At 72.9% G+C, this 57,671-nt stretch carries 46 protein-coding genes and 1 pseudogene (1 of these 47 running past the window's edge); 26 read left to right on the top strand and 21 right to left on the bottom strand.

What is annotated here, in order from left to right:
- Positions 1-568, top strand: the 3' end of a protein-coding gene (locus tag BKD26_RS33000) for an acyl-CoA dehydrogenase family protein (RefSeq protein WP_084905882.1). It extends 605 nt beyond the left edge of the window; 568 of the gene's 1,173 nt are visible here — the last part of the coding sequence; the start codon falls outside the window, past its left edge; the stop codon is at positions 566-568.
- Here the strand turns inward: BKD26_RS33000 and BKD26_RS32995 are convergent.
- The gene (locus tag BKD26_RS32995) at positions 531-779 is read right to left on the bottom strand and encodes a hypothetical protein (RefSeq protein ID WP_084905979.1); all 249 of its coding nucleotides are present in this window, start codon (positions 777-779) and stop codon (positions 531-533) included. The genes BKD26_RS33000 and BKD26_RS32995 overlap by 38 nt on opposite strands.
- A 289-nt stretch (positions 780-1,068) precedes the next feature.
- Between BKD26_RS32995 and BKD26_RS32990 the strand changes: the two genes are divergently transcribed.
- Both BKD26_RS32990 and BKD26_RS32985 read left to right on the top strand, forming a co-directional pair.
- Positions 1,069-2,145, top strand: a complete 1,077-nt coding sequence (locus BKD26_RS32990) for a hypothetical protein (protein ID WP_084905977.1) — start codon at positions 1,069-1,071, stop codon at positions 2,143-2,145.
- A gap of 112 nt (positions 2,146-2,257) precedes the next feature.
- Complete coding sequence (locus BKD26_RS32985; protein ID WP_084905880.1) at positions 2,258-3,352, top strand: phosphotransferase family protein; 1,095 nt, start codon at positions 2,258-2,260, stop codon at positions 3,350-3,352.
- 33 nt (positions 3,353-3,385) lie between these two features.
- Here BKD26_RS32985 and BKD26_RS32980 read toward each other — a convergent pair whose 3' ends face one another.
- Entirely contained in the window at positions 3,386-3,784 is a 399-nt protein-coding gene (locus BKD26_RS32980; protein WP_084905878.1) for a hypothetical protein, read from the bottom strand.
- A 204-nt stretch (positions 3,785-3,988) separates the two neighbouring features.
- Here BKD26_RS32980 and BKD26_RS32975 point away from each other — a divergent pair, with 204 nt between their 5' ends.
- The 4 genes and pseudogenes from BKD26_RS32975 (at position 3,989) to fxsA (ending at position 8,402) form a co-directional block, all read left to right on the top strand.
- Positions 3,989-4,429 (top strand): Lrp/AsnC family transcriptional regulator, encoded by a 441-nt coding sequence (locus tag BKD26_RS32975; protein WP_084905876.1) that lies wholly within the window; start codon positions 3,989-3,991, stop codon positions 4,427-4,429.
- 22 nt (positions 4,430-4,451) lie between these two features.
- Positions 4,452-6,077, top strand: coding sequence for an amidohydrolase (locus tag BKD26_RS32970; RefSeq protein WP_084905874.1), 1,626 nt, complete (start codon positions 4,452-4,454; stop codon positions 6,075-6,077).
- A 542-nt stretch (positions 6,078-6,619) separates the two neighbouring features.
- Positions 6,620-7,381: pseudogene (locus BKD26_RS32965) on the top strand (polyprenol monophosphomannose synthase); the annotation flags it as partial.
- A 418-nt stretch (positions 7,382-7,799) separates the two neighbouring features.
- Positions 7,800-8,402, top strand: coding sequence for an FxsA family membrane protein (gene fxsA / locus BKD26_RS32960; protein ID WP_084905872.1), 603 nt, complete (start codon positions 7,800-7,802; stop codon positions 8,400-8,402).
- A gap of 94 nt (positions 8,403-8,496) precedes the next feature.
- Here the strand turns inward: fxsA and BKD26_RS32955 are convergent, their stop codons facing one another.
- The 4 genes from BKD26_RS32955 to BKD26_RS32940 all read right to left on the bottom strand — a co-directional run bounded on the left by BKD26_RS32955 (position 8,497) and on the right by BKD26_RS32940 (position 11,983).
- Positions 8,497-8,871, bottom strand: a complete 375-nt coding sequence (locus BKD26_RS32955; protein WP_026278069.1) for an RNA polymerase-binding protein RbpA — start codon at positions 8,869-8,871, stop codon at positions 8,497-8,499.
- Between the two features lie 255 nt (positions 8,872-9,126).
- Positions 9,127-10,485 carry an MFS transporter gene (locus BKD26_RS32950; protein ID WP_084905870.1) on the bottom strand — a complete coding sequence of 453 codons (1,359 nt, stop codon included), beginning with the start codon at positions 10,483-10,485 and terminating at the stop codon, positions 9,127-9,129.
- Between the two features lie 44 nt (positions 10,486-10,529).
- A complete protein-coding gene (locus BKD26_RS32945; protein WP_084905868.1) occupies positions 10,530-11,297 on the bottom strand; it encodes a glycerophosphodiester phosphodiesterase family protein in 768 nt (255 codons plus the stop codon).
- Positions 11,294-11,983, bottom strand: a complete 690-nt coding sequence (locus BKD26_RS32940; RefSeq protein WP_084905866.1) for a hypothetical protein — start codon at positions 11,981-11,983, stop codon at positions 11,294-11,296. The genes BKD26_RS32945 and BKD26_RS32940 overlap by 4 nt, the downstream gene beginning before the upstream one ends.
- Positions 11,984-12,084: 101 nt before the next feature.
- On the opposite strand from BKD26_RS32940, the gene BKD26_RS32935 reads away from it, so the two are divergent.
- Positions 12,085-13,587 carry a PLP-dependent aminotransferase family protein gene (locus BKD26_RS32935; protein ID WP_107418079.1) on the top strand — a complete coding sequence of 501 codons (1,503 nt, stop codon included), beginning with the start codon at positions 12,085-12,087 and terminating at the stop codon, positions 13,585-13,587.
- Positions 13,588-13,628: 41 nt separating this feature from the next.
- Here the strand turns inward: BKD26_RS32935 and BKD26_RS32930 are convergent, their stop codons facing one another.
- Both BKD26_RS32930 and BKD26_RS32925 read right to left on the bottom strand, forming a co-directional pair.
- Positions 13,629-15,353 carry a hypothetical protein gene (locus BKD26_RS32930; RefSeq protein WP_107418082.1) on the bottom strand — a complete coding sequence of 575 codons (1,725 nt, stop codon included), beginning with the start codon at positions 15,351-15,353 and terminating at the stop codon, positions 13,629-13,631.
- A 121-nt stretch (positions 15,354-15,474) separates the two neighbouring features.
- Positions 15,475-15,669 carry a hypothetical protein gene (locus tag BKD26_RS32925; protein ID WP_073757949.1) on the bottom strand — a complete coding sequence of 65 codons (195 nt, stop codon included), beginning with the start codon at positions 15,667-15,669 and terminating at the stop codon, positions 15,475-15,477.
- Between the two features lie 341 nt (positions 15,670-16,010).
- On the opposite strand from BKD26_RS32925, the gene BKD26_RS32920 reads away from it, so the two are divergent.
- From BKD26_RS32920 to BKD26_RS32895, 6 genes are all read left to right on the top strand, one after another.
- On the top strand, positions 16,011-16,403 hold the full coding sequence (locus tag BKD26_RS32920) for an ankyrin repeat domain-containing protein (RefSeq protein ID WP_084905862.1): 393 nt from the start codon (positions 16,011-16,013) through the stop codon (positions 16,401-16,403).
- A gap of 249 nt (positions 16,404-16,652) precedes the next feature.
- A complete protein-coding gene (locus tag BKD26_RS32915) occupies positions 16,653-18,071 on the top strand; it encodes a hypothetical protein (RefSeq protein WP_084905860.1) in 1,419 nt (472 codons plus the stop codon).
- A gap of 100 nt (positions 18,072-18,171) precedes the next feature.
- The gene (locus BKD26_RS32910; RefSeq protein ID WP_084905858.1) at positions 18,172-19,302 is read left to right on the top strand and encodes a glycosyltransferase family 1 protein; all 1,131 of its coding nucleotides are present in this window, start codon (positions 18,172-18,174) and stop codon (positions 19,300-19,302) included.
- The gene (locus tag BKD26_RS32905; RefSeq protein ID WP_084905856.1) at positions 19,299-20,453 is read left to right on the top strand and encodes a glycosyltransferase; all 1,155 of its coding nucleotides are present in this window, start codon (positions 19,299-19,301) and stop codon (positions 20,451-20,453) included. Before BKD26_RS32910 ends, BKD26_RS32905 begins: the two co-directional genes overlap by 4 nt.
- Before the next feature lie 293 nt (positions 20,454-20,746).
- Complete coding sequence (locus BKD26_RS32900; protein ID WP_084905973.1) at positions 20,747-21,616, top strand: GDSL-type esterase/lipase family protein; 870 nt, start codon at positions 20,747-20,749, stop codon at positions 21,614-21,616.
- Positions 21,613-25,236 carry a hydantoinase B/oxoprolinase family protein gene (locus tag BKD26_RS32895; protein ID WP_084905854.1) on the top strand — a complete coding sequence of 1,208 codons (3,624 nt, stop codon included), beginning with the start codon at positions 21,613-21,615 and terminating at the stop codon, positions 25,234-25,236. The genes BKD26_RS32900 and BKD26_RS32895 overlap by 4 nt, the downstream gene beginning before the upstream one ends.
- Here BKD26_RS32895 and BKD26_RS32890 read toward each other — a convergent pair.
- From BKD26_RS32890 to BKD26_RS32875, 4 genes are read right to left on the bottom strand one after another with little or no spacing between them, the layout of a single operon-like run.
- Entirely contained in the window at positions 25,220-26,086 is an 867-nt protein-coding gene (locus BKD26_RS32890; RefSeq protein WP_084905852.1) for a biotin-dependent carboxyltransferase family protein, read from the bottom strand. The genes BKD26_RS32895 and BKD26_RS32890 overlap by 17 nt on opposite strands.
- Complete coding sequence (gene pxpB / locus BKD26_RS32885) at positions 26,083-26,709, bottom strand: 5-oxoprolinase subunit PxpB (protein ID WP_084905851.1); 627 nt, start codon at positions 26,707-26,709, stop codon at positions 26,083-26,085. Before pxpB ends, BKD26_RS32890 begins: the two co-directional genes overlap by 4 nt.
- Entirely contained in the window at positions 26,706-27,470 is a 765-nt protein-coding gene (locus BKD26_RS32880; protein ID WP_084905849.1) for a 5-oxoprolinase subunit PxpA, read from the bottom strand. Before BKD26_RS32880 ends, pxpB begins: the two co-directional genes overlap by 4 nt.
- Positions 27,471-27,492: 22 nt before the next feature.
- Positions 27,493-28,773, bottom strand: coding sequence for an MFS transporter (locus BKD26_RS32875; protein ID WP_084905847.1), 1,281 nt, complete (start codon positions 28,771-28,773; stop codon positions 27,493-27,495).
- A 151-nt stretch (positions 28,774-28,924) separates the two neighbouring features.
- Between BKD26_RS32875 and BKD26_RS32870 the strand changes: the two genes are divergently transcribed.
- The 4 genes from BKD26_RS32870 (at position 28,925) to BKD26_RS32855 (ending at position 37,381) form a co-directional block, all read left to right on the top strand.
- Positions 28,925-29,653, top strand: coding sequence for a GntR family transcriptional regulator (locus tag BKD26_RS32870; protein WP_084905846.1), 729 nt, complete (start codon positions 28,925-28,927; stop codon positions 29,651-29,653).
- A 97-nt stretch (positions 29,654-29,750) separates the two neighbouring features.
- Positions 29,751-31,277: a hypothetical protein gene (locus BKD26_RS32865; RefSeq protein WP_084905844.1), complete on the top strand. Its 1,527-nt coding sequence runs from the start codon at positions 29,751-29,753 to the stop codon at positions 31,275-31,277.
- Positions 31,278-31,791: 514 nt separating this feature from the next.
- Positions 31,792-32,694 (top strand): hypothetical protein, encoded by a 903-nt coding sequence (locus BKD26_RS32860; protein ID WP_084905842.1) that lies wholly within the window; start codon positions 31,792-31,794, stop codon positions 32,692-32,694.
- Between the two features lie 31 nt (positions 32,695-32,725).
- Complete coding sequence (locus BKD26_RS32855) at positions 32,726-37,381, top strand: hypothetical protein (RefSeq protein ID WP_084905840.1); 4,656 nt, start codon at positions 32,726-32,728, stop codon at positions 37,379-37,381.
- 237 nt (positions 37,382-37,618) lie between these two features.
- On the opposite strand, the gene BKD26_RS32850 is transcribed toward BKD26_RS32855, so the two are convergent.
- On the bottom strand, positions 37,619-38,038 hold the full coding sequence (locus BKD26_RS32850; RefSeq protein WP_084905838.1) for a hypothetical protein: 420 nt from the start codon (positions 38,036-38,038) through the stop codon (positions 37,619-37,621).
- A 372-nt stretch (positions 38,039-38,410) separates the two neighbouring features.
- Here BKD26_RS32850 and BKD26_RS32845 point away from each other — a divergent pair, with 372 nt between their 5' ends.
- From BKD26_RS32845 to BKD26_RS32830, 4 genes are read left to right on the top strand one after another with little or no spacing between them, the layout of a single operon-like run.
- Positions 38,411-41,068, top strand: a complete 2,658-nt coding sequence (locus tag BKD26_RS32845; protein WP_084905835.1) for a nitrate- and nitrite sensing domain-containing protein — start codon at positions 38,411-38,413, stop codon at positions 41,066-41,068.
- Positions 41,065-41,502 carry a roadblock/LC7 domain-containing protein gene (locus BKD26_RS32840; RefSeq protein WP_073757917.1) on the top strand — a complete coding sequence of 146 codons (438 nt, stop codon included), beginning with the start codon at positions 41,065-41,067 and terminating at the stop codon, positions 41,500-41,502. Before BKD26_RS32845 ends, BKD26_RS32840 begins: the two co-directional genes overlap by 4 nt.
- A gap of 11 nt (positions 41,503-41,513) precedes the next feature.
- The gene (locus tag BKD26_RS32835) at positions 41,514-41,942 is read left to right on the top strand and encodes a DUF742 domain-containing protein (protein ID WP_084905833.1); all 429 of its coding nucleotides are present in this window, start codon (positions 41,514-41,516) and stop codon (positions 41,940-41,942) included.
- Positions 41,923-42,534: an ATP/GTP-binding protein gene (locus tag BKD26_RS32830; protein WP_084905831.1), complete on the top strand. Its 612-nt coding sequence runs from the start codon at positions 41,923-41,925 to the stop codon at positions 42,532-42,534. Before BKD26_RS32835 ends, BKD26_RS32830 begins: the two co-directional genes overlap by 20 nt.
- Positions 42,535-42,902: 368 nt before the next feature.
- Here the strand turns inward: BKD26_RS32830 and glpK are convergent, their stop codons facing one another.
- The 5 genes from glpK to BKD26_RS32805 all read right to left on the bottom strand — a co-directional run bounded on the left by glpK (position 42,903) and on the right by BKD26_RS32805 (position 48,127).
- Positions 42,903-44,408 carry a glycerol kinase GlpK gene (glpK, locus tag BKD26_RS32825; protein ID WP_084905829.1) on the bottom strand — a complete coding sequence of 502 codons (1,506 nt, stop codon included), beginning with the start codon at positions 44,406-44,408 and terminating at the stop codon, positions 42,903-42,905.
- Positions 44,409-44,632: 224 nt separating this feature from the next.
- Positions 44,633-45,394 (bottom strand): MIP/aquaporin family protein, encoded by a 762-nt coding sequence (locus BKD26_RS32820; RefSeq protein WP_084905827.1) that lies wholly within the window; start codon positions 45,392-45,394, stop codon positions 44,633-44,635.
- Positions 45,395-45,598: 204 nt separating this feature from the next.
- Complete coding sequence (locus BKD26_RS32815) at positions 45,599-46,783, bottom strand: lipid-transfer protein (protein WP_179166795.1); 1,185 nt, start codon at positions 46,781-46,783, stop codon at positions 45,599-45,601.
- The gene (locus BKD26_RS32810; RefSeq protein WP_084905825.1) at positions 46,780-47,232 is read right to left on the bottom strand and encodes a zinc ribbon domain-containing protein; all 453 of its coding nucleotides are present in this window, start codon (positions 47,230-47,232) and stop codon (positions 46,780-46,782) included. Before BKD26_RS32810 ends, BKD26_RS32815 begins: the two co-directional genes overlap by 4 nt.
- 79 nt (positions 47,233-47,311) lie before the next feature.
- The gene (locus tag BKD26_RS32805; RefSeq protein WP_084905823.1) at positions 47,312-48,127 is read right to left on the bottom strand and encodes a M15 family metallopeptidase; all 816 of its coding nucleotides are present in this window, start codon (positions 48,125-48,127) and stop codon (positions 47,312-47,314) included.
- Positions 48,128-48,172: 45 nt separating this feature from the next.
- Here BKD26_RS32805 and BKD26_RS32800 point away from each other — a divergent pair, with 45 nt between their 5' ends.
- The gene (locus tag BKD26_RS32800; RefSeq protein WP_084905821.1) at positions 48,173-48,676 is read left to right on the top strand and encodes an NUDIX domain-containing protein; all 504 of its coding nucleotides are present in this window, start codon (positions 48,173-48,175) and stop codon (positions 48,674-48,676) included.
- Positions 48,677-48,689: 13 nt separating this feature from the next.
- Here the strand turns inward: BKD26_RS32800 and BKD26_RS32795 are convergent, their stop codons facing one another.
- Positions 48,690-51,056, bottom strand: coding sequence for a glycoside hydrolase family 31 protein (locus BKD26_RS32795; RefSeq protein ID WP_084905969.1), 2,367 nt, complete (start codon positions 51,054-51,056; stop codon positions 48,690-48,692).
- Positions 51,057-51,280: 224 nt separating this feature from the next.
- Here BKD26_RS32795 and BKD26_RS32790 point away from each other — a divergent pair, with 224 nt between their 5' ends.
- The 3 genes from BKD26_RS32790 (at position 51,281) to BKD26_RS32780 (ending at position 54,799) form a co-directional block, all read left to right on the top strand.
- Entirely contained in the window at positions 51,281-53,263 is a 1,983-nt protein-coding gene (locus BKD26_RS32790) for an acetoacetate--CoA ligase (RefSeq protein WP_084905819.1), read from the top strand.
- Entirely contained in the window at positions 53,263-53,826 is a 564-nt protein-coding gene (locus tag BKD26_RS32785) for a GNAT family protein (protein WP_084905817.1), read from the top strand. The genes BKD26_RS32790 and BKD26_RS32785 overlap by 1 nt, the downstream gene beginning before the upstream one ends.
- 79 nt (positions 53,827-53,905) lie before the next feature.
- Positions 53,906-54,799 carry a hypothetical protein gene (locus tag BKD26_RS32780; RefSeq protein WP_084905816.1) on the top strand — a complete coding sequence of 298 codons (894 nt, stop codon included), beginning with the start codon at positions 53,906-53,908 and terminating at the stop codon, positions 54,797-54,799.
- Between the two features lie 69 nt (positions 54,800-54,868).
- On the opposite strand, the gene ptsP is transcribed toward BKD26_RS32780, so the two are convergent.
- Together ptsP and BKD26_RS32770 are read right to left on the bottom strand one after the other, a co-directional pair.
- A complete protein-coding gene (ptsP, locus tag BKD26_RS32775) occupies positions 54,869-56,539 on the bottom strand; it encodes a phosphoenolpyruvate--protein phosphotransferase (RefSeq protein WP_084905814.1) in 1,671 nt (556 codons plus the stop codon).
- Between the two features lie 83 nt (positions 56,540-56,622).
- On the bottom strand, positions 56,623-57,072 hold the full coding sequence (locus BKD26_RS32770) for a PTS glucose transporter subunit IIA (protein WP_084905812.1): 450 nt from the start codon (positions 57,070-57,072) through the stop codon (positions 56,623-56,625).
- Positions 57,073-57,671 lie beyond the last annotated feature (599 nt).

The following is a 57,671-nucleotide window of genomic DNA, read 5'->3' as shown; positions in this document are numbered from 1 at the left end:
CGCGGCGCCCGAGAAGAAGATGGGCATGAAGGGCTCGCCCACCGCCCAGGTGCACTTCGACGGCGTACGCGTCCCCGACGCGCGCCGTATCGGCGACGAGGGCCAGGGCTTCGCGATCGCCCTGTCCGCGCTGGACTCCGGCCGTCTGGGCATCGCGGCGTGCGCGGTCGGCGTCGCGCAGGCGGCGCTGGACGAGGCCGTCGCGTACGCGACCCAGCGGCAGCAGTTCGGCCGTCCCATCGCCGACTTCCAGGGGCTGCGCTTCATGCTGGCCGACATGGCCACCCAGATCGAGGCGGGGCGTGCGCTGTACCTGGCCGCCGCCCGGCTGCGCGACGCCGGCCGGCCCTTCTCCCGGGAGGCGGCGATGGCCAAGCTGTTCTGCTCGGACGCGGCGATGAAGGTCACCACCGACGCGGTCCAGGTGCTGGGCGGCTACGGCTACACCACCGACTTCCCGGTCGAGCGCTATATGCGCGACGCCAAGGTGCTGCAGATCGTCGAGGGTACCAACCAGATCCAGCGGATGGTCATCGCCCGTCGAATCGTGGGCCCCGAGAGCCGCTGATCCGGCCGGGGATCTCGCCGGAGATCGCCCCGGAGATCGCCCCGGAGATCGCCCCGGGGAACGTCCATGCCGGAGCCGCCGTGAGCCTGGTCCACTCCTGGTCGCGGCGGCCCGGCACGGTCCTGCCGCTACTCACCCAGTGGCGGACCAGCGCCCGGTAGATGGGCGGGTCGACGGGCTGCGGAACCGATTCTTCCGAGCCCGGGAACATGCGGCTCAGGCCGTAGCCGCTCGTCGAGTACGTCGGGTACGTCGAGTGCAGCGAGGTCATGCCCGGCCAACGCCGGGCGGTCCGGCCTGGTCACCCCCCTCCGGATTCGGGCGCCCGTTCGCCGGGCTACCCGCCCCGCCCACCCGGTCCCGGTGCCGGCACGCGTCTGGCCACCGCACGGTAACTGACGTACCGTCAAATCCCGTCGCCGTCACCGGAGGTCAGCGTGTCGTCCGACGACCGACCGATCGCACTCGACGAGTACCCCGTCCACCAGGCGCCGCTGTCGATGAAGCACCACATCAGCGGTGACCGCAACGCCTACGACCGCTGCATCTTCCACGTCCTGGACCACCGGGGCCGGGCGCTGCTGATCACCGGTCTCGGCGTCTATCCCAACACCGGAGTCATCGACGCGTACGCCACCCTCCGCACCGGAGACCGGCTGCGCGCCGTCCGCGCCTCCGACGCCCTGACCGACGACCGCCTCGCCCTCTCGGTCGGCCCGCTGCGCATCACCGTCGACGAACCGCTGCGCCGCCTGACCCTGCACTGCGCCCCCGATCCGGCCGATCCCGACTCCTTCTCGTACGACATCACCTGGACCGCCGACTTCCCCGCCGTCTGGGAACCGCACCACACCCAGCGCCGCGGCGGCCGGCTCACCCTCGAAGCCCGCCGTTACGTCCAGGCCGGCAGCTGCACCGGTGTCATCCGCGTCGCCGGCGAGGAGATACCCGTGACGGCGGGGGAGTGGACCGGAACGCGTGACCGCAGTTGGGGAGTGCGCCCGATCCCCGGCGAGGAGCCGGGCCGCGCCGACGAGTTCCGCCCCGAGGGCTTCCACTGGCTCTGGATCCCCATGCGGTTCGACGACCGTTTCGTGATGGTCATCGCCCAGGAGGACGCCGACGGCTACCGCAGCCTCGACGAAGCCCTCCTCGTACGCAACGGCCGGCGCGACACCCAGCTCGGCCGGTCCCACACCGACATCACCTACCTCCCCGGAACCCGCCACCCCGAGCGAGCCGTCATCCACCTCACCGACCCCGCACGCAAGCCCCTGGAGATCGGCGTCGACGTCCTCACCTCCTCCCCTCTCGCCCTGGGCGCCGGCTATCCCCCGGCGACCGACTGGCAGCACGGAACCTGGCAGGGCAGGGGCTGGACCGACCGGCGCGGCTACGACCTGTCCGATCCGGCCGCCCATCCGGTGGCCGCCTTCGGGGTCACCGACCATGCCGCCCGCTTCACCCTCGACGGCCGCACCGGCTACGGGATCTTCGAACACGGAAGCTTCGGCCGACACGACCCGAGCGGCTTCACCGGCTACGACTCGGTCGCCGGCCGGCTGCCCGACCGCTGACCCGGGCCCGGGGCCTGGCCCCGGCCCCGGCCCCGGTCCCGACGACGTCCGCTTTCGCTTGCGCGTTTTGCAGCCGTGTCCCCCGCCCCGTACCGGAATGAGGAGCACCGTCATGACCACGGCGCCACGCCCCCGCACCACCACCCGCGACCCCGGGGAACTCGCCCGCCGCCTCACCGTCTGGCTCGGCACCCGGCTGCCCGGCGCCCGCGTCACGGACATCGCCGTACCGACGTCGAACGGCATGTCCAGCGAGACGCTCCTCTTCACCATCGACCACCCGCACGCGCCCGTCCGCGCCTGCGCGCTGCGCCTGGCGGCCGACCCCGCCGCGTACACGGTCTTCCCCGTCTACGACATGGCGCGGCAGTACCGCGTGATGCGTCTGGTGGCGGAACACACCGACGTCCCCGTGCCCCGCGTCCTGTGGCTGGAGCGGGATACCGCGCCGCTCGGCGCGCCCTTCTTCGTCATGGCGCGCGCCGAAGGCCGCGTACCGCCGGACGTCATGCCGTACACGTACGAAGGCAACTGGCTGCACGCCGCCACCGACGCCGAGCGCGCCCGGCTGGAAGCCGCCAGCGTCTCCGTGCTGGCCCGGCTCCATGACCAATTCCCGCTGGCCGAGGCCGAGTTCCTGATGCCGGCGGGCCGGGGTGGCAGCCCGCTGCGCCGCCATGTCGAGGCCCAACGCGCCTACTACGCCTGGGTGACCGACGGGCGGCCCCGTTCGCCGCTGATCGAGTCGGCCTTCGACCGGCTGGAGGCCACCTGGCCCGCCGACGAAGGGCCGGCCGTGCTCAACTGGGGCGACGCGCGGATCGGGAACATCATCTACGACGGCTTCGAACCCGCCGCCGTGCTCGACTGGGAAATGGCCGGCTGCGCCCCGCGCGAGGTCGACCTGGGCTGGACCATCTACCTGCACCGGTTCTTCCAGGACCTGACCGTGAGCTTCGGCCAGCCGGGTCTGCCGGACTTCCTGCGCCGCGACGCCGTGGAGCGGCGCTATGCCGAACTCACCGGCCACAGACCGCGCGACATGGACTTCCACACCCTCTACGCCGCCCTGCGCCACGCCATCGTGATGCTCCGCATCGCCTACCGGCAGGTGCACTTCGGCGAGGCGGACATGCCGGGCGACCCGGACACCCTGATCCTGCACCACGGCACGCTCAGGGCGATGGTGCAGGACCGTTACTGGTGATCGGTACCGGTGAACGGTGGGTCAGGCGGTGCGTCAGGCCGCGCGGCGCACCCGCGACACATGGCGGGGGGCCGGGCGCGGCACCTTGATGGGCCGCGAGCCGGGGCCGCCCACGTGGGAGAAGGGCTGCGTGCGCCAGTCGAGCCCCTGCGGGAGGGTCAGCAGCAGGGCGGTGTCCTGCTCCTGAAGCTCCAGCGACTCGTCGGCGGGGCGCGCGTCCGACGCCGCCCGCCCCGTGCCGGTGCACACCGTCAGCACGAACGGGTTCCACGGCGTGGGGCACAGCGCGTGCTCCGGCAGCACATCCTCGTCCGCCAGCAGCGCGATGGGCTGCGCGCAGTCCGGGCAGATCACCCGGACCATCTCGAAAGTGTCATATGCGTCGAGTTCGTCGTCCTCGTGGGATACGACCGAATCAACAGGCTCCTGCATGGAGAATCTCCCCCTCGGGTGGGCCGACCAGGCTCTTGCGGCCTCGACCACAGCAAGCAATTCCCTTCCGCCCGGCCGAATAACCATCCGGTCACGGCCGACCCCGGCCGCAAACCTGTGGTCTTCGTCACATGCCGCCCGCAGGTGCCCCTCCGAGGTGCCTCCGACTGTGCCGCGAGGCACCGGGGGCAATAGGTTGACCGCATGGAGGAGCTGGATCGTCAGATCGTCGAGTTGCTCGTCAAGGACGGGCGCATGAGCTACACCGACCTGGGCAAGGCCACGGGCCTGTCCACGTCGGCGGTGCATCAGCGCGTCCGACGCCTGGAGCAGCGCGGAGTCATCCGCGGCTACGCCGCCGTCGTCGACCCCGAGGCGGTCGGCCTGCCGCTGACCGCGTTCATCTCGGTGAAACCGTTCGACCCCAGCGCCCCCGACGACATCGCGGACCGGCTCGCCGACATCGCCGAGATCGAGGCCTGCCACAGCGTCGCCGGCGAGGAGAACTACATCCTCAAGGTGCGGGTGGCGACCCCCCTGGAGCTGGAGCACCTGCTCACCCGGATCCGTTCGCAGTCCGGCGTCTCCACCCGTACGACGGTCGTCCTGTCCACTCCCTACGAGGCCCGGCCACCACGCGTGTAAGCACGTATCTAGGCTGGTCACCATGACCGAGAGCGAACACCGCACCGTGCTCCTGCGCGGTGGAGACGTCCACAGCCCCGCCGACCCCTTCGCCACCGCGATGGTCGTCGAACGAGGCCATGTCGCCTGGGTCGGATCCGAGGGCGCCGCCGACGCCTTCGCCTCCGGCGTGGACGAGGTGATCGACCTCGAAGGCGCCCTGGTGACCCCCGCCTTCACCGACGCGCACGTCCACACCACGGCCACCGGGCTCGCCCTCACCGGACTCGACCTGTCGGGCGCGCGCACGCTCGCCGAAGCCCTGGAGCGGGTACGGGCGCACAGCGCCGCCCGACCCGCCGACCGCGTCCTCCTCGGCCACGGCTGGGACGCCGCCCGCTGGCCGGAACAGCGCCCTCCGTCCCGTACCGAACTCGACGAGGCCACCGGCGGGCGCCCGCTCTACCTGCCGCGTGTCGACGTCCACTCCGCGGTCGTCACCACCGCCCTCCTGGACCTCGTCCCGGGCGTCACCGAGCTGCCCGGGTACCGGCCGGACCAGCCGCTCACCGCCGCCGCCCACCACGCCGTCCGGGCCGCCGCCCACGCCGCCGTCACGCCCCGGCAGCGCGCCGAGGCCCAGCGCGCCGCGCTCCACCGCGCCGCCTCCCTCGGCATCGGCACCGTCCACGAGTGCGCCGGCCCCGAGATCTCCGACGAGGACGACTTCACCGCCCTGCTGGCGCTCGCCGCCGAGGAGCCCGGCCCCCGGGTCGTCGGCTACTGGGCCGAGGCCGTGACCGGGGAGAAGGACGCCCGGCGCATCCGCGAGCTGGGCGCGATCGGCGCGGCCGGGGACCTCTTCGTCGACGGTTCCCTCGGCTCCCACACCGCGTGCCTGCACGAGCCGTACGCCGACGCCGGGCACACCGGCACCGCCCACCTGGACGCGGCCGCCGTCGCCGCGCACGTCACCGCCTGCACCGAGGCCGGGCTCCACGCCGGGTTCCATGCCATCGGGGACGCCGCCGTCAGCACGGTCGTCGAGGGCGTACGGGCGGCCGCCGAGACGCTCGGCCTCGCCCGCGTGCGCGCCGCCCGCCACCGCGTCGAGCACGCCGAGATGCTCACCCCCGAGACCATCGCCGCCTTCGCCGAACTCGGCCTCACCGCCTCCGTACAGCCCGCCTTCGACGCCGCCTGGGGCGGCGAGGACGGCATGTACGCCCAGCGCCTGGGCGCCGGGCGGGCGCGCACGCTCAACCCGTACGCCGCCATGCTGCGCGCCGGCGTACCCCTGGCCTTCGGCTCCGACAGCCCCGTCACCCCGCTGGATCCCTGGGGCACCGTCCGGGCCGCCGCCTTCCACCGCACCCCGGAGCACCGGATCTCGGTACGGGCGGGCTTCACGGCCCACACGCGGGGCGGCTGGCGGGCCACCGGCCGGGACGACGCGGGGACCCTCGTACCGGGGGCTCCCGCCGACTACGCGGTCTGGCGCGCCGACGACCTGGTCGTCCAGGCGCCCGACGACCGCGTCGCCCGCTGGTCCACCGACCCGCGCTCCGGGACGCCCGGCCTGCCCGATCTCACCCCCGGTGTCGACCTGCCCGTCTGCCTGCGGACCGTCGTCTCCGGACGCACGGTCTTCGTACGACCGAACGAGTGACGTAAGGACATTCCGCATCCGCGCCATGGGCCCGGAGGGTCGCCCGCGACCTGCGGATCTTCCCCTCTGACCTGCTGTTTCTGTCAATCGCCGCAGGTGGGGCGACTGTTGACAGCGAGCGGTCGGCGGCCGGTAGGTTCGGCCGGGTCCACCACAGGACGTCCGACCGGGTCGACCTTCACGCAGTCGTCGACCGCCGCTGGGTCATGGGGCGGTGTGCCGCACCGGCGCACCACCACTGGGAGCCAGGTCCAGCGCCCGCGCCTCGGGGGCGAGGGAAGGTTTTTGCCGGCTGGAGGTCCCCGCCTGCTCCACAGGAGCTCGGGGGAGGTGCGACCCGGGTGGGGCCCGCACGTTCAGTAGACAACGGCTCTCGGTCGACCCGCAGCCAGCGGGCCCCAGGTCGGCCCGAAGGACGTCGGGCCCCCACTCGCGCCTGTGCCGGTTCCTGCCTGTCAGGCCCCTTTCCGTACCGCCGCCGCGACGGGCTCCACCCGGGGCTCGCTATGGTGGTGATCCGTGTACGGACGTAAGGGGCAGCAGTGAACGACGGTGGCCAGAGGCGCTACGGCCCGCTCGGCAGAGCCTTGGTGATCATCCCGACCTACAACGAGGCCGAGAACATCAAGCCGATCGTGTCCCGGGTGCGCGCCGCCGTGCCCGATGTCGACGTCCTCGTCGCCGACGACAACAGCCCGGACGGCACCGGCAAGCTGGCCGACGAACTGGCCGCCGGGGACGACCACGTCCACGTCCTGCACCGCAAGGGCAAGGAGGGGCTCGGCGCCGCCTACCTGGCGGGCTTCCGCTGGGGCATCGAGCACGGCTACGGCGTCCTCGTCGAGATGGACGCCGACGGCTCCCACCAGCCCGAGGAACTGCCCCGGCTGCTGACCGCCCTCAAGGGCGCCGACCTCGTTCTCGGCTCCCGCTGGGTGCCCGGCGGCCGGGTCGTCAACTGGCCCAAGTCCCGCGAGTTCCTCTCCCGGGGCGGCAGCACCTACTCGCGCCTCCTCCTGGACGTCCCCATCCGGGACGTCACCGGCGGCTTCCGCGCCTTCCGCAAGGAGACCCTGGAGGGCCTCGGGCTCGACGAGGTCGCGTCCCAGGGGTACTGCTTCCAGGTCGACCTCGCCCGCCGCGCCGTCGCCGCCGGGTACCACGTCGTCGAGGTGCCCATCACCTTCGTCGAGCGGGAGCTCGGCGACTCCAAGATGAGCCGGGACATCGTCGTCGAGGCGCTGTGGCGGGTCACCGCATGGGGCGTCGGCTCCCGCGCCGGCCGCCTCCTCGGCCGCAAACCCGCGACTGCCCCCGGCCCCTCGGCCCCGCCGAGCACGTCGGGCTCGTCCGGCCCCTCGGACTCCTCCGCCTCGTCCGGCTCGTCCGGACCCTCGGCCCCGTCGGGCTCCTCCGAGTCCTCAGCCCCCTCCGGGGCCTCGGCCCCGTCGGGCTCGTCCGGCACCTCCGGGGCCGCAGACTCCTCAGGCTCGCCGACCACGTCGGACACCGCCGATCCCGCGGCCCCCTCCGAGGCCTCGGGCTCGTCCGACCCGTCGGGCACGTCCGGGGCCTCGGGCTCGTCGGGCTCGTCCGGCAACTAGGGAGCCTCCGCTCGTTGAGCTCGTCGGTCCCGCCGCCCCCTCCGGGGCCTCGGGGCCTCGGATCCGGCCTGATCGGCCCTTTACGCCGTCCTGGCGTGCTCCCAGGCACACTGGGAGCATGATGACCGGCGCACCGCCTCCTCTCGCCCCGAAACGGCGCTCACGCGCCCGCACCCTCGTTCCTCTCGCCATCGCCGCCTGGCTGGTTCTCGAGATCTGGCTGCTGACCCTCGTGGCGGGCGCGGCCGGCGGATTCACCGTGCTCGCCCTGCTCGTCGGCGGTGGCGTGCTCGGGGCCGTGGTGATCAAGCGTGCGGGGCGGCGGGCCTTCCGTGCGCTGACCGAGACGCTCCAGCAACAACAGCAGGGCCCGGGCGCGGTGCCCTCGCCCGCTTCCGACCGGGCGAGCACCGGAAACGGGTTCCTGATGCTGGGCGGGCTGCTGCTGATGCTGCCGGGCCTCATCTCCGACGTGGCGGGCCTGCTGCTCCTCGTCCCCGGCGTGCGCGCCATGGCCGGGCGGTACGCGGAGAGGGCCCTGGAGCGGCGTATGCGGGCCGTGGCCGCGCCCGGTTACGGTTCCCTGGGCGACGCCTTCCAGCAGGCTCGTATGCACCGCCCCGACGGCAAGGTCGTGCAGGGTGAGGTCATCCGCGACGACTCACCCGGTCGGCCGGGTCCGTACGACGACGAGGGTCCCCGCCCGCCACTGACCCGCTGACCCCGCTGACGCAAAAGCCGCGGGGCGGCGGTACACCAGGTGTACCGCCGCCCCGCGGCTTTGTGCTCCAGGCGCTCACGCCCGTGTTGTGCGCTTACGCGGACTTCCGGCTGTCGCGCGGATGCACGGCGATGTTCATGGCGCCGGAACGCAGGACCGCCAGCCTCTCGGCCAGCACTTCCTCGAGCTCCTCGCGGGTGCGCCGCTCCATGAGCATGTCCCAGTGCGTACGCGCCGGCTTGCCCTTCTTCTCCTCGGGGCCGTCCCCGTCAACGAGGAGTGCCTGGCTTCCGCAGACCTTGCACTCCCACTCCGGCGGGATCTCCGCCTCGACCGAGAACGGCATCTCGAACCGATGCCCCTTCTCGCATGCGTACTCCACCGCCTGGCGCGGGGCCAGATCGATGCCGCGGTCGGTCTCGTAGCTGGTCACCACGAGGCGCGTGCCGCGAAGAGCTCGCTCACTCATGAATCGTGCCTCCCGGGCTTGTCGCCCACAGGACAGGTGTCGCTGTCGTCGTCATCCGGTCAACGTCCGGTCGGCGGTAAAGATTCCCGTTGCGGGTCATGCGTCGCCCGTCGTGCCGCCCCTTTTTGTACCCACCAGTGCCCGGTTTGTCACATCTGGCAGCAGATGTCACCCAGCGTCTTTGCTTACAGAGCACGCAGTAACGGTCCGCCTGGCAGGCCAAAGGCGTACACTACCGGCCTTTCACTTCCGCGTCTAAATCCGGTCCGGCACCGGGTTGCCCGCGGCGGCCACCGCGCGGCGAACGGGTATCCGCGCCAGAAGGACGAACCCGAGCACGAAGAAGATCACGAGCGAGAGGATGGCGTCCCGGTAGCTGCCGGTCAGCTGGTACCCCAGCCCGAACACCAGGGGTCCCAGCCAGCTCAGCCCGCGGTCGCTCATCTCGTACGCCGAAAAGTACTCGGCCTCCTTGCCGCGCGGCACGAGGTGCGAGAACAGCGAACGCGACAGCGCCTGGCTGCCGCCCAGAACCAGCCCGATCGCCGCCGCCAGCGCGTAGAACCACACCGGCGCCCCGGCCGGCAGGACATACCCGCCCGCGAGGATCAGCGCCCACACGGCCAGCGAACCGAGGATCGTGCGCTTCGCGCCGTACGTACGCGCCAGCCGCCCCATGCCCAGCGCCCCCGCGACCGCCAGCACCTGCACCAGCAGCACGGCCGTGATGAGAGTGGTCTGCTCCAGGCCCAGCTCCTCGGAGCCATAGATGGACGCCTGTGAAATCACCGTCTGTACGCCGTCGTTGTAGACGAGATAGGCGAGGAGGAAGGAGAGCGTCAGCGGATGCCGGCGCATGTCGCGCAGCGTCGCCAGCAACTGACGCCAGCCCGAACCGACCGCGCCCTCGCCTCCGGGCGCCACCTTCCGGTCACGCAACCGCCGCAGCGGTACGAGGGTGAAGGCGCCCCACCACAGCCCGGCCGAGGCCAGGCAGATCCGTACCGCCTCCGATTCGGAGAGCCCGAACGACTCATGGCCTGTGTACAGGGCCAGGTCCAGGAGGAGGACGAGCGCACCCGACGTATAGCCGAACGCCCACCCGCGCGAGGACACGGCGTCGCGCTCCTCCGGCTCGGCGATCTGCGGCAGATAGGCGTTGTACAGCGCCATGGACACCGCTAGTGAGGCGTTCGCCACAATCAGGAGGAAGGCGCCCAGGAGATAGCGGTCCCCGTCCAGGAAGAACATGCCCGCCGTCGCGGCCGCCCCCAGGTACGCGGCCGCCGCCAGGAGCGGTTTCTTGCGTCCCGTACGGTCGGCCGCCGCCCCCGCCAGCGGCATCACCAGCACCGCCAGGATGACGGAAAGGGACACCGCGTACGCGAAAACCGATCCCGCGCGGATCGGGATTCCGAGGGGGTGCACAAATCCGTCGGCGTCCGCGGCGGCCTTGGCGACCGATGTCAGATACGGGCCGACGAACACCGTCAGCACGCTCGTGGAGTAGACGGAGCACGCGAAGTCGTAGAAATACCAGCCGCGTTGCTCGCGCCGGCGGTCGGGCGGTCCGGCTTCACCGGCGGTCCTGTCGGCGGTTTCGGCGTCGCTCACGCCCGCCCCCTCGTTCGTCCCCGTGGTGGGAGACGGGGGCACGTTCAGACCCAGACACCCCGGTCGGTCAGTACCGTGCGCAACGTCTCCAGATGATCGGTCATGATGCCATCCACCCCGAGGTCGAGCAGCGCGGCCATCCGGTCCGGATCGTTCACGGTCCACACATGCACCTGGAGCCCCCGTTCGTGCGCGGTCCTCACGAAGCGCCGGTCCACCACCCGGATCCCGCTCTGGGCCTCCGGCACCTGAGCCGCCACCGCGCCCGCGCGCAGCGCCGCCGGGATCCCGTACGAACGCAGCCGCAGGCCCAGCACCCCTCGCACCCCGTACGAGGTCGCCAGGCGCGGGCCCGCGAGCCGCAGCGCCCTGGCCACCCGGCCCTCGTTGAACGAGCCGACGCACACCCGGTCCCAGGCGTCCGCCATGCGCACGACCTCGACGAGCGGTTCCAGGGCGGGCTCCGCCTTGATGTCCACGTTCCAGCGGGCGTCCGGGAACTCCTCCAGCAGCTCCTCGAAGAGCGGCAGTGGCTCCTTGCCCGCCACCCGCGCCTGCCGCACCACGCTCCACGGCAGGTCCCGGATCCGGCCGCGGGAGTCCGTCACGCGGTCCAGCGTGGCGTCGTGGAACGCGACCAGCCGGCCGTCGGCGGTGGTGTGCACGTCCGTCTCGAAGTAGCGGTAACCGGCCGTGGCGGCGCGCCGGAAGGCGGCCACCGTGTTCTCCAGCCCGTCCGCCGCCCCGCCGCGATGGGCGAAGGGTATGAGGGGGGACGGGTGGTCCAGATAGGGATGGCGTACGCGAGTCACCGCCGCAGTATGGCCTGCCCGGGTTTCCCGGAAGCGACCACGGTGCTGCCGCCGCCCGGACCGGTGATGGCGAAGACACGCAGGAAGAACTGCGCGAGCGGGCCGATCGCCAGGGCGTACAGCAGGGTCCCCACCCCGAGGGAGCCGCCCAGGAGGAATCCGCCGGTGACGACGGTGACCTCGATCGTCGTGCGGACCAGACGGACGGAGCGGCCGGTGAGCCGGTGCAGGCCCGTCATCAGCCCGTCGCGCGGGCCAGGGCCGAAGCGGGCGGCGATATAGAGGCCGGTGGCCACCCCATTGAGGAGGATTCCGGCGACCATCAGGGAGATCCGCGCGAACAGTCCTCGCGCGTCCGGGACGAGCCAGAGGGTGGCGTCCATCGCGACACCGACGACGAACACGTTGGAGACGGTGCCCAGGCCCGGCCTCTGCCTGATCGGGATCCACAGGAGGAGCACGGCGGCGCCGACGACGATCGAGACGACACCGATCGTCAGGCCGGTCAGCTCGGCCAGGCCCTGGTGCAGGACGTTCCACGGCTCCAGACCGAGACCGCTGCGGACGAGCAGGGCCGAACTCACGCCGTACAGGGTCAGGCCGCTGTAGAGCTGGAGCAGCCGACGGCCGAGCCGGCGCTGCGTGCGGTGCGAACGCGTATCCGGTGTGCCGGACGTCGTCGACACGTTGTGCCCCCGAAGTGGTGGTGGTGGACTGACTCATGTCACTCTGTGGCGGGGATTTGGACTCCAACCAGGTCCAATTCGAGGAAGGTGGACTGAATTCCATGGCTGAATGGACTTCGGCAGTGGGCCCCGCCCAGCTTGCCCGGCAGCTGAAAGCGCAGCAGCCCCGGCCGGCCGGCCCCGGCACCCGCAAGCCACCCGCCTACCGCGCGCTCGCCGACGGCGTCAGGCTGCTGGTGCTGGAGGGGCGTGTCCCGGTCGCCGCCCGGCTCCCCGCCGAGCGGGAGCTGGCCCTCGCCCTGTCCGTGAGCCGTACGACGGTCGCCGCCGCGTACGAGGCGCTGCGCGCCGAAGGGTTCCTGGAGTCTCGCCGGGGCGCCGGGAGCTGGACGGCCGTGCCCGCCGGGAACCCGCTGCCCGCACGCGGCCTCGAACCGCTGCCCCCGGAGTCCCTCGGCTCCATGATCGACCTGGGCTGCGCCTCCCTGCCCGCGCCCGAGCCATGGCTCACCCGTGGCTTCCAGGGCGCCCTCGAAGAGCTGCCGCCCTACGCCCACACCCACGGGGACTACCCGGCCGGTCTGCCCGCACTGCGGCAGATGCTCGCCGACCGGTACACGGAACGGGGCATCCCGACGATGCCCGAGCAGATCATGGTGACGACCGGCGCGATGGGCGCGATCGACGCCATCTGCCATCTGTTCGCCGGTCGCGGTGAACGCATCGCCGTGGAGTCGCCGTCGTACGCCAACATCCTCCAGCTGATGCGGGAGGCCGGCGCCCGCCTGGTGCCCGTCGCGATGGCGGAGGGGCTGGAGGGCTGGGACATCGCGCGCTGGCGTCAGGTACTGCGGGACGCCGCGCCCCGGCTCGCGTACGTCGTCGCTGACTTCCACAACCCGACCGGCGCCCTCGCGGACGAGGACCGGCGGCGGGCTCTGGTCGACGCGTCCCGCTCGGCCGGGACGGTGCTCGTCGTCGACGAGACCATGACCGAGCTGTACCTGGAGGAGGGGCTCGACATGCCCCGGCCGGTGTGCGCCTTCGACCCGGCCGGGAGCACCGTGCTCACCGTCGGTTCGGCGAGCAAGGCCTTCTGGGCGGGCATGCGCATCGGGTGGGTGCGGGCGGCGCCCGACGTGATCCGCTCGCTGGTCGCCGCCCGCGCGTACGCCGACCTCGGGACGCCCGTACTGGAGCAGCTCGGCGTCAACTGGCTGATGCGCACCGGCGGCTGGGAGGAGGCGGTCGCCCTGCGGCGTGCCCAGGCGCGGGAGAACCGTGACGCGCTGGTCGCCGCGGTACGCCGGGAGCTGCCCGACTGGGAGTTCGACGTCCCGCGCGGCGGCCTGACCCTGTGGGTGCGCACCGGCGGCCTGTCCGGCTCCCGGCTGGCCGAGGTCGGCGAACGGGTCGGCGTACGGGTGCCTTCGGGGCCGCGCTTCGGTGTGGACGGTGCCTTCGAGGGGTACGTAAGGCTGCCGTTCACCGTCGCCGGCCCGGTCGCCGACGAGGCCGCGGTACGGCTGGCTGCGGCGGCGCGGCTGGTGAAGGCGGGCGCGAGCGCCGGTTCGGGCGAGGCGCCGAGGACGTTCGTGGCGTAGGGGGCGGGCGTAGGTGTAGGGGGCGGGCGTAGACCGCTGGTTCAGCCGCCGGCCGGCGCGGCCTGCGGGCGGCCGGCCGGGGAGCCCGGTGCCGGGGCCGACGCCGGGTCCGGAGCCGGGTCCGGAGCCGGCTGTGGTCCCGGGGCGGGACCGAGCGCGGGCCCGGGGAGCGGGCCGTTCTGGTCGGGCCCCGGGGCGGCCGGCAGCCCGGCCGCGTCCGGGCCGGGCTCGACGGCGACGGCCGGTGGCGCGGCCGGCCCGGGCGGCATGGGCGGCGTGTGGCGCTCCGGGAGCAGGTCCAGGACGGCCTGCCGGTGCGCCTCCGTCGTCGCGTCGTCGTACGGGTCGGGCGTCGCCGGGACCTGGAGCCGGAGCACCGGTCCCGTGCCCAGTCGGGCGTAACCGCGCCCGGGCGGGACGTATGGGGTGGGGGTGGTGTGCGGGGCGGCGTCCAGGACGCACCGCACCTGGTCCGCTGTGGCGGGCCCGAGCACGACCCTGGCGCGGGTGTGCGCCCAGACCGCCTCGCTGAGCGTGTCCAGGCTGTCGAACTGCTCGGCCACCACCACGGTCACACGGGCCGCCCGGCCGTGCCGCAGCGGGACCTGGAGCAGCGACTGCGGGTCCGTCCGCCCGTCCGCCGCCGCCAGGTGGCCGAGAACGCTGGGCCGGTCCAGCAGGATCCACAGCGGCCGCCTGGTGTCCTCGGGCGCCGGGTGCCCGGCCTGCCGGGCCCGGTTCGCCGCGATCAGCCGCCGCTCGGTCTCGTGCGCCGCCCATTCCAGGCTCGCCAGCGCCCCGGCCAGCCCGCATTCGACCGCCAGGACGCCGGCGCGCCCGGTGAGGCAGGCGTACTCCCCGGTCCCGCTGCCCTCGACGATCAGTACGTCACCGTGCTGGAGCGCCTGGAGCGCGACCGACCGCAGCAGTGTGGTGGTGCCGCTGCCGGGCTGCCCGACCGCCAGCAGGTGCGGCTCCGTCGAGCGCGGCCCCGTGCGCCACACCACGGGCGGCGCGTCGCGCGACTCGTCCCCGTCCCGCACCGGGACGGTCCGCTGCACCGCCTCGGGGTCCGTGAAACCCAGCACCGTCTCGCCCGGTACGGTGACGAAACGCTGGGCGGCCACCTCGGTGGAGAGCGGCGCGAGCACCCGCATAAGGAGCTGGTTTCCCTCTTCGTCCCAGTCGAAGAGGTACTCCCGGCCCCGCCCGGACTTGGTGTGCAGCAGTTGCTCGATCCTCGCCCGGGACGCGGCTTCGCCATCGGTGAAGTACGCCGGGTAGGTGATCCGCAGCCGCGTCGGCCGCCCGTCCCCGTCGAACGCGAAGTCGCTGAAGGCCTTCGCCCAGTCGCCGCCATGGGTGAACAGCGGGCTCGGGTCCTCCGGGACGGAGAAGTACGGCACCAGCGCCTCGTACAGCGCCCGCAGCCGCTCGGCCTCCGCTTCGTCGGGCCCCGTCCTCACGGCCGGGCGTTTGCGCCCCTGCCAGGCCGCCGCGCCCATCAGCGACACCAGGGCCAGCATCGGCCCGTAGGGGATGAGCGCGACGACCAGCACGCAGGCCGCGACCAGGAACAGCGCGGGACCGCGCCGTTCCTTGGGGGTCGCGGCCCACTTGGCACGCCCGGCCCCGGCCAGCTTCCGCAGGCCACGGGTGATCGTGATCAGCGGATGGAGGACGTCCGTGGCGCCGTCGGCCGCCGTCCGTGCGATCTCCCGACCGCGGGCGATCCGGGCACCGGCGCTGCTCGGAAGGCTCCGGATACTGCGGACGCTCCGGATGCTCCGGCTGCTCGGAATGCTCGGAAGGTTCGGGATGCGCAGAAGGGGGCGCCGGGCCACGTCGTACTCCTGATCCTGAAGTCGTGGAAGGGGCCGCTGGGCGTCAGAACTTGATCCCGCCCAGCAGGCTGGCCAGGCTCGCGCCGCCCGCCGTGATGCTGGGTGCGATCGCGGTACCCGCGAGGTAGAAGCCGAAGAGTGCGCAGACGAGGGCGTGGGAGGCCTTGAGCCCGTCCTTCCTGAAGAAGAGGAAGACGATGATGCCGAGCAGTACCACGCCTGAGATGGACAGGATCATGAGGGGATCTCCTGGGTGAGGGGACAGTCACCTTCAGTACTTCCAGCCTCACAGCAAGTATCTATGTGATAAAAGATGCAAATGGGTGAAATTATGCTCTTTTCACTTGACTGGCGGACATGGTGCCCGCGTGGCGGCCCGTCCGCCGACCGCGGCACATCCCTTGCCACCGCCGGGCCGGGTCATGTGCGCGCCCGGGCAGTACCCTGTCGGTTCACTCGTACGGCGGCCCTCGCCGTGCGTACCGGTACAACCGGGTCCCTGCAGGTCAACGCGGCTGTCGTGGCCGCGCGCGTCCATGTGCCCATGGCGCGTCAACGAAGTGAGAGGCGGTACGTCCGATGAGTGAAACCCCGGACCCCGAGGTGATCGAGCTGGCGTCCAAGGTCTTCGATCTGGCACGGCAGGGCGACGCCGACACCCTCGCCGCCTACCTCGACGCCGGTGTGCCCCCGAACCTCACCAACGACAAGGGCGACTCCCTGGTGATGCTCGCCGCCTACCACGGCCACGAGCAGGCGGTGGCGGCCCTCCTCGAGCGCGGTGCCGACCCCAACCGCGTCAACGACCGGGGCCAGACCCCGATCGCCGGAGCCGTCTTCAAAGGCGAGGACGCCATCGTCCACGCCCTCCTCGCCGCCGGCGCCGATCCGGAAGCCGGAACTCCGTCCGCGGCGGATACCGCGAGGATGTTTGGGAAGGCACATCTCCTGGAGCTGTTCGAGTCCCGGTGAACGAGTGCTGAACGCCAGGTGAGAGTGGCGCCGTAAATGTGGTCGCGGTGGCGAAATGGCTGGGTCATCATGACGTCGGGCCCGCAAGGGGCCACCGACGAGAGGCAGAGGAAGATGGTCAACACCAAGCGGAAGACGACGGGCGGCTCCACATGTTGCTGCGCGGCCTAGGTCATCACCGTTCCCCGGTCACCCCGGGATCCCCGGTGTTCTCCGGGTGCGTCGACAGCTTGATGTGAGGCATTTTCCATGTTCGATCCAGTCATAGCGCCGAGCGGTACCCTGCTCGGCCTGCTGCAGAGGGGTCGCGGCGACGGCACGCTGCACGCGCTCGCCGCGCCACGGGCGGAAGCCCTCGCGGCCCTCAACCACTGTGTTCTCCACGACCCCCGCCAGGACTGGCAGGTCGAGAACCGCTCCCTCTACTACGCACGCCTCTACCTGGATCTGCACGGCGGACTCGAGGAGATCGAGGCCCACCTGTTCGGCGCCGAGGACATCCTCGACACCGAGGAGTCACGCACCGGGCTCGCCCTCGCCGTCCTCGGCCACCTCGCCGCGTACGGCCGCGGGGACGCCCTCGTCCTGCTGCGCAGGTACGCCACGACCGGAGCCAACTGGGCCTGGGCCCTCGACGAGCTCGCCCTGCGCGACGACGACTCCGCGCTGCGCGGCCTCGCCGCCCCGATCCTGGCCAGGTTCCCCGCCACCCCGGAGGGCGACGCCGAGCTGGCCGCCGCCGTACGGGACGCCTTCGAGCCGCGCCCGTGGCGGCTGTGGGCCGAGGACCAGCGGGACACGATCGGCGGCCGCGTGCGCGCGGCCCGGGAACAGGGCTCGTTCGACCGCTGGCAGCGCCAGCTGCGCCCCACCGGGCCCCGCCCCGGCTGGAGCGTGCAGGCCGTCTTCGAGTGGGCCCAGGAGGGCCTCGACCGCGGCTCCCCGCTCCATGTGCCGGCCGCGCGTTGCCTGACCGCCGTCGCCGGCCCCGACGACCGCTCGCTGATCGTCGAGGCGGCCCGCGGCGGCCCGGACGGCGCCCGCTGCGCCGCCCTGCACTACCTCGCCGAAGCGCGCGACCCCGCCGTGCTCGACCTCATCGAGGCCGCGGCGGCCGGCGACTCCCGTACCGTCGCCGAAGCCGCCGTCGCCGCCTTCGAGCGCATGTGCGGCGACGAGGCCGTCGACCGCGCGCGGGGCTGGGTGCACCGGCCCGACGCGCTCGGCGCCTCCGCGGCGGGCGTCCTCGCCTGCCGGGGCGACGCTCGCGACGCGGGGCTCGTGCTGGGCGCGCTGCGCGAGGCGGTACGGGCCGACGGGCCCGACGCGCCGTCGCTCTACGCGCTCGTCGACGGCACGGGCAGGCTGGGCGTCGGCTGCGCCGCACCCGTACTGCGCCACATCTACCGCGAAACCGCCTCCTCCCAGCTGCGCGGGCGCACAGCCCGCGCCCTCGCCGCCACGGACCCCTCCTTCCCGACCGGCTTCGCCGTCGAGTGCCTCTGGGACTGCGAGGAGACCACCAGGGAGATCGCCGCACTGCACGCCGAGACCGGTGACGTACGCGTGGCCGAGCGGCTGCGCCGCCTCGCCGCCGACCCTGCCGAGGAGGACGAGGTGCAGACCGCCGTACGGAGCAGGATCGGACCGGACCTGCCCGCGATCTGACGCCGCGCGGGGGCGCGTGCGGGCAAACGCTCATGGGACGTTCCCCGCACGGAAAGATCCAAGTCGGCGGAGCCACGCCGGGCGCGACGACAACACCCGTATGCGTGTCGTCATCGTCACCGAATCCTTCCCTCCCGACATCAACGGTGTGGCGCACTGCGCCCTGCAGACCGCCCGGCACCTCGCCGCACGTGGCCATGACCCGCTCGTCATAGCCCCGGCCGTACCCTCCGTCCCCGCGGGCACCTCCGACGCGGACGCCCCCTGTCCGGTCGTACGCGTCCCCTCCCTGCCGCTGCCCGGCTACCCCCAGGTCCGGGTGGCGCTGCCCAGCAGGCGGGTGGCCGCCGCGATCGCCGCCCACCGGGCCGACCTCGTCCACCTGGCGAGCCCCTTCGTGCTCGGCGTCCGCGGCATGGCGGCCGCCACGCGGCTCGGGCTGCCGGCCGTCGCGATCTACCAGACCGACCTCGCCGGCTACGCCCGCACCTACATGGGGGCGGGCGAGGGCGCCGCATGGCGGCGGCTGCGCGCCGTGCACGGCGCGGCCGACCGGACCCTCGCCCCCTCCACGGCCGCCGTCCGGGACCTGGAGGAACACGGCGTGGCGCGGGTACGGCTCTGGCCGCGCGGCGTCGACACCCTGCGCTTCCGCCCCGACCTGCGGGACGCGGCGCTCCGCCGGGAGCTTGCGCCCGGCGGGGAGGTGCTCGTCGGGTACGTGGGGCGGCTCGCGCCTGAGAAGCGGGTGGAGCTCCTGGCCGGGGCCTGCGGCCTGCCCGGCGTACGCGTGGTCGTCGTCGGCGACGGGCCGAGCGAGGGCACGCTGCGGGCCGCCCTGCCCGGCGCGGTCTTCCTGGGGCGCCGTACGGGTGACGAACTCGCCCGGATCTTCGCCTCCCTGGACGTGTTCGCGCACACCGGCCCCTATGAGACGTTCTGCCAGACCGTCCAGGAAGCGATGGCCAGCGGAGTACCGGTGATCGCCCCGGCCGCCGGCGGGCCCCTGGACCTGGTCGGCCACGGCCGGACCGGCCTCCTTGTGCCCCCGCACGACACGGGTGCCCTGCGTACCGCCGTGACCGCCCTGGCCGCCGACCCCGCCCTGCGGGCCGCGTACGGGCGCGCCGCGCGGACCGCGGTCCAGGACAGGACCTGGGCCGCCGTGGGCGACCAGCTCATCGCCCACTACGGCGAGGTGCTGGGCGAGCGGACGGTGGTGGCGGCATGAGCCTGCGCATCGTACGGCTGACGAACTTCGTCACCCCCTCGTCCGGTGGACTGCGCACCGCGCTCGACGAACTCGGGCGCGGCTATCTCGCCGCCGGTCACGAACCCGTCCTGGTGATGCCGGGTGAGGACGACAGCGACCGGATCACCCCGCAGGGCCGCGTCATCACCCTGCCCGGGCCCGTCCTGCCCGGTACGGGCGGCTACCGCGCCCTGGCCGACCGGCGGCGGCTGCGGCGGCTCCTGGAGGAGCTGGACCCCGACCGTCTGGAGGTCTCCGACCGCACCACCCTGCGCTGGACGGGCGAGTGGGCCCGGCGCGCCAGGGTGCCCGCCGTGATGGTGTCCCACGAGACGGCGGACGGGGTCCTGCGTACCTGGGGAATGCCGTCCGGCCTGGCCGCGCGGGCGGCCGACCGGCTCAACCGCCGCAGCGCGTGGGCGTACACCCGGATCGTGTGCACCACCGAGTGGGCGGAGCGCGAGTTCGTACGGATCGGGGCACGCAACGTGGTGCGCGCGCCGCTCGGTGTGGACCTGCGCCGGTTCGGGCCCGGCAGGCGCAGCGCCGCCCTACGTGCCCGGTACGCGCCGCCAGGAGCCGACGTGCTGCTCCTGCTCTGCTCACGGCTGTCGGTCGAGAAGCGGCCCGGCACGGCCCTGGAGGCCCTCGCGGAGCTGCGCGCACGGGGCGTCCGGGCGGCGCTGATGGTCGCCGGGGACGGGCCACTGCGCGCCGGCCTGGAGCGGCGGGCGCGGGGGCTTCCCGTACGGTTCCTCGGGCACGTCCCGGACCGCGAGCAGTTGGCCGCCCTCCAGGCGTCGGCGGACCTGTGCCTGGCGCCGGGACCGGCGGAGACGTTCGGCTTGTCCGCCCTGGAAGCGCTGGCCTCCGGTACCCCGGTCGTCGCGAGTGCCACCTCCGCGCTCCCCGAGGTCATCGGAGACGCCGGCGCGGCCGCCCAGGACACGCCGGCCGCGTTCGCCGACGCCGTGACGGACGTCCTCGCCCGTCCCGAGGAGCGCCGCCGCGCCGCGGCCCGCGCGCGGGCGGAACTCTTCGGCTGGGACCGGGCGGTGGCGGCGTTTCTCACGGCCCACGACGCCCCCGTACACCCGGCCCGCACCCCCGGACCGGAGGTCCCGGCATGACCACCGTGACGGTCCCCGCTTCCGACTCGCCCGAGGGCCTCGCCACGGACGCCACGCAAGGCGCCGCTACAGAGGTCCCGCTGCCGCAGGCGCTCCACGCGCGCGTGGCGCCGCTTCCCGGCCCGGTCCGGAGACCCGGCCCGCCCGATGGGCTCCGGGTCCCGGCGGAAGCGCGGCCCGAGCGGGAGGCGCCGTCGGCCGGTGACGGGAACGCCGACGAGCACGGGACGGTGGGCGGACTCGGACACGGACTCAGGCCCGGTCCCGGTCCCACGCGCGCCGGGGCGACGGTGGTGCGGCGGTTCGCCGCGCTGGGGGACTCGCTGACCGCGGGGGTCGGCGACCCCGTCGGCGGGGGCGGGCGCGGATGGGCCGCGCTGCTCGCGGGCGGGCTCGCGGGTGAGGGAGCCGTGGGGGCCGCGGGAGCCGTGGAGTTCCGCAACTTCGCCTTCAGTGGCGCCCTGAGCAGGGACGTCGCCGAATCGCAGCTGCCCCTGGCCCTCGCGTACCGCCCGGACGTCGTCTCCGTCGTCGTCGGCGTCAACGACACCCTGCGCCGCACCTTCGACATCGCCGGACTCGCCCTCGCCCTGGACCGGGTCTGCGCGCGGCTGTCCGCCCAGGGCGCCGTGCTCCTGACGGCCTGCCTGCCCGACCCGGGCGCCATGCTGGGCCTTCCTCCGCCGCTCGCGCGGCCCCTCGCCCGCCGCCAGCGGGCGGTCAACGTTGTCGTGCACGCCCTGTCCGCCCGATACGGCGCGGTCCACCTCCACATGGCGGACGCCGCCTGGGTCGCCGACCGCACCCTGTGGAGCGCCGACCGGCTGCACCCCGGCGAGCGCGGGCACCGGACCATCGCGGCCCGGTTCCACGCGCTGCTCGCCGAACGCGGCCTGGCGACCGGCGCCCCGCCGGCCCGTGAGCCACAGCAGCCGCCGCCGAGCCGCGCCGACGCGCTGCTGTGGCTGGCCACGGCCGGTACCGGCTGGGTGGTGCGGCGCTGCCACGACCTGCTGCCCCAACTGCTCCGGCTCGCCGGGGCGGAGGTACGGCACTGGGCACGCGGCACCAGCGCACGGCTCGACCAGCGCGCCGAACACGCCCTGTCCGCCGCGCTCGCCGCCGTGTCCTTGGAGGTTCCCCTTGCCAGAATGGGGGAATGACAGGGCGCTGGGAGTTCTGGATCGACCGTGGCGGCACCTTCACCGACATCGTGGCCCGGCGGCCCGACGGGCGCCTGGTCACCCGCAAGCTGCTCTCCCACGACCCCGCGCGCTACCGGGACGCGGCCGTCGCGGGCGTCCGGCTCCTCCTCGGGCTCGCGCCGGACGAACCCGTACCGGCGGACCGGGTCGCCTCCGTCAAGATGGGCACCACCGTCGCCACCAACGCCCTCCTGGAGCGGCGCGGAGAACCCACCGTCCTGGTCATCACCGCAGGCTTCCGCGACGCGCTGCGCATCGCCTACCAGAACCGGCCGCGGATCTTCGACCGCCGCATCCTGCTCCCCGAAGCGGTGTACGACCGGGTCGTCGAAGTGCCCGAGCGTATCGACGCCCATGGCACCGTTGTCCGGCCGCTCGACCCGGGCGCCGTGGAGGACCGGTTGAAAGCCGCTCATGGCGACGGTTTCCGCAGCGCCGCCATTGTCCTCATGCACGGCTACCGCCACCCCGGCCACGAGCTGCGTGTCGCCGAGGCCGCCCGCGCGGCCGGGTTCACACAGGTCAGTTGTTCGCACGAGGTCAGTCCGCTGATCAAGCTGGTGCCGCGCGGCGACACCACGGTCGTCGACGCGTACCTCTCCCCGATCCTGCGGCGGTACGTCGACGAGGTCGCCGGCGAACTCGCCGGGGTACGGCTGATGTTCATGCAGTCCAACGGCGGGCTGCGCGAGGCCGCCCACTTCCGCGGCAAGGACGCCGTACTGTCCGGCCCGGCGGGCGGGGTCGTCGGCATGGCGCGTACGTCGGAGCAGGCCGGATTCGGGCGGGTGATCGGCTTCGACATGGGTGGCACGTCCACCGATGTGTCGCACTACGCGGGTGAGTTCGAGCGGGAGCTGGGCACCCAGGTGGCGGGCGTGCGGATGCGCGCACCGATGATGAACATCCACACCGTGGCGGCGGGCGGCGGGTCGGTCCTCCACTTCGACGGCCGGCGCTACCGGGTCGGCCCCGACTCGGCCGGCGCGGACCCGGGGCCCGCCTGCTACCGGCGCGGCGGGCCGCTGACGGTGACCGACGCCAATGTGATGCTCGGCCGCGTACAGCCGGAACACTTTCCCGCCGTGTTCGGGCCGGACGGGGACCAGCCGCTCGACGCGGAGGTGGTGCGCACCCGCTTCACCGCCCTGGCCGAGGAGGTGCGGCGGCACACCGGCACCGCCCGTACGCCGGAGGAAGTGGCCGCCGGTTTCCTGGAGATCGCCGTCCTCAACATGGCGAATGCCGTCAAGAAGATCTCCGTACAGCGCGGCCACGACATCACGCGCTACGCCCTGACCAGCTTCGGCGGCGCCGGCGGCCAGCACGCGTGCGCGGTCGCCGACGCCCTCGGCGTGGACACGGTCCTGGTGCCGCCGCTGGCGGGGGTGCTCTCCGCGTACGGCATCGGGCTCGCCGATGCCACCGCCATGCGGGAGCAGTCGGTCGAGGCGGAACTGGACGGCACCCTCCACGCGCGCGTGGCGGACCTGTGCGCCCGGCTCGCCGGGCGCACCAGTGACGAACTGCGCGCCGACGGGCTGCCCGACAGCGCCATCAGCACTCACGCGCGCGTGCTCATCCGTTACGCCGGGACGGACGCGAGCCTGCCCGTACCGCTCGCCTCCACCCAGGCGATGAGCGAGGCGTTCACGTCGGCCCACCGCGCGCGATACGGCTTCACCATGGACAAGCCCCTGGTGGTGGAGGCCGTAACGGTAGAGGCGGTGGGCCGCGCCGGGCCGCACGGACCCGTCGGCGCCGAACCACCGGCCGAGGGAGGGGGATTGCGGCCACGCGCGACCGTGGCGATGGTCGTGGACGGCGAGCCGAGGGACACCCCGCTCCACCGGAGGGAGGACCTCCGGCCCTCCGACACCGTGCCGGGGCCCGCCATCATCGCCGAGGCCGACGCCACGACCGTCGTCGACGACGGATGGCAGGCCGTCGCGGCCGACACCGGCCACCTGCTCCTGACCCGGGCCCGCCCCAGGCCGAGCCGTAGCGCCGTCGGCACGGACGTCGACCCGGTCCTCCTGGAGGTGTTCAACAACCTCTTCATGGCGATCGCCGAACAGATGGGCGTTCGGCTGGAGAACACCGCCCACTCCGTCAACGTCAAAGAACGGCTCGACTTCTCCTGTGCCCTGTTCGACGCGGACGGCAACCTGATCGCCAACGCGCCCCACATCCCCGTCCACCTCGGCTCCATGGGGGAGTCCATTAAGGAGGTACTGCGGCGCAACGAGGGCACCATGCGCCCCGGCGACGTGTACGCGATCAACGACCCCTACCACGGTGGCACCCACCTGCCCGACGTGACGGTCGTGACCCCCGTCTTCGGACCGTCCGGCGACCTCCGCTTCCTGGTCGCCTCACGGGGCCACCACGCCGAGATCGGCGGCATCACCCCCGGCTCCATGCCCGCCTTCAGCCGCACCATCCACGAGGAGGGCGTCCTCTTCGACAACTGGCTGCTCGTACGGGACGGACAACTGCGCGAGGCCGAGACCAGGAGGCTGCTCACCGAGGCCCCGTACCCGTCCCGTGACCCCGACACCAACCTGGCCGACCTGCGCGCCCAGATCGCCGCCAACGAGAAGGGCATCGAGGAACTGCACCGCATGGTCGACCAGTTCGGCCTCGACGTCGTCCACGCCTATATGCGGCACGTACGGAACAACGCCGAGGAGTCCGTACGCCGGATCGTCGCCACCCTCCACGACGGCTCCTACCGGTACGAGACGGACCGCGGCGCGGTCATCCAGGTGGCCGTCCGCGTCGACCGCGAGCGCCGCGGTGCCGTCCTGGACTTCACCGGCACCTCACCGCAGCAGCCCGGGAACGCGAACGCGCCCACGTCCGTGGTCATGGCGGCCGTGCTGTACGTGTTCCGCACGCTCGTCGACGACGACATCCCCCTCAACAGCGGCTGCCTGGAGCCACTGGAGGTACGGGTCCCGGACGGCTCGATGCTCGCCCCCACCTACCCGGCCGCGACGGTCGCGGGCAACGTCGAGACCTCGCAGGCCGTCACCGGGGCCCTGTACGCCGCCCTGGGCGCCCAGGCGGAGGGCTCGGGCACCATGAACAACGTCACCTTCGGCAACGACCGTGTGCAGTACTACGAGACCGTGGCGAGTGGCTCGGGCGCCGGGGACGGTTTCGACGGGGCCGACGCCGTACAGACCCATATGACCAACTCACGTCTCACCGACCCCGAGATCCTGGAGTGGCGCCACCCGGTCCGGGTGGACGCCTTCGCGGTACGGGACGGCAGCGGCGGACGCGGCCGGTGGCGGGGCGGCGACGGCGTCGTACGGCGCATCCGGTTCCTGGAGCCCATGACGGTGGCCCTGCTGACCGGGCACCGGAGGATCCCCCCGTACGGCATGGCCGGCGGCGCTCCCGGGGCGCTCGGCGAGAACGCGGTGGAGCGCGCGGACGGCACCGTCCAGAGGCTGGGCGGAGTGGACGTCGTGGACGTCGGCCCCGGAGACGTCCTGGTCGTCATGACGCCCGGGGGTGGCGGCTATGGGAGCCCTACCGGTTCCGCCGGTCCTACCGGGCCGGGATGAACCGGACGGGCGTCCCCGGCACGGCCTGGGCGGCAGCCGCCAGGTCCCGCTCCCGGACGACGGCCACCACCGGATAGCCGCCGGTCGTGGGATGGTCCGCGAGGAACACCACCGGGCGCCCGTCCGGCGGCACCTGGACGGCCCCCAGGACCATGCCCTCGCTGGGCAGCTCACCCGCCACGGCCCGCTCCAGGGCCGGGCCTTCGGTGCGCAGCCCTATACGGTTGCTCGCCGGCGACACCCGGTACGCGCGCGTGGCGAAGGCGCGGAGCGCCGACCTGGTGAACCAGTCGTCGCGCGGTCCCAGCCGGACGTGGAGCACCAGCTCGTCGGGCGGCCCAGGCCAGGGCATGGTGTCGCAGCCCGGCGCCTTCCGGGACGGCTCGGGCCCCAGCGGCAGCACGGCGCCGTCGGTCAGGGGCGCCGGCCCGAGCCCCGACAGCAGGTCCGTGGAGCGGCTGCCCAGCACCGGCTCGGCGGCGACGCCCCCGGCGAACGCCGCGTACGAGCGCAGGCCCCGCACCGCGGCGCCCACCTCCAGCACGGCGCCCGCGGGCACGCGTACCGCCGCGCCCCACGCCACCGGCCGTCCGTCCACCGTGACGGGGCACGGCGCGCCGCCCACCGCGACGGTCACCGCGCAGCGCGGGCGCACCGCGCACCCGTTGACGGTCGTCTCCAGCACGGCCGCGTCCACGGGGTTGCCGACCAGCCGGTTGACGAGGCCGCTCGCGTACGGATCGAGGGCACCCGAGCGCGGCACGCCCAGGTGCGCGTGACCGAAGCGGCCCCGGTCCTGCACGGTGGTCAGCGCCCCGGCCCGTACGACGGCGAAGGCCCGGTCGGTCATCGGCCCCCCACGCCCCGCGGCACGAACCGCACCCGCGTACCGGGCGACAGCAGTGCGGCGGGGTCCCGCGCGGGGTCCCACAGCACCGCGTCCGTCGTCCCGATCAGCCGCCAGCCGCCGGGCGACGCACGCGGGTACACGCCCGTGTACGGGCCGGCCATCGCCACCGAGCCCGCCGGGACGGCCGTGCGCGGAGTGGCCCGCCGGGGCACCTCGTACGCCGCTGGCAGCCCCGTCAGATAGCCGAAGCCGGGCGCGAACCCGCAGAACGCCACCCGGAACTCGGCCGCCGAGTGGATCCGCGCCACCTCCTCCGGCGTCACGCCCCACAGGGCCGCCACATCCGGCAGATCGGGCCCGTCGTACCGGACAGGTATCTCGACGGCCGGGTCCACGCGCGCGTGGAGCGGCTCGACCTCCCACCCGGCGACGACCGCCGCGAGCCGCCCGGGCTCCTCCACGCCGTCCAGCAGCACCGTCCGTGCCGCCGGAACGATCTCCGTCACGGCGGGCAGGGCGCCGGCCGCCCGGCGGCGCAGCAGCTCGGCGTGGAAGGCCTCGGTCTCCTCGCCGCTGTCGAGCTCGACGAGCAGGGCCCGCTCGCCCACCGCCAGGGTCCTCATACGAAGGCCTTCACGCGGACGCCCGAGGCCTCCAGCTCGGCCCGGACGCGACGGGCGAGGCCCACCGCGCCGGGTGTGTCGCCGTGCAGGCACAGTGAGCGGGCGCGGACGGCCACCGAGCGTCCGCAGCGGGAGGTGACCACGCCGAACCTGGCCATGGACACGGACCGTTCGACGACGGCCGCCGGGTCGGTGACGACGGCGCCCTCCTCGCGGCGCGGCACGAGCGTGCCGTCGGCGGTGTACGCGCGGTCGGCAAAGGCCTCGGTGACGACCGGGAGCCCGGCCTTCTCGGCCATCTCGTGCAGCCGGGAGCCGGGCAGGCCCAGCAGCGGGAGCCGCTCGCCGGTCAGCAGCACGCCGTCGACCACCGCCTGCGCCTGCCCCTCGTCGTGCACGACGCGGTTGTAGAGCGCCCCGTGCGGCTTCACGTACGACACCCGTGCACCGGCCGCCCTGGCGAACACCTCCAGGGCGCCGATCTGGTACGCCACCTCCGCGGCCAGCTCGTCGTACGGCACGTCCATGGAGCGCCGTCCGAAGCCCGCCAGGTCCCGGTAGGAGACCTGGGCACCGATCCGTACCCCGCGCTCGGCGGCCAGCGCGCAGACGCGCCGCATCGTGACCGCGTCCCCGGCGTGGAAGCCGCAGGCCACATTGGCGCTGGTGACGACCGACAGGAGCTGTTCGTCGTCCGTCAATCGCCAGCGCCCGAAACCCTCTCCAAGGTCGGCGTTCAGGTCGATCGAGGCCCAGGTCATGGTGGTGTCTCCTTCCGCTGCGTTACGCGAGCTCGCGGCCGCGCGTCTCGGGCAGGCCGAGCAGGGCCAGGACGGCGATGCCGTAGCCGACCGCGCCGAAGACCAGCGCGCCGCCCACGCCCCAGCTGTCCGCGAGGAAGCCGACCAGGGTCGGGAAGAACGCCCCGACCGCGCGGCCGGTGTTGTACGTGAATCCCTGGCCCGTGCCGCGTACCGCCGTCGGATAGAGCTCGGCGAGGAACGAGCCGAACCCGCTGAAGATGGCCGACATGCAGAAGCCGAGGGGGAAGCCCAGGACGAGGACGAGACCGTTCGCCCCGGCGGGGATGTTCGTGTACGCGAGGATGCACACCGCCGACAGGAACGCGAAGATGACGATGTTGCGCTTCCGGCCCAGCCGGTCGGTGAGGTAACCACCCGTCAGGTACCCGATGAAGGCGCCGGATATCAGGAAGGCCAGATAGCCGCCCGTACCGACCACGGTCAGCCCGCGGTCGGTCTTCAGGTACGTCGGCACCCAGGTGGCGAGCGTGTAGTAGCCGCCCTGGACCCCGGTGGAGAGCAGCGTCGCGAACAGCGTCGTCCGCAGCAGGCCCGGCCGGAAGATGGCCGTGAAGGAGCCTCGTTCGCTGCTCGACTTGCGTACCTCGGCGGCGTGCGGCGCGTCCTCGACGTTCCGGCGGACCCAGATCACGAGCAGGGCCGGCAGGGCGCCGGTCCAGAACATCACGCGCCACGCGGTGTCCGGGTCGAGGAAGTGGAACACCAGCGTGTAGACGATGACGGCGAGGGCCCAGCCGGCCGCCCAGGCGCTCTGGATGCCGCCGAGCGTACGGCCGCGGTGCTTGGCGGAGGCGTACTCGGCGACGAGGATCGCGCCGACCGCCCACTCGCCGCCGAAGCCCACACCCTGAAGGGCACGGAAGACCAGCAGCGTCTCGTAGTTGGGCGCGAAACCGCACAGGACGGTGAAGAGCGCGTACGTGATGACCGTGATCATCAGGGCCTTCACGCGGCCGATCCGGTCGGCGAGGATGCCCGCGAGGACACCGCCGATGGCCGACACGACGAGTGTGACGGTGGTGAGCAGGCCGGTCTGGCCGCTGTTGAGGCTGAAGTAGGCGGAGATCGCCACCATGCTCAGGGGCAGCGTGAAGAAGTCGTAGGAGTCCAGGGCGTAGCCGCCGAACGCGCCGCCGAAGGCGCGCCGGCCGCGCGGGCCGAGCGCGCGCAGCCAGGCGAACGCGCCGGTGTCTTCGGGCACTTCGGCGGGGGAGGTCCGAGGGGTCTGGGTCGTGCTCATCTGCACCTCGCAGAGGAGAGCGGGAACCGTGCGGTGTCCCCAAGGTAGGGATTGTTGAACGATCCGACAAGGGATTCGTTCCCACGTTCTTGCTTCCACGTTTCCTTCTACGATGAGCGGGGCGGCAGCGGACGGACGAGAAGAGGGCGTTGTGGGAACGACGGGCTCCGAGAGCGAGCGGGGCGGCGGACTGGCGGACGACCGGGCGCTGCTGGGGCGTACGAGCACCGCGGAGCGGGTCGCGGACATCCTGCGCACTCGTATCGCCGAAGGGTTCTTCCAGCCCGGCACGCGGCTCTCGGAGGACAGCATCGGCGGCGCGCTGGGGGTGTCGCGCAATACGTTGCGCGAGGCGTTCCGGCTGCTCACGCACGAGCGGCTGCTCGTCCACGAGCTGAACCGCGGGGTGTTCGTACGGGTCCTCGCCGTCGACGACGTCGTCGACATCTACCGCACGCGGCGGCTCGTCGAGTGCGCCGTCGTGCACGACCTCGGCGAGCCGCCGTTCGCGCTCGACGGGCTGACCCGGGCGGTGGCCGACGGGGAGCGGGACGCGCGCGAGGGTGACTGGAAGGGCGTCTCCACCGCCAATATCCACTTCCACCGGGAGCTGGTCGCGCTCGCCGGCAGCGCCCGCATGGACGAGCTGATGCGCGGCGTCCTCGCCGAACTCCGCCTCGTCTTCCACGTGGTGGACGACCCACGCGCGCTGCACGAGCCCTATCTCATCCGAAACCGGGAGATTCTGGACGCTCTGCGGGCGGGGGAGCGGACCAAGGCCGAGCGGCTGCTCGCGGACTACCTGGACGACTCCCGTGAGCAGTTGGTCCAGGTTTATGCCCATCTGGTCGAAACCGACCCGCCGACGGTCGCCGGCTGACACACGACCGCCCCGTGCGTGGGCCGGCGAGCGGGCCCACAGGGGCCCATCTGCGCCGTTTCGACCGTTGTCAGTGCGAGGACCTAATCTGTGCAGCGTGACTTCGCCTGCCTCGACGGAATTCGTTCCGCCCCAGCTCAGCGCGGGGCCGCGGCCCGCACTGGGCCCGGCCGCCGACGAAGGGCTCGCGCGGCGGCTGCGCGCGCTCGCGTGCACCGCGCCCCTGCACGACCTGGACGCGCGCAAGGCGAACCTGGCAGGGGAGTACTCGACGTACGCCATGGCGGAGGTCGCCCTCGCCGCGATCGACCTCGTCACGCTCAACATGGACTTCGACACGGGCGCCGACCACGAGCAGATCGTCGCCCGGCTGCTGCCCAGGGTCGCCGCCCAGGCCCCGCAGCGGCCCGCCGCCGAACACGAGCGGGTGGCCCGCTGGGTGCTGGAGAACCTGATCAACGTCGGCAGCGTCGACCGCGGCTTCCGCGCCGTGTACGGCACGTTCGGCACCGACGGTGTGTACGTGCGTCGTGACTACGACTTCAAGCTCATCGAGGAAGTCCCCGGGTACGGCGGCGCCGTCTACCTCCGTACGACGGACGAGGCGGTCAACGTCCTCGTCGGCGCCCTCGACACCGATGTCACCAGCGCGCAGATCGCCGCCGAGGTGAAGCTGGAGGTGCTCATCAGCCGCGGCCGGCTCGCCGACGCCCAGCTCGCCGCCGAACAGGCCCGGTACCGCACCGTGCAGTACGCGGAAACGCTCCGCAAGACCCTGGAAGCCACCCGGCGCAATGTCCGCGCCGTCGACTGGCTCAGCACCGTCCCCGACATGATCGACGAGGCGCTCGACCACGTCGCCGACCGGTACCGCCACGAGAACGCCATCCTCACCAACATCCGCAAGGCGCGCGACGAGGCCGAGGACCACGAGCACAAGCGCCGCGCGGCCGAGCTCGTCGACATCGTCAAGGACTGCATCCGCCGCCACACCCAGCTCCAGTCCCGGCTCCTGGAGGCAGGACCGCTGTTCCGGGCCGAACAGGACCGGCAGGCCTTCGCCCAGCCCACCGCCCGCGCGGGACTCGACCTGTACGGCCAGCTGGTCGCCCCCGTCCTGCCGCTGCCGGTGGAGCGGGCGATCAAGGTCACCGACGCGTATTTCGCCCACGGCACGGGCCTGCGCACCCCTGGATCGGTACGGATGGGAGACCTGGTCGACCTGCTGCTGACCCCGCCGGTGGAACGGGAACACCTGGGCGCCGAGATGCCGGAGCCCGACCTGATCGCGACGCCCGACGACAGCCGGTTCAGCGAGGAGCAGCTGGCGAGCGCCATGGAACTGCTCGACCTCGAACACGACGCGCCCCGCCGGCTCTCCGGCCTGCTCGCCGAGGCCCGCCGCCGCGATCCCGAACTGCCCTACCTGGTCGCCCTGCTGGCGATACACGCGGCCAGCCCACCGGTCGGTACGGCCTACCGGCAGGGCGAGGAGCGCCTGCTGTTCGCCGTCGACGACGGCACCGAACTGGACGACCCGGAGTTCGGCGGCGCCGACCTGATCGTCGGCACCGCCCTGCTGGACGCGGCAGGCATGGCCGCCGGCCGCACGGACGCGGCATGACGCGCGCGGCCGCCGTCCGTCCACCCTCCGGGGGCGGTACACGCCGTCTCCCGTTGTGGGCAATCGTCCCGGTGGGGTCCCTCCCGTTGTGGGCAGTCGTCCCGCAGGGCTGGACGGGTGGGCACAACGGGACCGGGGCGGCGCCCCTTCCCGGTTCGCCCCGGGGCGGTGCCGTTCCCGGTTCGCCCCGGGGCGGTGCCGTTCCCGGTTCGCCCCGGGGGGGGGTGCCGTTCCCGGTTCGCCCCGGGGGGTGCTCGTCCGGGGCGGGCGGCCACGCCCGGTGGGTGGGGGCGTGGCCCCTCCGGGCTCGTCTCCTCGAGGCCGGCGGCCTTGGGTTTCGAGTCGGGGAGCCCAAACCTCGCCGCCAACCTCTGCGGGGACGACCCTGCACGGCCCCACCCGGCCGGATGCCGGGCGCGGGCGGTGACCGTCTGATGCCGCGCGTGACACGTCCGGCACGAGCCGCCCACACCGTCCCACCACCACGATCCACCCGCACCAAGGAGCCCCAGCCGTGAGCGACCACCACGCCGAGCACGCCGACGCGTGGAGCGAACCGGACGCCCCCCAGGCCGCTCAGGCCGCCGCGTCCGGCACCGTCACGCCCGCCGACGCGGCCGACGCCGCGCGCCTGGTCTCCTTCGGGCTCCAGCCCAAGCTGCTCCCCGCCCGCGACGCCGAGTACGCCGACCTGCTCCGCCGCTACCGCGAGGAACCCGCCTTCGCACGCGTCGCCGACGCCGTCGCCACAGGCCTGGGCCTCATCGTCCTGGAGGTGTCCCCGCGCGCCGGCATGGCCGTCACCGCCGCCGAGGACTCGGTCTTCGCCGTCCGCATGGGCGACTACGCCCGCCGCGCCTCCACCGACTCCGGCGACCGTTTTCTGCACGGTCTGGCCCACCTCGCCGTCGCCGCCATGGCGTTCCCCCGCCCCGAGGACCTCGCCGACGACGGGTACATCGGCCGCATCACCGTCAACGGCGTCGACGCCTTCGTACGCCAGGCCTGCCGGCGGCTGGAAGAGCGCGCGGAGGATCAGGGGGAGAACACCGATCCCGTGACCGACGCCCCCGGGCTGGAGGCCGCCTGGCGTATCTACGCGCGGCGCAGCGCGACAGGCGCCACCAAGGACGCCCGCCGGCTCGCCGGGTCCACCACCGGCATCATCGGCAAGGCCGTCGCCTTCCTCACCGACTCGGGGTTCCTCCAGCGCACCGGCGACGAGGGCGGTGGCTCGTACCGCACCACCGCTCGCTACCAGCTCCAGGTCCGTGACATGGCGGGCAGCGCCGCCATGGCCGAGCTGCTGGAGTTGGGTGTCGTCCCCGTCACCGACGGCTCCGCCACCCTCCTGCCGCCGCCCGAGGGCGACGACCTGGAGCTGGCCGCCGACGCCGGCCTGCCCTTCCACGCGTAACACGACAGAACACGACTGAGAGTCCCCCGCCATGTACGAGTTGTCCCGGGTCCGCCTCTACTCCATCGGGCCCGCCGGTGCGCGTTACGCCGACACCGTGCTGGACCTGCGCGGAGTGGGCGCGCCCGTGCCCAACCCCGCCCCCACACAGGCGGAGTTCTTCGAGGAGGAGCCCGTCGGCCCGCCGCGCCGCCCCGCGCCCGCGGGTGTGCTCTTCCTGGAGAACGGCGGCGGCAAGTCCGTTCTGCTCAAGCTGATCTTCTCGGTGATGCTGCCGGGCCACCGGAACACCCTGGGTGGCGCCAGCTCCGGTGTGCTGCGGAAGTTCCTGCTCGCCGACGACTGCGGGCATGTCGCCCTGGAGTGGCAGCACACGCTGACCGGGGAGTGCGTCGTGGTCGGCAAGGTGAGCGAATGGCGGGGGAGGCAGGTCTCCAACGATCCGCGGAAGTTCGCCGAGGCGTGGTACTCCTTCAGGCCGGGGCCCGGGCTGAGTCTGGACAACCTGCCCGTCACCGAGGCCACCTCCGTACGCCCGCCCGCCGAAGGCATCTCCGGAGCGCAGGGCCGCCGCCGCACCATGAAGGGCTTCCGCGACGCCCTCACGGAGGCCGGCAAGGCGTACCCGCACCTGGAGGTGTACTGGGAGGAGATCCACGACCGCTGGAACGAACACCTGGGCGACCTCGGCCTCGACCCCGAACTGTTCCGCTACCAGCGGGAGATGAACGCCGACGAGGGTGAGGCCGCCGGCCTCTTCGCGGTCAAGAAGGACTCCGACTTCACCGACCTGCTGCTGCGCGCGGTCACCGACACCCGGGACACGGACGGCCTCGCCGACCTGGTCAGCGGCTTCGGCAACAAGCTCGGCCGCCGCGCCGAGCTCACCGCCGAACGGGACTTCACCGCCGGCTCCGTCGACCTCCTCGGCCGCATCGTCGAAGCGGCCGACACGCGCGCGCGTGCCCGCGACATCCACGCCGGCGCCGAGCGCCGCACCCGCACCCTGGCCCGCCGCCTCTCCGCCCGCGCCGCCGAGGAACGCGGCCGCACCGCCGAACTCGCCCAGCAGGTCACCGCCGCCGCCCACACCGTCACCGAGGCCGAGCAGGCCCGCGCCCGCGCCTCACTGATCGCCGCCGAACTGGCCTACCGCCACGCCTCCCTGGCTCTCACCGCCGCCGAGAAGGGCGCCGCCGCCCAGCGCCGCGAGCTGTCCGACGCCCGCACCCTCCACGCCGCCTGGCAGGCCGCCGAGGCGGTCCTCAGGCACCGCGCCGCAGCCGACCGCTCCGCGCGCGTGGCCGCCGCCATCCGCGAGGCCGAGCGGGACGCCGCCCCCGCGCTCGCCGCCCGCGCCAAGGCCGCCGCCGACCTCGTACGGGCGCTGCACGCGGCCGCCGAGGAGGGCGAGCGGCACGCGGGCGAGGAGGAGGAGCGTTCCGCCGCCCTCCAGGAGGCCGGTGAGACCGCCCACCGCGACGCCACCGCCGCCGCCACCGAGGCCCAGCGCGCCCGCAGCGAGGCCGGCCACCTGCGCCAGCGCCTCGCCGAGGTGGAGCAGGAGACCGCCGAAGCGGTACGGGCCGGATGGCTGGACGACACCGCCCCCGACGCCGACCCGGCCCGCGCCGCGCTCGCCGCCAGCGACGCCGAGAAGACCACTGTCGCCGCCTGGGACGCGGCCCGCGACGCCGCTCGCACGGCGGCCGACCGCGCCCGTGAGGCCGCCGCCGCCGAGTCCCGCGCCGAACTGGCCGCCGCCCGCGCCGCCGACGCCGCCCAGGCCGCCGAGAACGCCTACCAGGCCGAGCGCCGCGCCGCCGAGTCCATCGCCGCCGAGGAACGCCTCGCCGAGCTGCTGAGCCTGCCGGGCGCCGCCAGGCCCGCCGTTCCCCAGCCCCGCCAGGGCGGGGAGCCGGACGAGGCGGCCGCCGCGCCCGTACGGGCGGCCCAGGGCCCCCTCACGGCCGAGGAGTTCGACCGGTACGCGGACGAACTGCGCGACCTCCTCGACCAGGGCATCGCCTCCGCCGAACGCAAGCTCTTCGAGCTGCGCACCGCCGCCGCCGACGACTCCCGCATCCTCGGCGCCCTCGGCGACGGCGGGCTCCTGCCGCCCGGCCCCGACGTCCTCGCCACCGTCGAGTACCTCGGCGAGCAGGGCATCCCCGCCCTCCCCGGCTGGCGCTACCTCGCCCAGGCGGTCGACCCCGCCGACCACGCCGCCGTGCTCGCCGCCCGGCCCGAGCTGGTCGACGGTGTCGTCATCACCGACCCCGTCTCGTACGCCAGGGCGCGCGAGGCCCTCGCCCGCGCCGCCCTGCTGCCGCGCTCCGCCGTGGCCGTGGGCACCGCCGCCGCGCTCCTGGCACCCGTACCGGGGCCGGCCGGCACCGACACGGATGTGTTCCTCGTCCCGCCGAACCCGGCCATGCACGACGAGCACGCCGCCGACGAGGAGCGCCAGGCCCTGCGCGCCCGCGCCGCCGCCCGCGACGAGGAGATCCGCGCCCTCGCCGCCCGGCTCACCGGCGACCGGTCGCTCGCCGCCCGCATCGGCTCCTGGCGCGCCGACTGCCCGCCCGGCACGCTGACCGAACTCGCGGAAGCCGCCGCCACCGCGCGCGTGGCCGCCGAAGCCGCCGAGGCCACGCTCGCCGAAGCCCGTACCGTACGGGCCGAGGCGGACGAGGCGGCGGCCGACACCGCCCGCGTGCGCGACGAGCGGCAGGAAGCCGCCCAGCGGGCCCGCCGCGTCGCCGACGCCCTCGCGGGCCTGGCGTTCCGGCTCCGCGAGCGGGCCGGCTGGCAGGCCAGGCTCCGTGAACTGGCCGACGAGGCCGCCGAGTACGAGGCCCGCGCCCAGACCTGCCTGGAGCGCGCCCGCGCCGCCGACGAGGACCGCCGCGCCGCCCAGCGCGCCGCCGACGACGCCCACCGCACCGCCCGCGCGCTGCGCGCCGAGCGCGCCGAGATCGCCGGCGCCCCCGAGAACGTGCCCGAGGAGGACGCCGACGCCCCGCGCGTGCCGCTCGCCGCCCTCCGCGAGGCCTACCGTGCCGCCTCCCAGCTGTACGAGAAGGTCGGCGTCGGGGCCGACCTGCGCGCCGAGCAGGCCCGCGCCGAGAGCGACGAGAGCGCCGCCCTCGCCGAGCTGGACCGGCTCACCAACAAGGTCCGCACCCGCGCCGCCCAGCTCCTGGAGAGCCCCGACGGCGCCGACGGCCCGTCCCGCCAGGCCGCCGCCGCCCGCGCCGAGTCCCTGGTCCAGATGCTGGAGTCCCGCGCCTCGGAGGCCAGCGAGAAGCTCGGCCGGCTGCGCGGTGAGGCCGAGCGCCTGGCCCCCGCGGACGGCGAGTCGCACACCGAGCTGCCCGAGGAGCTGGTGCCGGCCGACGCCGACCACGCCCAGTCCCTCCTCCGTACCGCCACCACCGAACTGGCCACCCGTACCGACGCGCTGGAGACCGCCCGCGCCACCCACGCCCGGCTCCTCCAGGCCCACCGCGCCGCCGAGGACGCGGCGGGCGGCTTCGACGAGACGGCCGCCCTTCTCCGCGACCTGCTCAGGGAGCACACCGACGAGGACCAGGAGACCCCCGAGCCGTACCCCGGCAGCCTGGACGAGGCGCGCCAGTCCGCCGCCGAGGCGCGGCGTTCCCTGCGCGGCTGCTCGGCCGACCTGTCGGCCGCCGACGCCGCCGTACGCGAAGCCTGTGACATCCTCGTACGGCACGCCAACTCCACCCGCTACGAGCAGGTCCGCACCCCCGCCCGGCAGCAGATCCGCGAACTGCCCGCCTCGGCCCTGCCGGAGCACGCCGCCAAGTGGGCCGACGCCTTCGCGCCCCGGCTGCGCGTCCTCACCGACGAGCTGGCGCAGCTGGAGCGCAACCGCGACTCGATCGTCGACCGGCTGCGCGGCCTGGTCGAGTCCGCGCTGGCCACCCTCCGCTCGGCACAGCGCCTGTCCCGGCTCCCCGAGGGCCTCGGCGAATGGTCCGGGCAGGAGTTCCTGCGGATCCGCTTCGAGGAACCCGACCAGGCCACGCTCATCGAGCGGCTCGGCGAGGTCATCGACGAGGCGACCCGCGCGGCCGTGAAGAAGAACTCCGACCTGCGCCGCGACGGCATGTCCCTGCTGCTGCGCGGCGTCCAGGCCGCCCTCCAGCCCAGGGGCGTGGCGGTGGAGATCCTCAAGCCCGACGCGGTGCTGCGCGCCGAGCGGGTTCCGGTCGGGCAGATGGGCGACGTCTTCTCCGGCGGCCAGCTGCTCACCGCCGCCATCGCCCTGTACTGCACGATGGCCGCCCTGCGCAGCAACGACCGGGGCCGCGACAAGCACCGGCACGCCGGCACGCTGTTCCTCGACAACCCCATCGGCCGTGCCAACGCCACGTACCTGCTGGAGCTCCAGCGGGCGGTGTCGGACGCGCTGGGCGTGCAGCTGCTCTACACCACCGGCCTCTTCGACACGACCGCGCTCGCCGAGTTCCCGCTGGTCATCCGGCTGCGCAATGACGCGGACCTGCGGGCGGGCCTGAAGTACATCAACGTGGAGGAGCACCTGCGCCCCGGCCTGCCGCAGCCGCCCGCCGACGGCGAAACGGTGGTCCACGGCGAGATCACCGCCACCCGCATGTTCAAGCGCACACCAAACCCGGAGGCGACGATCGCCGACTAGGTGCCCGGCGCGGGCGGGGCCTGCGGGGCCGCAGCACCCGCAGGCCCCGCCCGCGCCGGTGCAGGAGCGAGCCCCTCAAACGGCGCGACGCGGGCAGACCGCCGCGCATGCGCGCCACACACGAGCCGACTCGCGAGGCACCGACGCCGCCCGCTCGCCGAGCCGCCCCGGCAACGAGCCCGACATCAGGCCCGGCAACGAGCCCGACACCAGGCCCGAGAGCCCCAGGCGCCGCGCCTAGGCTCGCGACAGCCGGTTGTCGCCCGCGCCCCGCCGGCCCCGTATGCGCGCCGCCTCGCGGGCCTCCGCCCGGGCCTCCGTGTGGGCCGCCCGCCGCGCCCGGCGCCGCTCCCGCCGCAGCTGACGCGCCGTACTGCTGGGCGTCGACACGACACCGTGGCGCTGGTTCCACACCTGCCGGGTCACCCACACATCCAGCACGGCCCACGTCGCCACCACCGTGCTGCCGACACTGCTGAGCACCATCGGGAAAGCCAGCCAGGACGCCGTGATCGTGCAGAAGAACGCCACCACCGCCTGTATCAGCGTCAGCGCCGCGATGAGCACGGCACGCACCGCCGCCGTACGCACCGGGTCGGGGAGCCTGCGCCTCCCCACCGGCTCTTCCACCCACAGTTCGCGCCGTGCCGTCTCCATCGAACCGCCACTCCCCACCACCGACCGTCTTCAGGGTGGCTGCCCGTCTTGAGCCGCTTTACGCCGACAGTTCTCGCCTCCCCGTACAGAAAGACGAACGACCGACGGCGAAGATTCCCCCGGAACGGGCAATTCCAGCCAACCGCCGCCCAGTCCACAGTGACGCTCTGCCAGGTGTCATCCACCACACCGCCAATTGTCAACTCCCCGAATACCAGGACAACTCATGATCTGTGCGGCACGGTCCGGCTGAAAATCGCCCGGACGTCCCTTCGAGTTGTCCGTGATGCAGTAGTAGGCTCACGCCGTTTATTGATGTGTTGATGTGTACACCCACGCCGGACGGCAGGGCGGGTGCGAGTGGGGGAGGCCATGCGCTTTCGCGGGAAGTCGATCCGCAGGAAGATCGTGGCGTTGCTCCTGGTGCCGCTCCTCTCCCTCACCGGCCTGTGGGGATTCGCGACACTCATCACCGGCCGCGAGGCCGGCCAACTCCTGGACGTCGGCTACATCGTCGACAAGGTGGGCCACCCACTCGAGGAAACCGTCCGCGTCATCCAGAAGGAACGCCGCCAGACCCTCGTGTACCTGGCCGACCCCCGCGCCTCCGACGCCCTCCCCACGCTCCGCCGCGACCGCGCCGCCACCGACCGGGCCATCGCCAGGATCCGCGCCAACGCCAAGGACCCCGGTGTCGTCGACTCCCTGAACACCCAGGCGGCCGGCCGGCTCACCCGCCTCCTCGACGCCCTCGACGACCTCACCTCACTGCGCCGCTCCGTGGAGAACCGCGCTGTCGGCCGCATCCAGGCGCTGGATTTCTACAACCGCCTCGTGGACCCCTGCTACAGCTTCCTCACCAATCTCCATGCCCTGGAGAACGTGGAGATGGACAAGCAGGGCCGCGCCCTCGTCGGCATCGTGCGCGCCCGCGAGATGCTCTCCCGCGAGGACGCCCTGGTGGTCTCCTCGCTCATCAGCAAGAGCATCACCGCCCAGGAGATCCGCGCGATCTCCGACCTCGTCGCCCACCGCGAGCTGCTCTACGAGGTCAACCTGGAGCTCATGCCCGGCTCCGAACGCGAGATCTTCCAGGCCTACTGGCGCAGCCACGACACCGAACCCCTGCGTGACGCCGAGGACGAACTGCTCGCCGCCGGCGCCACCGACGACCCCCGCACGCTCGACGCCGCCAGCTGGCAGGAACTGACGAACCCCGTCCTCGAGGAACTCGCCCGCGAGAACACCGAGGCGGGCAACCGCTACCAGGACCGCGTCGAACCCGCCGCCCACAGCGTCCTGCTCAAGGCGGGCGTCGCCGGAGTGCTCGGCTTCCTCGCCCTGCTCGTCTCGGTCGTCGTCTCCGTACGCATCGGGCGCGGCCTCGTGCGCGACCTGCGGCGGCTGCGCAAGGAGGCCCAGGAGGTCTCCGGCGTACGGCTGCCGAGCGTGATGCGCCGACTCGCCGCCGGCGAACACGTCGACGTCGAGACCGAAGTGCCCCACCTGGAGTACGAGAAGGACGAGGTCGGCCAGGTCGGCCAGGCCCTCAACACCCTCCAAAGGGCCGCCGTGGAAGCCGCCGTCAAACAGGCCGACATGCGCCGCGGCGTGTCCGAGGTCTTCGTCAACCTCGCCCGCCGCAACCAGGTGCTGCTCCACCGCCAGCTCACCCTCCTGGACACCATGGAGCGGCGCACCGAGGACACCGAGGAACTCGCCGACCTCTTCCGCCTGGACCACCTCACCACCCGTATGCGCCGCCACGCCGAGGGCCTGGTGATCCTCTCCGGAGCGGCCCCCTCACGGCAGTGGCGCAAGCCGGTGCAACTGATGGACGTCGTACGCGCCGCAGTCGCCGAGGTCGAGGACTACGAGCGCATAGAAGTGCGGCGCCTGCCGCGCATCGGCGTCGGCGGCCCGGCGGTCGCCGACCTGACCCACCTCATCGCCGAACTCCTGGAGAACGCCACCGTGTTCTCCCCGCCGCACACCGCCGTCCACGTCCATGGTGAACGGGTCGCCAACGGCTTCACCCTGGAGATGGACGACCGTGGCCTCGGCATGGCCCCGGAGGCCCTCCTCGACGCCAACCTGCGCCTCGCGGAGACCCCCGAGTTCGAGCTCTCCGACACCGACCGGCTCGGCCTCTTCGTCGTCAGCCGCCTCGCCCAGCGCCAGAACGTACGCGTCTCGCTCCAGCCCTCCCCGTACGGAGGGACCACCGCGGTCGTGTTCATACCGGCCGCGCTGCTCACCGACGCACCCGAGACCCAGGGCGCCGGTTTCCGGCTGGACCGCAAGGGCGGCAAGGACGCCCCGCACCGGCGCGCGGCGCTCTCCAAGGCGCACTCCGGCCTCTCCGCCGCCACCGGCCCGTCCGTCCTCGACGGACCGGTCGAACTGGAGGCCCCGGTCGGCGCCCTCGGCCTCGACGACCGGCTCGCCGACCTCTCGGACCTCGATGACCGGCTCGGCGACCTGGAAGAGACGGAGAGCGAACGCGGCGGACTGTTCCGCGCCCGGCCACCGCTGCGCCCCGTCTCCGGCCCACACACCGACCACGAGCAGCACCAGCAGGCCGCGGACAACCAGCCACCCGGGCGCCCGTCCGGCGGCCTCGTCCCACTGCCCCGCCGCAAACCCCCCACGCTCGTCGCGGATCGCGGCCGACGCCTGGACGAACGCGGCCACACGCACCCGGCGCCCGGAGCGAGGCCGACGCGGAACGCCACCCCCACCGACCCGGCGCCGCCCGCCGACGACGCGACCATGCTGTTGCGCGGCCTTCCGCGCCGCGTACGCCAGGCGAGCCTCGCCCCCCAACTGAGGGAGGCGGCCGGACAGCCCGCGGTGGAGGACAAGGACACCGGTCTCGACACCGAACGCGAGGCGGAAGAAGTACGCAGCCGTATGGCGGCGATACAGCGCGGCTGGCAGCGAGGGCGCCGGCAGAACGCCGAAAGCACCCCGCACGCCCGCCGCGGCGAAACAGCACCAGGAACGACACCGGAGGGGGACGGTCGATGACCGCACCGAACGCCGCAGCACCCAACTCGACCGGCTCGACGGGCGAGCTGAACTGGCTCCTCGACGAACTGGTCGACCGGGTCGGCTCCATCCGCAAGGCACTGGTGCTCTCCAGCGACGGCCTGGCCACGGGTGCGTCCAAGGACCTCAGCCGCGAGGACAGCGAGCACATGGCGGCCGTGGCCTCCGGGTTCCACAGCCTCGCCAAGGGCGTCGGCCGCCACTTCGACGCGGGCCGCGTCCGCCAGACCGTCGTCGAACTGGAGGACGCCTTCCTCTTCGTCACGGCGGCGGGCGACGGCAGCTGCCTCGCCGTGCTCGCCGACGCCGACTCCGACGTCGGACTCGTCGCGTACGAGATGACGCTGATGGTCAAGCGCGTCGGGGCCCACCTCGCGACAGCGCCTCGGACCGGACTGCCCGCAGGAGGGTGAGGGGGGATGCGATGAGCGACGCAGCACGGCAGCAGAGCCGGCACAGACGCCGGGACCGCCAGGAGCCGCACCACTGGTTCGACGACGACGCGGGCCCGGTGGTCCGCCCGTACGCGATGACACGCGGCCGTACCAGCAGCGCCACCCGCCACCGCCTCGACCTGATCGCGGTCGTCGTCCCCGAGCCCGCGGCCGACGACCCCGGCCGCGACCAGACGCTCTCACCGGAGCACGTGGAGATCGTCGAGCGGTGCAGCGACCTCCCCCAGTCGATCGCCGAGCTGGCCGCCGGGCTGGACCTCCCCGTAGGGGTGGTCCGCGTCCTGGTCGGCGACCTCGTCGAGGACGAACTCGTCCACGTAACCCGTCCCGTTCCGCCGGCCGAACTGCCGGACGTCAGCATCCTCCGTGAGGTGATCAATGGCCTTCGGGCGCTCTAGTACCGGCCGCAAGAAGCGACCGGTCGAGCCGGTGACCCTGAAGATCCTGGTCGCGGGCGGGTTCGGGGTGGGCAAGACCACGCTGGTGGGCGCGGTCAGCGAGATCCGGCCGCTGCGCACCGAGGAGACCCTCAGCGAGGCGGGCCGTCCGGTCGACGACCTGCACGGCGTCGAAGCCAAGTCCACCACCACGGTCGCCATGGACTTCGGACGCATCACGCTCCGCGAGGACCTGGTGCTGTACCTGTTCGGTACGCCGGGACAGGACCGGTTCTGGTTCCTCTGGGACGAGCTGGCACAAGGCGCTCTGGGGGCGGTGGTGCTGTGCGACACCCGCCGCCTGGAGGACAGCTTCGCCGCGATCGACTACTTCGAGCGGCGCGGCATCCCCTTCGCGGTGGCCGTCAACTGCTTCGAGGGCGCGGCCCGCTTCCCCGCCGAGACGGTACGGGCGGCACTCGACCTCGATCCGGAGGTGCCGTTGCTGATGTGCGACGCCCGCGAACGGGAGTCGGTCAAGGAGGTCCTGGTCGCCGTGGTCGAACACGCCCTGACCATCGCCGCCCGCACTCGCGAGCCGGTCACCACCTGACCGACCCGCGGCCCGTACCCCCACGAACGGTCACGGGCCGCGGCCCCCCACGCGGCCCTCCTACGCCCGCCCGCAGGCCCGCGCCCGGCACCGCCCGTGCGCCACCACCTGGGCCCGCGCCCGGCACCGCCCGTGCGCCACCACCCGGGCCCGGGCAGGCAACGCGCTTACGCCACCGCCCGGATCGCCGCGCCCCATGCACCCGCCCTACGCCACCGCCGTAGGGCACCGCCCCAGGCCCGTGCCAGGACCCCGCCGCGGGACCCGGCCCCTTCGTGCCGTGCTGCGACGCACCGGCCCCGCCAGGTCGGCCCTGGCCACCGCCCGCGCGCCACCGCCCCCAGGCCGGCTCCCGCAGGCCGCCCCCGTCAGTCGTCCCCCTCCCAGCCCAAGCTCCGCTCCACCGCCTTGCGCCAGTTGCCGTACTCGCGCTCCCGCACGGCGGCCTCCATGCGCGGTTCCCAGGCCACGTCACGCTGCCAGTGGGACTTCAGCTCGTCCAGGCCGGCCCACACGCCCGTGGCGAGCCCGGCCGCGTAGGCCGCGCCCAGGCAGGTGGTTTCCGAGACCTTGGGCCGGATCACGGGCACGCCCAGCACATCCGCCTGGTGCTGCATCAGCAGGCCGTTGACGGTCATCCCTCCGTCCACCTTCAGGGACGAGATCCGGACGCCCGAGTCCTGGTACATGGCGTCCACGACCTCACGCGTCTGCCAGCTCGTCGCCTCCAGGACGGCACGCGCCAGGTGAGCCTTGGTGACGTACCGGGTCAGGCCGGTGACGACACCGCGGGCGTCGGAGCGCCAGTACGGCGCGAACAGCCCCGAGAACGCCGGCACGATGTACGCGCCGCCGTTGTCCTCCACGCTCGCCGCGAGCGTCTCGATCTCGTCCGCGCTGCGGATGATGCCGAGCTGGTCCCGGAACCACTGCACCAGCGCGCCCGTGATCGCGATCGACCCCTCCAGGCAGTAGACCGGCGCCTGGTCACCGATCTTGTACCCGACCGTGGTGATCAGCCCGCTCTTCGAGGCAACGGGCCGCTCCCCCGTGTTGAGCAGCAGGAAACTCCCCGTGCCGTACGTGTTCTTGGCGGTGCCCGTGTCGTAGCAGGCCTGCCCGAAAACCGCGGCCTGTTGGTCGCCGAGCGCCGACGCGACGGGGACGCCCTCCAGCTGCCCGACAGCGGTGCCGTACACCTCCGCCGACGAGCGGATGCGCGGCAGCATCACCTCCGGCACGTTCATGGCTTCGAGGATGGAGCGGTCCCAGTCCAGGGTCTCCAGGCTCATCAGCATGGTCCGGGAGGCGTTGGTGACGTCGGTGACGTGGACGCCGCCGTCGACACCTCCCGTGAGGTTCCAGATCAGCCACGAGTCGATGGTGCCGAACGCGATCTCGCCCCGCTCGGCGCGGGCGCGCAGCCCCGGCACGTTGTCCAGCAGCCAGGCCGCCTTGGGCCCGGAGAAGTAGCTGGCCAGCGGCAGCCCGGTGGTGTCCCGGAAGCGGTCCTGGCCGTGCGCGCCCCCGAGTTCCGTGCACAGCGCGGAGGTACGGGTGTCCTGCCAGACGATCGCGTTGTGCACGGGCTTGCCGGTGGCCCGGTCCCACAGGACGGTCGTCTCGCGCTGGTTGGTGATGCCGAGCGCGCTCAGTTGCTCCGCCCGCAGCCCGGCCCTCGCGAGAGCGCCCGCCACCACGGCCTGGACCTTGGACCAGATCTCCGTGGCGTCGTGCTCGACCCAGCCCGGCTTGGGGAAGATCTGGCGGTGCTCGCGCTGATCGACGGCGACGATGGCGCCGTCCTGGTTGAAGATGATGCAGCGACTGGAGGTGGTGCCCTGGTCGATTGCGGCGACGAACCTGTCCGTCATGACGAAAACCCCTTGTCGCGAGTAAGAGCCGCGTGAGTGAGCCGCGTGAGAGAGCCGCGCGGGTGAGCGGCTTGGTCGAGACGCCCGACAAGCCGCCTCTGAGCCGCCTCAGTGAGCGGAATCAATGAGCCGCGCCCGTAGGCGCACCAACAAGCCACGCCCATAGGCCACGCCCATAGGCCACGCGCAGAGCCGCCCCTATAGGCCGCCGCCCGCAAACCGTGTCAGTGGACCCCGTTGAAGACGAGCCCCGCGAGCACGCCCCCGATCAGCGGGCCGGCCACCGGCACCCAGGCGTAACCCCAGTCGGACGTCCCCTTGTTGGGTATCGGCAGCAGCGCGTGGGCGATGCGCGGCCCGAGGTCCCGGGCCGGGTTGATGGCGTAACCCGTCGGCCCGCCGAGTGACATGCCGATGCCCGCCACGAGCAGCGACACCAGGAGGATCGAAATACCCGACCCATAGATGCCCGCGTCCTCGCCGGGGATCTGCCCGACGCCGATGCCGTCGTTCTTCCCGAACGCGAGGAGCGGAAGGACGAGCGCGACGGTCGCGATGATCTCGGTCGTGAGGTTGGCGGCCGGATTGCGGATCTCGGGCGCGGTGGAGAAGATCCCGAGCGTGGGCTGGGCGGTCTTCGCGTCGGCGTTCGCCCGGAACTGGGCGTAGTAGACCAGCCAGGCGAGTACGGCTCCCAGCACCGCGCCGACCATCTGCGCGAGCAGGTACAGCGGTACCTTGCCCCACTCGCCCGTGTCGACGGCGACCCCCACCGTCACGGCCGGGTTGAGGTGCCCTCCGGAGAGGGGAGCGGCGGTGTACGCCCCGGCCATGACGCCGAAGCCCCAGCCGAAGGCGATGACGACCCAGCCGGCGGCTTTCGCCTTGGAGAAGTTGAGGGTGACGGCGGCGCAGACGCCGGCACCGAAGAGGATGAGGATCGCGGTGCCGATGACCTCACCGGCGAAAATGTCTCCATTGCTCATGGCGGCTCCTGGGCTCCATGGCTTCACGGCGTGCCGAACGGGCATGGCGTGCTGTTACAGGCGAACCGGAGATGTCGACGAACAGGCAGTGTTCTCCGGCTGTGAGGGGCCGTCAAGGTCGCGGGCAGCACCGGCCGTAAGCGGCGGCACTGGACACGCCCGTACGACACGTAAAGCCCGGCGCCCCGCCCGGAGCGCCGCCGCTCAGCGCACGGCCACGACCGCCGACCCGTGGCCGAAAAGTCCCTGGTTCGCCGTGATCCCGACCCGGGCGCCCGGCACCTGCCGCGTCCCCGCCGCACCGCGCAGCTGCCACGTCAGCTCGCAGACCTGGGCGATGGCCTGGGCCGGCACCGCCTCGCCGAAGGAGGCGAGGCCGCCGCTCGCGTTCACCGGGACCCGGCCGCCGAGCGCCGTGGCACCCTCCCGCACGAGCCCCGCGCCCTCGCCCCGGCCGCACAGCCCGATGTCCTCGTACCACTCCAGCTCCAGCGCGGTGGACAGGTCGTACACCTCCGCCAGGGACAGGTCTTCGGGACCGATGCCCGCCTCCTCGTACGCGGCGGCCGCGATCGACTCCCGGAAGGGGGCCGCAGGGGGCGCACCGGCCGCCGAGTCGGTGGCGATGTCCGGCAGATCGAGCACTGTCCGCGGATAGGTGGGCGTCACGGTCGACACCGCCCGGATACGGACGGGGTCCGTGGCCCCGTGCACGCGCGCGTACGCCATCGACGACAGCACCAGCGCCGCGCCGCCGTCCGACGTCGCGCAGATGTCGAGCAGCCGCAAGGGGTCGGCGACCACGGCCGAGGCGGCCACCTCCTCGGCGGTCACCGGCCTCCGGTAGCGGGCGTACGCGTTGAGCGCGCCCGCCGCCGCGTTCTTCACCTTCACCAGCGCGAAGTCCTCCGGGGTGTCCCCGTACACGGCCATCCGGCGCCGGGCGTAGAGCGCGAAGTACGCCGGGTTCGTCGCCCCCAGCACCCGGAACCGCAGCCAGTCCGGGTCGTCCGGCCGGTCCCCGCCGGCCGGCGCGAAGAACCCCTTGGGCGCCGCGTCCGCGCCCACCACCAGCACCACGTCCGCCAGCCCGGCCAGGATCTGCGCCCGCGCGGTGGCGATGGCCTGGGCGCCGGAGGCGCACGCCGCGTACACGCTGCTCACCCGCGCGCCCTGCCAGCCGAGCGCCCGCGCGAACGTCGCACCCGCCACGTACCCGGGATAGCCGCCCCGCACCGTGTCGGCGCCGACCACCGACCCCACGTCCCGCCAGTCGACCCCGGCGTCGGCGAGCGCGGCCCGTGCCGCGCTCGTCCCGTACGCGACGAAGGAGCGGCCCCACTTCCCCCACGGGTGCATGCCCGCGCCCAGTACGGCGACGTCCTTCACCGGGTCACCACCGGCCGCCAGTGCCAGGTGGTCCACACCGTGTCCCCGTCCTCGTCGAGGACGCCCGGCACCACCTCCACCTCCATGCCGACGGCCAGGTCGGCGACCCCCACCCCGGGGGCGGCCTGCCCCAGCACGACCATGGCCTCCGCCGCCAGCTCGACGGCGACCAGGACGTAGGGCTCCCATACCGCCGCCGGGTCCGAGACGTACGGCGCGGGCGGCCGGTAGCGGCCGTCCGTGTACGACCAGACGCGCCCGCGCTTCGACAGCGGCACCTGCCGCAGCTCACCCCCGCCCACACAGGCCGGGTTGCGGCAAAAGGAGTCCTCGCGCGGGAAGAAGACAGCCGAACAGGCCGAGCAGCGGGTCCCCAGCAGCCGGAAGCCGGCCCCGTCACCGTCATCGGTGAACCACCCGGCCACCACAGGTGTGCGCGTACGCGTCACGGTCCCTCCCCGGCAAGCAGATCTGACGGAACGTCAGAAGTGTGCCACGCGTCGGCAGCGGTCCGCGAGACGCCCCGCGTCAGTGCCCCGCCACCGACCGCCGGGAGACCGGGAAGTCGAAGTACGTGCCGGGGAAGAGTTCCGGCTTGTACGTGAAGTGCCACCACTCCTCGGGAAGGTTGACGAACCCCTCCGCGCCGAGCGTGCCCTTCAACAGCTGCCGGTTCGCCCGCTGCACCCCCTGGACGCGCGGGTCGTCCGTGTGGGACAACGTGTCGAAGCAGTCGAAACCCGTCCCCATGTCCACGGAATTGTCAGGGAACCGCTCCTCCTGCGGGGCGTAACAAGGGACCAGCTTCTCGCCCGGCACATAGGGGCGGGTCGGCGCCGCGGGCAGCTTCACGATCGTCAGATCGACCGTGGAACCCCGGCTGTGTCCGGACTTCTCCGCGATGTACCCGTCCGCGAAGAGCCGCGACTTGGCCACAAGCGGATAGAACTCCGATTTCATCTCCTCGTCCTGAAGGTCTTTCGCCCACCGTACGAAGTGGTCCACGGCCCGCTGCGGCCGGTAACAGTCGTACACCTTCAGCGAATAGCCCTGCCGCAGCAGCTTCGTCTGCGCCCGGTGCAGCGCCTGTGCGGCCGGCCGGGTCAGGATGCACACCGGCTGACGGTAGCCGTCCACCGGCTCGCCCACGAAGTTGTGCTCGGTGGTGTAGCGCATCTCCTGGATGATCGTCCGGTCGACGGAGCGCAGCGCCACGAACTCCTTCGGGGCCTTCGGCCCGGGCGCGGCCTGCGCGGCGGGCGGCACCGCCCCAGCCAGGAGGAGCGCTGTGGCGATGGCCCCCAGGGCACGGCGGAGGCGGGAAGCGGAAGCAAGTCCTGTCATGCGCACCGTCTTACAGGTCCCCGCCGGGTCGGTACAGTCCGCCCCGTGAAGGACTCCCATTGCACGAGCTGCGGTGCCCGCTACCCGGCCGGCTCCGCATGGCCCCTCAGATGCCCGGCCTGCGGCGCCGTCGCCCACCGCAATCCGCTGCCGGTCGCCGTCGCCCTGCTGCCCGTGACCGGCGAGCACGGCACCGGGCTCGTCGTCATCACCCGCACCATCGAGCCGCAGCGCGGCGGCATCGCCCTGCCCGGCGGGTTCATCGACCACGCCGAGGACTGGCGGGACGCGGTGGTCCGGGAGCTGAAGGAGGAGACCGGCATCGAGGCCTTCGCCGGCGACGTACGGCCGGCCGACGCGATGAGCTCACCCGCCGGCCACCTGCTGCTCTTCGGCCTTCTGCCCGAACGCCCGGCCGCCACCCTCCCGCCCTCCACCCCCACGGACGAAACGGCCGGACACCACCTGCTCTACGCGCCGACGGAGCTGGCCTTCCCCCTCCACACGGCTGCGGTCACCAACTGGTTCGCGGGCCGCTACACCCCCTGACCCGCGACCGCCGTCACCCGGCGCCCAGCCCCCGCACCCGAACCCTTCCCTCCACCTCCACCGCCCCGTCGTCCGTCACCCGCTCCACCACCACCCGCCCGTCCACCAGCCGGGACGTGTACCGCTCGATCTCCGCCTCCGCCCAGCCGTCACCGACGTCCCGCACCACCAGCCCGCCCCCAGTGCGCCCCACAGCCGGGGCCCACACCTCCAGCGCGTCCCCACCGTCCCCGTCCCGCACCGGGATCACCGCACCCGCCCGCGCGAGCACCGGAATACGCGACAGCGGCGCGTCCACCAGCACCTGCCCGGGCCCCTCGTACGCCGCACCCGTCGCCGTGTCGTACCACCGCCCGCGCGGCAGCCGCACGGCCCGCCGGTCCGTCCCGCGCGCGAGCACCGGCGCCACCAGCAGCGCGTCGCCGAGCAGGAAGGCGTCCTCACAGTCCCGCAGCGCCCGGTCCTCCGGGGAACCCCACCAGACGGGCCGCACATAAGGCGCCCCCGTAAGCCGCGCCAACTGCGCCAGGGTCACGAAGTAGGGCCGCAGCCGCTCCCGTTCGGCCAGCGCCGCACGGGCGCACTCCAGCGCCTCGGGACCGAACTCCCACGGCTCGCGCCGCCCCGCGTCGATCGCCGCGTGCGTACGGAACAGCGGCAGCCAGGCACCCAGCTGGAACCACCGCAGGAACAGCTCCGGCGACGGGCTCCCGTCGAACCCGCCCACATCCGGGCCCGAGTACGGCACCCCGCACAGGCCCAGCCCCAGCACCAGCGACAGCGACGCGCGCAACCCCGGCCACCCGGTCGACACATCGCCCGACCACGTCCCGCCGTACCGCTGCATCCCCGCCCAGCCGGAGCGCGAGAACAGGAACGGACGCTCGTCCGGGCGCAGCCGCCGCAGCCCCTCGTACCCGGCCCTCGCCATCGCCAGCCCGTACAGATTGTGGGCCTCCCGGTGGTCCCCGCCCCAGCCCTCCAGTACGTGCCGCGCCGAGCGCGGCAGCGTCATGTCACCGAACGGCGTGAAGGAAACCGGCTCATTCATGTCGTGCCACACCCCCGAGAAGCCCTGCGCGAGCCGCTCCTCGTACAGCCCGCCCCACCACTCCCGTACCGCCGGATCCGTGAAGTCCGGGTACACGCAGTCACCCGGCCACACCGCGCCCCGCACCTCACCACCCCTCGGATCCCGTACGAACGCTCCATGGGACCCGACCCCGGCACCGCTCTCATAGACGGGGTTTCCGGGCTCCGCCTTCACCCCCGGGTCGACGATAGACACCAGCCGCACCCCCTCCTCACGCAGCTCCCGCGCGAGCCCGGGCAGGTCCGGAAACCGCTCCTTGTCCACCGTGAACACCTGGTGCCGGTCGTAGTGGTCGATGTCCAGGTGCAGCACCGACAGCGGCAGGTCCCGCTCCCGGTAGCCGGCCACCACCCGCCGCACCTCCTCCTCGCTGCCGAACCCCCACCGCGCGTGCTGCGGCCTCAGCGCCCACGACGGCGGCAGCGCGGGCGCACCCGTCAGCGCCGCCCAACCGTGCAGCACGCGCGCGGGGGTGCCGACGATCACCCAGCACCGCAACGGCCCGCCACTGACGCGCACCTCGCTCGCACCCGGCCGGTCGTGCCCGGAACCCGCACCCTCCTCGCCCTCCCGCAGCGTCACCTGCCCGTCCCAGGAGTTGTCGTGGAACGCCAGGTGCGTACCCGCGTCCGACACCACCAGCTGCACCGGCATCGTGATGTAGAGCGGGTCGTCACCGGGCGCGAAGCTGCCCCGCGGATCGGTGTTCCACAGCCGGTACGTCCCGCTGCGCAGCCGCGGCCCCGCCGCCCGCCCGCCCAGCCCGAAGAACCGTGCGTCGGCCGGCACCTCCGTCCGCTGCACCCACCGCGAGGGCCCCCCGGCGACCGGCTCCCACCACCTGGGCGGCAGGTCCCGCCGCAACACGACCCCGCCCGGCGTACGGACCTCCACGGCACCGTTGCGCGACACCGCGACCGTCACCCGCTCCGACACCACCCGCCAGCCACCGCCCTTGTCGGGCTCCAGCTCCGCCCGCGGATCGGGCTCCGGAGGCCGGCCCGCCAGCGCGTACGAGGGCAGCGGCTCCGCCCCGTCCCAGCCCAGGAACACCGTGCCGCCACTGGAGACGCACACCCGCACCCGAGACCGGGCGAACCGGACGATCCCCCCGCCCGGCAGCCGCTCGACGCCCTCCACCGGACCCGGCACCCGCGCCCGCTCCACCCCCCGCGGCCGCAGCCCCCAGGCGTCCGTACGCCGCTGCCGCCACGCCGACCGCATCGCCCGCAGCCCCCGTACCGTGCCGAAGATCCTCACCGAACGCACCAGATCACGACCGTCCATGCCGATCACCCTGCCACCCGCCCAAGGGTCCGCAGGGCCCGTTCAGCTGCCGTTCACCCGTGGTGAGACCACATATTCATCCCGCCGACCATGGGCGACGAGCCCTGGTGCGAACAACGATCACATGGCATCGTCCTGCTCAGCCGCGTCACGCGCACACCCCCGCACGTGCGCGCGACCCACGCAGACCCGCGTACAGGGACGCACAGCCAGGGAGCAGCCCCATGACCACAGAGCACGCCCAGCCCGAGCCGCTCTGGCAGCCCGACCAGGACCGCATCGACACGGCCGCGGTCACCCGCTTCCAGTCCTGGGCGGCCGAGCGGCACGGCGCACCCGCCGACGGCGGCTACCCCGCACTGCACCGCTGGTCGGTCGACCACCCCGACGCCTTCTGGCAGGCGGTGGCCGAGTGGTTCGACATCCGCTTCTCCACACCGTACGAACGGGTCCTCGGCGACCGCTCCATGCCCGGCGCCCAGTGGTTCCCCGGCGCCACCCTCAACTACGCCGAGCACGCCCTCCGAACCGCCGCCGACCGGCCCGACGCACCCGCCCTGCTGCACGTCGACGAGACGCACGAGGTGACCCCCGTCAGCTGGGCCGAGCTGCGCCGCCAGGTGGGCGCCCTCGCCGCCGAGCTCCGCGCCCTCGGCGTACGCCCCGGCGACCGCGTCAGCGGCTACCTGCCGAACATCCCGCAGGCCGTCACCGCCCTCCTCGCCACCGCCGCAGTCGGCGCCGTATGGACCTCCTGCGCCCCCGACTTCGGCGCCCGCAGCGTCCTCGACCGCTTCCAACAGGTCGAGCCGGTCGTCCTGTTCACCGTCGACGGCTACCGCTACGGCGGCAAGGAACACGACCGCCGCGACACCGTCGCCGAACTCCGCCGCGAACTGCCCACCCTCCGCGCGGTCGTCCACATCCCGCTCCTCGGTACGGAGGCCCCCGAAGGCACCCTCGAATGGTCCGCCCTCACAGCAGGGGACAGGGAGCCGGTCTTCGAGCAGGTCCCCTTCGACCACCCCCTGTGGGTGCTGTACTCCTCCGGCACGACAGGCCTGCCCAAGGCGATCGTCCAGTCCCAGGGCGGCATCCTCCTCGAACACTTCAAGCAGCTCGGCCTCCACTGCGACCTCGGCCCCGAGGACCGGTTCTTCTGGTACACCTCCACCGGCTGGATGATGTGGAACTTCCTCGTCTCCGGCCTGCTCACCGGAACCACGGTCGTCGTGTACGACGGCAGCCCCGGCCACCCCGACACCGGCGCCCAGTGGCGTGTCGCCGAACTCACCGGAGCCACCCTCTACGGCACGTCCGCCGCCTACGTCATGGCCTGCCGCAAGGCCGGCGTCCACCCCTCCCGCGACCACGACCTGTCCCGCATCACCTGCGTCGCCACCACCGGCTCCCCGCTCCCTCCGGACGGCTTCCGCTGGCTCCACGACGAGGTGCGGGACGATCTGTGGATCGCCTCCGTCAGCGGCGGCACCGACGTGTGCAGCTGCTTCGCCGGCGCGGTCCCCACCCTCCCCGTACACATCGGCGAACTCCAGGCGCCCTGCCTGGGCACCGACCTCCAGGCCTGGGACCCGCAGGGCAAGCCCGTCATCGGCGAGGTGGGGGAGCTGGTGGTCACCAACCCCATGCCCTCCATGCCCATCCACTTCTGGAACGACCCCGACGGCAGCCGCTACCACGACAGCTACTTCGACATGTACCCGGGCGTGTGGCGCCACGGCGACTGGATCACCATCACCGACCGCGGATCGGTCGTCATCCACGGCCGTTCCGACTCCACCCTGAACCGCCAGGGCGTCCGTATGGGGAGCGCCGACATCTACGAGGCCGTCGAACGCCTCCCGGAGATCCGCGAATCCCTCGTCATCGGCCTGGAGGAACCCGACGGCGGCTACTGGATGCCCCTCTTCGTCCACCTCACCGAAGGCGCCACCCTGGACGACGACCTGATCACCCGCATCAAGCAGACCATCCGTACGCAGCTGTCCCCACGCCACGTCCCCGACGAGATCATCGAGGTCCCCGGCGTCCCGCACACCCTCACCGGCAAGCGCATCGAGGTCCCCGTCAAACGGCTCCTCCAGGGCACCGACCTGTCCAAGGCTGTCAACCCCGGCTCCGTCGACAACCTCGATCTGCTCCGCTTCTACGAAAACCTGGCCCGCAACCGCGCCCAAGGCACCTGATGAGCTCCTTCTGGACCGGCGAACGGGTACGGCTGCGGGGCATCGAGCCCGAGGACTGGGAGGCGTTCATGGAGTTCGACGCCCACACCCGGCACCAGCGCTCCGTCGACGCCCTCCACCCGCCCCGCTCGGCGGAGGGCTACCACGCCTGGGCGGCCGAACAAGCCGTCGCCACCCCGGTCGGAGACAACTTCCGCCTCGCCATCGAAGCCCTGGACACCGGCGAACTCGTGGGCAGCCTCTCCACCGACGACGCCGACCCCCGCTCCGGCCGCTTCCGCTACGGCATCGGCATCGGCGGCGACCACCAACGGCGCGGCTACGCCGCCGACGCCGTGGTGCTGCTCCTGCGCTTCATGTTCGGCGAGCGGCGCTACCACAAGTGCGAGGCGGGCATCTACGCGTTCAACGAGGCGTCGCTCGCCCTGCACCGCGGGCTCGGCTTCGTCGAAGAGGGCAGGCTGCGCGACCACGAGTTCTTCGCCGGCCGGCACCACGACCTCGTGGTCATGGGGATCACCGCCCCCGAGTTCGCCGAACGTCACCGCTTCGAACAACTTTGACCTGCCCGCACGCTTCACCAACCCCCGTTGTCAGTGCCGCCGATTACTGTGAGTGAGCACCAATGAACAAGGGGGATTCATGGCACACACCAGGAACACCACGACCATGCGACGCGCTCTCCGCCGCGAAGTACCGAGCACCGTCGGCGTCCTCGCCGACGAACAGGACTTCGCCGCCATGCGCAGCCGCTACCGCACCTTCACCTTCGCCGACCACGACACCTACCTCCGCCAGGTCGAGCAGCTCCTGAAAACCCTCGCCACCCAAGGCGGACACACCACCGTCGCCCTCTTCGACCCGGAGGACTACGCGGAATACTGCACCGAGACCGGCCTCGACCCGGACACCCCGGCCAGCCGCAGCCGCTTCACCGCCGAGATCGCCGCCACCGGCGCCTGCGTCCCCTATACGGGACAGCCCATCGACCGACTCGTCCCGCTCCTCATCCACCGCGCGGTACGACAGGCCACCTGGCAGTACGCCACAATGCTCCTCGCCGACATGGGCGAGTGCGCCACCTGCGGACAGGACATCGGCCGCGCCGCATTCGACCAGGCCTCGCACCTGCTGACGCGCCTCCTCGAAGAAGCCGGCCCCGGCACCCACCACCTCGTCTGCAGCGTCCCCGCCGACGAACAGCTCCTCGCCGTCCTCCACGCCGAACGGCCCCCCACCGGCCCCGCCCTGCTCGACTCCACCGAAGGCGCCGAATTCGTCACCGTCCTCGCGGCCGGCATCGCCCTCGAAAGCCCCGGAGGACTCGTCCTCCGCACCACCACCCCCGCCGCACCCGACCGCGTCCACGGCTGGCGCCTCGACCGCGGCCGGCTCATCCCGCTCACCGCGGCCGAGGTCTTCAACGCCTACTGCACCGACGCCGACACCGGAGAACCCCTCTCACCCGAACCCAACGTCGACTACCGCGCCGGCTTCGACATCACCCCCGACGACCCCTGGCCCACCCACCACTGACCAACCCAAGCAAAAGGGGCTTCCCCGCCCACCGGCGGGAAAGCCCCTCCCACAGCCTTCACCCAGGCACTACTCGCCGGACAGCACCGCCTGCGCGGCCAGCCGCGCCTCCTCGGCGGTGTCCACGGCCCGCGCGGCAGCCGCCGCCCGCTCGCACTGCGCCAGCGTGTGCTTGGCCAGCGTCGCCCGCACATACGGAATCGACGCGGCACCCATCGACAGGGAGGTGACACCCAGACCCGTCAGCACACACGCGAGCAGCGGATCCGAGGCGGCCTCACCACACACGCCGCAGCTCTTGCCCTCGGCCCTGGCCGCCTCCGCCGCCAGTGCCACCAGGTCCAGCAGCGCGGGCTGCCACGGGTCCTGCAACCTCGACACCGCACCCACCTGCCGGTCGGCGGCAAAGGTGTACTGCGCCAGGTCGTTCGTACCCAGCGACAGGAACTCCACCTCCTGCAGGATCGAACGCGCCCGCAGCGCGGCCGACGGGATCTCCACCATCGCACCGAACTTCGCCTGGAGCCCGGCCTGACGGCACGCGTCCGCGAACGCTTTCGCATCCGTACGGTCCGCCACCATCGGCGCCATGACCTCGAGGTACACCGGCAGCCCCTCGGCCGCCTTCGACAGCGCCGTCAGCTGCGTCCGCAGCACCTCCGGGTGGTCCAGCAGTGCCCGCAGACCTCGCACACCCAGGGCCGGGTTCGGCTCATCGGCCGGCGTCAGGAAGTCCAGCGGCTTGTCCGCACCCGCGTCCAGCACCCGCACGACCACCCGGCCCTCGGGGAACGCCTCCAGCACCCTGCGGTACGCCTCGATCTGCTTGGCCTCCGACGGCGCCTGCTTGCTGTCGTCCAGGAACAGGAACTCGGTACGGAACAGACCGACACCCTCGGCCCCCGCCTCCACCGCCGCCGGCACATCCGCGGGCCCGCCCACGTTCGCCAGCAACGGCACCTTGTGCCCGTCCGACGTCGCACCCGGACCCGTCGCCGCGGACAGCGCCGCCTTGCGCTCGGCAGCAGCCCGCTCCATCGCGGCCCGCTTCTCGGCGCTCGGCTCCACGAAGATCTCACCCGTGCTGCCGTCCACCGCGATCACGGTGCCCTCGGCCAGCTCACCGGCACCCGGCAGCGCCACCACGGCAGGCACACCCAGCGCCCGCGCCAGGATGGCGCTGTGGCTGGTCGGCCCGCCCTCCTCGGTCACGAAACCGAGCACCAGCGTCGGGTCCAGCAGCGCCGTGTCCGCCGGAGCGAGATCCCGCGCGATCAGTACATACGGCTCGTCGCTGTCCGGAACACCCGGCATCGGCACACCCAGCAGCCGCGCCACGATCCGGTTCCGCACGTCGTCCAGGTCCGCGACCCGCCCCGCCAGGTACTCCCCGGCACCGGCCAGCAGCGCCCGATAGGCGGCGAACGCGTCGTACACGGCCCGCTCGGCCGTGCTGCCCACAGCGATACGACGGTCCACGTCGGCCATCAGCTCGGGGTCCTGAGCCATCATGGCCTGCGCCTCGAGCACGTGCTGTGCCTCGCCACCGGCCAGATTGCCGCGAGCGATCAGATCGGCCGCCACCGCCTCGACGGCCTGGCGAGCACGCCCCTGTTCGCGCTCCGCCTCCTCGGCCGGGATCTGCTTGGCCGGCGGCTCCAGGACCGCCGTGCCCATGTGGCGGACCTCGCCGATCGCCACACCGTGGCTCACGCCGACGCCCCGCAGCGTTGTCTCCATTACACCTGTCTCCGATTGAGTGGCGGCCGGAGCCGCCACGTTGAATGTCCCGACCCGCTGCCGTCAATACGACGGCACTGACGTCACTGCCAGGAGAAGAGCGAGTCGCCGGCCTTCACGTCGCCGTCCTCGACGAGCGCGCTCAGAGACTCGGGGGTGGCCTCCAGAGCCACGATCGGGCAGATCGCCGACTTGCCGGCCGCCTCGACGTCCGCGGGGTTCCACCGCACGACGGCCTGCCCGCGCGTCACGGTGTCCCCCTTGTTCACCAGCAGCTCGAAGCCCTCGCCATTGAGCTGAACGGTGTCGATCCCCAGGTGCGTCAGCACGCCGTGTCCGTCGCCGTCGACGACCACGAAGGCGTGCGGGTGCAGAGAAACGACGATGCCGTCGACCGGAGACACGGCCGTGGAGGGCTCGCGCACGGGATCAATGGCGGTACCCGGCCCGACCATCGCCCCGGAGAAAACCGGGTCGGGTACAGCGGCAAGTCCGATGGCGCGGCCCTCGATCGGCGACGTCACGGTGGTCATGGGGAGCCTCCCAGGGGTGGAGATTCTGCGTCGCCGTCACTACCTGTCCTGGACGGCGTACTGATCAGAAGCGTATGTCATAAGAAGTCCGGGTTCCGCGCGAGAGGTCCGGGTTGGCGGCCCTAGGGAGCACCGGAAACGATTTGCCTCAACTACCAACGGCGGGTAGGGTCGTACCCCTGCCTGACCCCGACGCGACTCCGAGTCGTAGGTCGGCAGCGACTGACAAGCCGAGATCCTAACTGGTCTACACCTGTGGTCTACACCTCTGTGTCCGGCGGGTGGCGGTCAGGAGGACGGAGAAAGGCTGATAGAGTCGGAATCGCCGGAAAGGGAAACGCGAAAGCGAAGAACAGCCGGCAGCCCGCTCCAGCGGGTGGCAGAAACGGAAAACGGATCTGCTAAGCTGGAAACACGAAATACCGAAGGGAAGCGCCCGGAGGAAAGCCCGAGAGGGTGAGTACGAAGGAAGCGTCCGTTCCTTGAGAACTCAACAGCGTGCCAAAAATCAACGCCAGATTAGTTGATACCCCGTCCATCTTCGGATGGTCGAGGTTCCTTTGAAGAAAACACAGCGAGGACGCTGTGAACCGAGGGGA

The organism is Streptomyces sp. CB03238, assembly GCF_002099185.1.
Lineage (GTDB): Bacteria > Actinomycetota > Actinomycetes > Streptomycetales > Streptomycetaceae > Streptomyces.
The sequence above is the reverse complement of the archived record's forward strand: the minus strand, read 5'-3'. Positions and strand labels throughout refer to the sequence as shown.

What these genes read in the sequence shown, in the direction of transcription:
- BKD26_RS32995 (WP_084905979.1), bottom strand. Translation starts at nt 779, where the DNA reads ATGTTCCCGGGCTCGGAAGAATCGGTTCCGCAGCCCGTCGACCCGCCC.
- BKD26_RS32990 (WP_084905977.1), top strand. Translation starts at nt 1,069, where the DNA reads ATGAAGCACCACATCAGCGGTGACCGCAACGCCTACGACCGCTGCATC.
- BKD26_RS32985 (WP_084905880.1), top strand. Translation starts at nt 2,258, where the DNA reads ATGACCACGGCGCCACGCCCCCGCACCACCACCCGCGACCCCGGGGAA.
- BKD26_RS32980 (WP_084905878.1), bottom strand. Translation starts at nt 3,784, where the DNA reads ATGCAGGAGCCTGTTGATTCGGTCGTATCCCACGAGGACGACGAACTC.
- BKD26_RS32975 (WP_084905876.1), top strand. Translation starts at nt 3,989, where the DNA reads ATGGAGGAGCTGGATCGTCAGATCGTCGAGTTGCTCGTCAAGGACGGG.
- BKD26_RS32970 (WP_084905874.1), top strand. Translation starts at nt 4,452, where the DNA reads ATGACCGAGAGCGAACACCGCACCGTGCTCCTGCGCGGTGGAGACGTC.
- fxsA (WP_084905872.1), top strand. Translation starts at nt 7,800, where the DNA reads ATGATGACCGGCGCACCGCCTCCTCTCGCCCCGAAACGGCGCTCACGC.
- BKD26_RS32955 (WP_026278069.1), bottom strand. Translation starts at nt 8,871, where the DNA reads ATGAGTGAGCGAGCTCTTCGCGGCACGCGCCTCGTGGTGACCAGCTAC.
- BKD26_RS32935 (WP_107418079.1), top strand. Translation starts at nt 12,085, where the DNA reads ATGGCTGAATGGACTTCGGCAGTGGGCCCCGCCCAGCTTGCCCGGCAG.
- BKD26_RS32925 (WP_073757949.1), bottom strand. Translation starts at nt 15,669, where the DNA reads ATGATCCTGTCCATCTCAGGCGTGGTACTGCTCGGCATCATCGTCTTC.
- BKD26_RS32920 (WP_084905862.1), top strand. Translation starts at nt 16,011, where the DNA reads ATGAGTGAAACCCCGGACCCCGAGGTGATCGAGCTGGCGTCCAAGGTC.
- BKD26_RS32915 (WP_084905860.1), top strand. Translation starts at nt 16,653, where the DNA reads ATGTTCGATCCAGTCATAGCGCCGAGCGGTACCCTGCTCGGCCTGCTG.
- BKD26_RS32910 (WP_084905858.1), top strand. Translation starts at nt 18,172, where the DNA reads ATGCGTGTCGTCATCGTCACCGAATCCTTCCCTCCCGACATCAACGGT.
- BKD26_RS32905 (WP_084905856.1), top strand. Translation starts at nt 19,299, where the DNA reads ATGAGCCTGCGCATCGTACGGCTGACGAACTTCGTCACCCCCTCGTCC.
- BKD26_RS32895 (WP_084905854.1), top strand. Translation starts at nt 21,613, where the DNA reads ATGACAGGGCGCTGGGAGTTCTGGATCGACCGTGGCGGCACCTTCACC.
- BKD26_RS32890 (WP_084905852.1), bottom strand. Translation starts at nt 26,086, where the DNA reads ATGACCGACCGGGCCTTCGCCGTCGTACGGGCCGGGGCGCTGACCACC.
- pxpB (WP_084905851.1), bottom strand. Translation starts at nt 26,709, where the DNA reads ATGAGGACCCTGGCGGTGGGCGAGCGGGCCCTGCTCGTCGAGCTCGAC.
- BKD26_RS32880 (WP_084905849.1), bottom strand. Translation starts at nt 27,470, where the DNA reads ATGACCTGGGCCTCGATCGACCTGAACGCCGACCTTGGAGAGGGTTTC.
- BKD26_RS32875 (WP_084905847.1), bottom strand. Translation starts at nt 28,773, where the DNA reads ATGAGCACGACCCAGACCCCTCGGACCTCCCCCGCCGAAGTGCCCGAA.
- BKD26_RS32855 (WP_084905840.1), top strand. Translation starts at nt 32,726, where the DNA reads ATGTACGAGTTGTCCCGGGTCCGCCTCTACTCCATCGGGCCCGCCGGT.
- BKD26_RS32850 (WP_084905838.1), bottom strand. Translation starts at nt 38,038, where the DNA reads ATGGAGACGGCACGGCGCGAACTGTGGGTGGAAGAGCCGGTGGGGAGG.
- BKD26_RS32845 (WP_084905835.1), top strand. Translation starts at nt 38,411, where the DNA reads ATGCGCTTTCGCGGGAAGTCGATCCGCAGGAAGATCGTGGCGTTGCTC.
- BKD26_RS32840 (WP_073757917.1), top strand. Translation starts at nt 41,065, where the DNA reads ATGACCGCACCGAACGCCGCAGCACCCAACTCGACCGGCTCGACGGGC.
- BKD26_RS32835 (WP_084905833.1), top strand. Translation starts at nt 41,514, where the DNA reads ATGAGCGACGCAGCACGGCAGCAGAGCCGGCACAGACGCCGGGACCGC.
- BKD26_RS32830 (WP_084905831.1), top strand. Translation starts at nt 41,923, where the DNA reads ATGGCCTTCGGGCGCTCTAGTACCGGCCGCAAGAAGCGACCGGTCGAG.
- glpK (WP_084905829.1), bottom strand. Translation starts at nt 44,408, where the DNA reads ATGACGGACAGGTTCGTCGCCGCAATCGACCAGGGCACCACCTCCAGT.
- BKD26_RS32820 (WP_084905827.1), bottom strand. Translation starts at nt 45,394, where the DNA reads ATGAGCAATGGAGACATTTTCGCCGGTGAGGTCATCGGCACCGCGATC.
- BKD26_RS32805 (WP_084905823.1), bottom strand. Translation starts at nt 48,127, where the DNA reads ATGACAGGACTTGCTTCCGCTTCCCGCCTCCGCCGTGCCCTGGGGGCC.
- BKD26_RS32795 (WP_084905969.1), bottom strand. Translation starts at nt 51,056, where the DNA reads ATGGACGGTCGTGATCTGGTGCGTTCGGTGAGGATCTTCGGCACGGTA.
- BKD26_RS32790 (WP_084905819.1), top strand. Translation starts at nt 51,281, where the DNA reads ATGACCACAGAGCACGCCCAGCCCGAGCCGCTCTGGCAGCCCGACCAG.
- BKD26_RS32785 (WP_084905817.1), top strand. Translation starts at nt 53,263, where the DNA reads ATGAGCTCCTTCTGGACCGGCGAACGGGTACGGCTGCGGGGCATCGAG.
- BKD26_RS32780 (WP_084905816.1), top strand. Translation starts at nt 53,906, where the DNA reads ATGGCACACACCAGGAACACCACGACCATGCGACGCGCTCTCCGCCGC.
- ptsP (WP_084905814.1), bottom strand. Translation starts at nt 56,539, where the DNA reads ATGGAGACAACGCTGCGGGGCGTCGGCGTGAGCCACGGTGTGGCGATC.
- BKD26_RS32770 (WP_084905812.1), bottom strand. Translation starts at nt 57,072, where the DNA reads ATGACCACCGTGACGTCGCCGATCGAGGGCCGCGCCATCGGACTTGCC.